Origin of the sequence: Thermococcus sp. CX2, assembly GCF_012027555.1 — an archaeon.
Lineage (GTDB): Archaea > Methanobacteriota_B > Thermococci > Thermococcales > Thermococcaceae > Thermococcus.
In genome coordinates this window covers 107,700-161,556 of sequence record NZ_SNUQ01000002.1, presented here as the reverse complement: position 1 = coordinate 161,556, position 53,857 = coordinate 107,700, and the positions used below count along the sequence as shown (strand labels likewise).

At 52.6% G+C, this 53,857-nt stretch carries 61 protein-coding genes and 3 tRNA genes (2 of these 64 only partly in view); 39 read left to right on the top strand and 25 right to left on the bottom strand.

Annotated elements, in window-relative coordinates:
- Nucleotides 1-780: the 3' portion of an MFS transporter gene (locus E3E23_RS05105; protein WP_167906944.1), read on the top strand. Its footprint begins 354 nt before the window's first position; only the last 780 of its 1,134 coding nucleotides appear in the window; its start codon lies off the left edge, out of view; it ends in the stop codon at nt 778-780.
- Here E3E23_RS05105 and E3E23_RS05100 read toward each other — a convergent pair.
- Entirely contained in the window at nt 767-1,963 is a 1,197-nt protein-coding gene (locus E3E23_RS05100) for a proteasome-activating nucleotidase (protein ID WP_167906942.1), read from the bottom strand. The two genes, E3E23_RS05105 and E3E23_RS05100, sit on opposite strands and share 14 nt — an antisense overlap.
- A 201-nt stretch (nt 1,964-2,164) precedes the next feature.
- Here E3E23_RS05100 and cas6 point away from each other — a divergent pair, with 201 nt between their 5' ends.
- Entirely contained in the window at nt 2,165-2,914 is a 750-nt protein-coding gene (gene cas6 / locus E3E23_RS05095; protein ID WP_167906940.1) for a CRISPR-associated endoribonuclease Cas6, read from the top strand.
- Here the strand turns inward: cas6 and E3E23_RS05090 are convergent.
- On the bottom strand, nt 2,871-3,779 hold the full coding sequence (locus tag E3E23_RS05090) for a glycosyltransferase 4 family protein (RefSeq protein ID WP_167906938.1): 909 nt from the start codon (nt 3,777-3,779) through the stop codon (nt 2,871-2,873). The two genes, cas6 and E3E23_RS05090, sit on opposite strands and share 44 nt — an antisense overlap.
- A 57-nt stretch (nt 3,780-3,836) precedes the next feature.
- On the opposite strand from E3E23_RS05090, the gene E3E23_RS05085 reads away from it, so the two are divergent.
- On the top strand, nt 3,837-5,159 hold the full coding sequence (locus E3E23_RS05085; RefSeq protein WP_167906936.1) for a glycosyltransferase: 1,323 nt from the start codon (nt 3,837-3,839) through the stop codon (nt 5,157-5,159).
- A gap of 5 nt (nt 5,160-5,164) precedes the next feature.
- The gene (locus E3E23_RS05080) at nt 5,165-5,530 is read left to right on the top strand and encodes a DUF2304 domain-containing protein (protein WP_167907462.1); all 366 of its coding nucleotides are present in this window, start codon (nt 5,165-5,167) and stop codon (nt 5,528-5,530) included.
- Here the strand turns inward: E3E23_RS05080 and E3E23_RS05075 are convergent.
- From E3E23_RS05075 to E3E23_RS05065, 3 genes are read right to left on the bottom strand one after another with little or no spacing between them, the layout of a single operon-like run.
- On the bottom strand, nt 5,527-6,066 hold the full coding sequence (locus tag E3E23_RS05075) for a cytidine/deoxycytidylate deaminase family protein (protein ID WP_167906934.1): 540 nt from the start codon (nt 6,064-6,066) through the stop codon (nt 5,527-5,529). The two genes, E3E23_RS05080 and E3E23_RS05075, sit on opposite strands and share 4 nt — an antisense overlap.
- A gap of 9 nt (nt 6,067-6,075) precedes the next feature.
- Complete coding sequence (locus tag E3E23_RS05070; protein WP_167906932.1) at nt 6,076-6,852, bottom strand: M48 family metallopeptidase; 777 nt, start codon at nt 6,850-6,852, stop codon at nt 6,076-6,078.
- A gap of 6 nt (nt 6,853-6,858) precedes the next feature.
- The gene (locus tag E3E23_RS05065) at nt 6,859-7,224 is read right to left on the bottom strand and encodes a BlaI/MecI/CopY family transcriptional regulator (protein ID WP_167731438.1); all 366 of its coding nucleotides are present in this window, start codon (nt 7,222-7,224) and stop codon (nt 6,859-6,861) included.
- A gap of 144 nt (nt 7,225-7,368) precedes the next feature.
- On the opposite strand from E3E23_RS05065, the gene E3E23_RS05060 reads away from it, so the two are divergent.
- The 4 genes from E3E23_RS05060 to E3E23_RS05045 all read left to right on the top strand — a co-directional run bounded on the left by E3E23_RS05060 (nt 7,369) and on the right by E3E23_RS05045 (nt 11,434).
- A tRNA-Arg gene (locus E3E23_RS05060) sits at nt 7,369-7,446 on the top strand.
- A 538-nt stretch (nt 7,447-7,984) separates the two neighbouring features.
- Nucleotides 7,985-9,112, top strand: coding sequence for a tungsten cofactor oxidoreductase radical SAM maturase (locus E3E23_RS05055; RefSeq protein WP_167906930.1), 1,128 nt, complete (start codon nt 7,985-7,987; stop codon nt 9,110-9,112).
- 233 nt (nt 9,113-9,345) lie between these two features.
- Nucleotides 9,346-11,163 carry an aldehyde ferredoxin oxidoreductase family protein gene (locus E3E23_RS05050; RefSeq protein ID WP_167906929.1) on the top strand — a complete coding sequence of 606 codons (1,818 nt, stop codon included), beginning with the start codon at nt 9,346-9,348 and terminating at the stop codon, nt 11,161-11,163.
- Nucleotides 11,164-11,212: 49 nt separating this feature from the next.
- Nucleotides 11,213-11,434 carry a hypothetical protein gene (locus E3E23_RS05045; RefSeq protein WP_167906927.1) on the top strand — a complete coding sequence of 74 codons (222 nt, stop codon included), beginning with the start codon at nt 11,213-11,215 and terminating at the stop codon, nt 11,432-11,434.
- 124 nt (nt 11,435-11,558) lie between these two features.
- Here E3E23_RS05045 and bpsA read toward each other — a convergent pair whose 3' ends face one another.
- Nucleotides 11,559-12,611 (bottom strand): N(4)-bis(aminopropyl)spermidine synthase, encoded by a 1,053-nt coding sequence (gene bpsA, locus E3E23_RS05040; RefSeq protein ID WP_167906925.1) that lies wholly within the window; start codon nt 12,609-12,611, stop codon nt 11,559-11,561.
- A gap of 122 nt (nt 12,612-12,733) precedes the next feature.
- The gene (locus E3E23_RS05035) at nt 12,734-14,050 is read right to left on the bottom strand and encodes an RNA-guided endonuclease TnpB family protein (RefSeq protein ID WP_167906923.1); all 1,317 of its coding nucleotides are present in this window, start codon (nt 14,048-14,050) and stop codon (nt 12,734-12,736) included.
- Nucleotides 14,051-14,196: 146 nt separating this feature from the next.
- On the opposite strand from E3E23_RS05035, the gene E3E23_RS05030 reads away from it, so the two are divergent.
- The 4 genes from E3E23_RS05030 to E3E23_RS05015 all read left to right on the top strand — a co-directional run bounded on the left by E3E23_RS05030 (nt 14,197) and on the right by E3E23_RS05015 (nt 16,226).
- Nucleotides 14,197-14,937: an ATPase gene (locus tag E3E23_RS05030; protein ID WP_167906921.1), complete on the top strand. Its 741-nt coding sequence runs from the start codon at nt 14,197-14,199 to the stop codon at nt 14,935-14,937.
- 63 nt (nt 14,938-15,000) lie between these two features.
- The gene (locus E3E23_RS05025) at nt 15,001-15,531 is read left to right on the top strand and encodes a metal-sulfur cluster assembly factor (protein WP_167906919.1); all 531 of its coding nucleotides are present in this window, start codon (nt 15,001-15,003) and stop codon (nt 15,529-15,531) included.
- A 176-nt stretch (nt 15,532-15,707) separates the two neighbouring features.
- Nucleotides 15,708-15,899 carry a ferredoxin gene (locus tag E3E23_RS05020; protein WP_167906917.1) on the top strand — a complete coding sequence of 64 codons (192 nt, stop codon included), beginning with the start codon at nt 15,708-15,710 and terminating at the stop codon, nt 15,897-15,899.
- 123 nt (nt 15,900-16,022) lie between these two features.
- Nucleotides 16,023-16,226, top strand: coding sequence for a ferredoxin (locus E3E23_RS05015; protein WP_167906915.1), 204 nt, complete (start codon nt 16,023-16,025; stop codon nt 16,224-16,226).
- A 19-nt stretch (nt 16,227-16,245) separates the two neighbouring features.
- On the opposite strand, the gene E3E23_RS05010 is transcribed toward E3E23_RS05015, so the two are convergent.
- On the bottom strand, nt 16,246-16,395 hold the full coding sequence (locus E3E23_RS05010) for a hypothetical protein (RefSeq protein WP_167906914.1): 150 nt from the start codon (nt 16,393-16,395) through the stop codon (nt 16,246-16,248).
- Nucleotides 16,396-16,406: 11 nt separating this feature from the next.
- Nucleotides 16,407-17,579, bottom strand: coding sequence for a nicotinate phosphoribosyltransferase (locus tag E3E23_RS05005; protein WP_167907460.1), 1,173 nt, complete (start codon nt 17,577-17,579; stop codon nt 16,407-16,409).
- Between the two features lie 99 nt (nt 17,580-17,678).
- On the opposite strand from E3E23_RS05005, the gene E3E23_RS05000 reads away from it, so the two are divergent.
- Nucleotides 17,679-18,152, top strand: a complete 474-nt coding sequence (locus E3E23_RS05000) for a flavodoxin domain-containing protein (RefSeq protein WP_167906913.1) — start codon at nt 17,679-17,681, stop codon at nt 18,150-18,152.
- 235 nt (nt 18,153-18,387) lie between these two features.
- On the opposite strand, the gene E3E23_RS04995 is transcribed toward E3E23_RS05000, so the two are convergent.
- Nucleotides 18,388-19,290: an MBL fold metallo-hydrolase gene (locus tag E3E23_RS04995; protein WP_167906911.1), complete on the bottom strand. Its 903-nt coding sequence runs from the start codon at nt 19,288-19,290 to the stop codon at nt 18,388-18,390.
- 229 nt (nt 19,291-19,519) lie between these two features.
- On the opposite strand from E3E23_RS04995, the gene E3E23_RS04990 reads away from it, so the two are divergent.
- From E3E23_RS04990 to E3E23_RS04970, 5 genes are all read left to right on the top strand, one after another.
- Nucleotides 19,520-22,030, top strand: coding sequence for a PEP/pyruvate-binding domain-containing protein (locus E3E23_RS04990; RefSeq protein WP_167906909.1), 2,511 nt, complete (start codon nt 19,520-19,522; stop codon nt 22,028-22,030).
- 14 nt (nt 22,031-22,044) lie between these two features.
- Nucleotides 22,045-23,421 carry an MFS transporter gene (locus tag E3E23_RS04985; protein ID WP_167906907.1) on the top strand — a complete coding sequence of 459 codons (1,377 nt, stop codon included), beginning with the start codon at nt 22,045-22,047 and terminating at the stop codon, nt 23,419-23,421.
- 101 nt (nt 23,422-23,522) lie between these two features.
- Nucleotides 23,523-24,323, top strand: coding sequence for a TrmB family transcriptional regulator (locus tag E3E23_RS04980; protein ID WP_167906905.1), 801 nt, complete (start codon nt 23,523-23,525; stop codon nt 24,321-24,323).
- A 248-nt stretch (nt 24,324-24,571) separates the two neighbouring features.
- Nucleotides 24,572-25,036, top strand: a complete 465-nt coding sequence (locus E3E23_RS04975; protein ID WP_167906904.1) for a hypothetical protein — start codon at nt 24,572-24,574, stop codon at nt 25,034-25,036.
- Nucleotides 25,037-25,326: 290 nt separating this feature from the next.
- Complete coding sequence (locus tag E3E23_RS04970; protein ID WP_167907458.1) at nt 25,327-26,112, top strand: 4-phosphopantoate--beta-alanine ligase; 786 nt, start codon at nt 25,327-25,329, stop codon at nt 26,110-26,112.
- Here the strand turns inward: E3E23_RS04970 and E3E23_RS04965 are convergent.
- Nucleotides 26,109-26,840 carry a helix-turn-helix domain-containing protein gene (locus E3E23_RS04965; protein WP_167906902.1) on the bottom strand — a complete coding sequence of 244 codons (732 nt, stop codon included), beginning with the start codon at nt 26,838-26,840 and terminating at the stop codon, nt 26,109-26,111. The genes E3E23_RS04970 and E3E23_RS04965 overlap by 4 nt on opposite strands.
- Before the next feature lie 358 nt (nt 26,841-27,198).
- Between E3E23_RS04965 and dph5 the strand changes: the two genes are divergently transcribed.
- On the top strand, nt 27,199-27,993 hold the full coding sequence (dph5, locus tag E3E23_RS04960) for a diphthine synthase (protein WP_167907456.1): 795 nt from the start codon (nt 27,199-27,201) through the stop codon (nt 27,991-27,993).
- A gap of 43 nt (nt 27,994-28,036) precedes the next feature.
- Nucleotides 28,037-28,114 (top strand) — tRNA-Val (locus E3E23_RS04955).
- A gap of 815 nt (nt 28,115-28,929) precedes the next feature.
- On the opposite strand, the gene E3E23_RS04950 is transcribed toward E3E23_RS04955, so the two are convergent.
- Nucleotides 28,930-29,017 (bottom strand) — tRNA-Leu (locus tag E3E23_RS04950).
- Between the two features lie 144 nt (nt 29,018-29,161).
- On the opposite strand from E3E23_RS04950, the gene E3E23_RS04945 reads away from it, so the two are divergent.
- From E3E23_RS04945 to E3E23_RS04930, 4 genes are read left to right on the top strand one after another with little or no spacing between them, the layout of a single operon-like run.
- Complete coding sequence (locus tag E3E23_RS04945) at nt 29,162-29,359, top strand: helix-turn-helix transcriptional regulator (protein ID WP_167906900.1); 198 nt, start codon at nt 29,162-29,164, stop codon at nt 29,357-29,359.
- Between the two features lie 10 nt (nt 29,360-29,369).
- Nucleotides 29,370-29,546 (top strand): hypothetical protein, encoded by a 177-nt coding sequence (locus E3E23_RS04940; RefSeq protein WP_167906898.1) that lies wholly within the window; start codon nt 29,370-29,372, stop codon nt 29,544-29,546.
- A complete protein-coding gene (locus E3E23_RS04935; protein WP_167906896.1) occupies nt 29,534-30,292 on the top strand; it encodes an ABC transporter ATP-binding protein in 759 nt (252 codons plus the stop codon). Before E3E23_RS04940 ends, E3E23_RS04935 begins: the two co-directional genes overlap by 13 nt.
- A complete protein-coding gene (locus tag E3E23_RS04930) occupies nt 30,289-31,566 on the top strand; it encodes an ABC transporter permease (protein WP_167906894.1) in 1,278 nt (425 codons plus the stop codon). The genes E3E23_RS04935 and E3E23_RS04930 overlap by 4 nt, the downstream gene beginning before the upstream one ends.
- Nucleotides 31,567-31,578: 12 nt before the next feature.
- On the opposite strand, the gene E3E23_RS04925 is transcribed toward E3E23_RS04930, so the two are convergent.
- Nucleotides 31,579-31,986 (bottom strand): RNA-binding domain-containing protein, encoded by a 408-nt coding sequence (locus E3E23_RS04925; protein ID WP_167906892.1) that lies wholly within the window; start codon nt 31,984-31,986, stop codon nt 31,579-31,581.
- 70 nt (nt 31,987-32,056) lie between these two features.
- Here E3E23_RS04925 and E3E23_RS04920 point away from each other — a divergent pair, with 70 nt between their 5' ends.
- A complete protein-coding gene (locus E3E23_RS04920; RefSeq protein ID WP_167906890.1) occupies nt 32,057-32,866 on the top strand; it encodes a ZIP family metal transporter in 810 nt (269 codons plus the stop codon).
- On the opposite strand, the gene E3E23_RS04915 is transcribed toward E3E23_RS04920, so the two are convergent.
- Complete coding sequence (locus tag E3E23_RS04915) at nt 32,852-33,409, bottom strand: dephospho-CoA kinase (protein ID WP_167907454.1); 558 nt, start codon at nt 33,407-33,409, stop codon at nt 32,852-32,854. The two genes, E3E23_RS04920 and E3E23_RS04915, sit on opposite strands and share 15 nt — an antisense overlap.
- 176 nt (nt 33,410-33,585) lie before the next feature.
- A complete protein-coding gene (locus tag E3E23_RS04910) occupies nt 33,586-35,769 on the bottom strand; it encodes an ATP-dependent DNA helicase (RefSeq protein ID WP_167907452.1) in 2,184 nt (727 codons plus the stop codon).
- A 71-nt stretch (nt 35,770-35,840) separates the two neighbouring features.
- On the opposite strand from E3E23_RS04910, the gene E3E23_RS04905 reads away from it, so the two are divergent.
- On the top strand, nt 35,841-36,410 hold the full coding sequence (locus tag E3E23_RS04905; protein ID WP_167906888.1) for a hypothetical protein: 570 nt from the start codon (nt 35,841-35,843) through the stop codon (nt 36,408-36,410).
- On the opposite strand, the gene E3E23_RS04900 is transcribed toward E3E23_RS04905, so the two are convergent.
- From E3E23_RS04900 to E3E23_RS04880, 5 genes are read right to left on the bottom strand one after another with little or no spacing between them, the layout of a single operon-like run.
- On the bottom strand, nt 36,407-37,384 hold the full coding sequence (locus tag E3E23_RS04900) for an ABC transporter ATP-binding protein (RefSeq protein WP_167906886.1): 978 nt from the start codon (nt 37,382-37,384) through the stop codon (nt 36,407-36,409). The genes E3E23_RS04905 and E3E23_RS04900 overlap by 4 nt on opposite strands.
- Before the next feature lie 9 nt (nt 37,385-37,393).
- Nucleotides 37,394-38,374 carry an ABC transporter ATP-binding protein gene (locus E3E23_RS04895; protein ID WP_167906884.1) on the bottom strand — a complete coding sequence of 327 codons (981 nt, stop codon included), beginning with the start codon at nt 38,372-38,374 and terminating at the stop codon, nt 37,394-37,396.
- Nucleotides 38,367-39,542, bottom strand: a complete 1,176-nt coding sequence (locus E3E23_RS04890; protein ID WP_167906882.1) for an ABC transporter permease — start codon at nt 39,540-39,542, stop codon at nt 38,367-38,369. The genes E3E23_RS04895 and E3E23_RS04890 overlap by 8 nt, the downstream gene beginning before the upstream one ends.
- Before the next feature lie 9 nt (nt 39,543-39,551).
- A complete protein-coding gene (locus E3E23_RS04885) occupies nt 39,552-40,553 on the bottom strand; it encodes an ABC transporter permease (RefSeq protein ID WP_167906880.1) in 1,002 nt (333 codons plus the stop codon).
- Nucleotides 40,554-40,612: 59 nt separating this feature from the next.
- Nucleotides 40,613-42,775, bottom strand: a complete 2,163-nt coding sequence (locus E3E23_RS04880; RefSeq protein WP_167906878.1) for an ABC transporter substrate-binding protein — start codon at nt 42,773-42,775, stop codon at nt 40,613-40,615.
- Nucleotides 42,776-43,000: 225 nt separating this feature from the next.
- On the opposite strand from E3E23_RS04880, the gene E3E23_RS04875 reads away from it, so the two are divergent.
- Nucleotides 43,001-43,246 (top strand): Lrp/AsnC family transcriptional regulator, encoded by a 246-nt coding sequence (locus E3E23_RS04875; protein ID WP_014789277.1) that lies wholly within the window; start codon nt 43,001-43,003, stop codon nt 43,244-43,246.
- On the opposite strand, the gene E3E23_RS04870 is transcribed toward E3E23_RS04875, so the two are convergent.
- Complete coding sequence (locus E3E23_RS04870; protein ID WP_167907450.1) at nt 43,247-43,585, bottom strand: signal recognition particle protein Srp19; 339 nt, start codon at nt 43,583-43,585, stop codon at nt 43,247-43,249.
- A 58-nt stretch (nt 43,586-43,643) separates the two neighbouring features.
- On the opposite strand from E3E23_RS04870, the gene E3E23_RS04865 reads away from it, so the two are divergent.
- The 4 genes from E3E23_RS04865 to gltA all read left to right on the top strand — a co-directional run bounded on the left by E3E23_RS04865 (nt 43,644) and on the right by gltA (nt 47,537).
- Complete coding sequence (locus tag E3E23_RS04865) at nt 43,644-44,282, top strand: DUF257 family protein (RefSeq protein WP_167906876.1); 639 nt, start codon at nt 43,644-43,646, stop codon at nt 44,280-44,282.
- Complete coding sequence (locus tag E3E23_RS04860) at nt 44,263-45,024, top strand: tRNA (adenine-N1)-methyltransferase (RefSeq protein WP_167906874.1); 762 nt, start codon at nt 44,263-44,265, stop codon at nt 45,022-45,024. The genes E3E23_RS04865 and E3E23_RS04860 overlap by 20 nt, the downstream gene beginning before the upstream one ends.
- A gap of 198 nt (nt 45,025-45,222) precedes the next feature.
- Nucleotides 45,223-46,089, top strand: coding sequence for a sulfide/dihydroorotate dehydrogenase-like FAD/NAD-binding protein (locus E3E23_RS04855; protein ID WP_167906872.1), 867 nt, complete (start codon nt 45,223-45,225; stop codon nt 46,087-46,089).
- Complete coding sequence (gene gltA, locus E3E23_RS04850) at nt 46,089-47,537, top strand: NADPH-dependent glutamate synthase (protein ID WP_167906870.1); 1,449 nt, start codon at nt 46,089-46,091, stop codon at nt 47,535-47,537. The genes E3E23_RS04855 and gltA overlap by 1 nt, the downstream gene beginning before the upstream one ends.
- Nucleotides 47,538-47,692: 155 nt before the next feature.
- Here the strand turns inward: gltA and E3E23_RS04845 are convergent, their stop codons facing one another.
- From E3E23_RS04845 to gcvH, 3 genes are all read right to left on the bottom strand, one after another.
- Complete coding sequence (locus tag E3E23_RS04845) at nt 47,693-48,700, bottom strand: type I restriction enzyme HsdR N-terminal domain-containing protein (RefSeq protein ID WP_206205640.1); 1,008 nt, start codon at nt 48,698-48,700, stop codon at nt 47,693-47,695.
- Nucleotides 48,701-48,899: 199 nt separating this feature from the next.
- A complete protein-coding gene (locus E3E23_RS04840; RefSeq protein WP_167907448.1) occupies nt 48,900-49,238 on the bottom strand; it encodes a hypothetical protein in 339 nt (112 codons plus the stop codon).
- A gap of 61 nt (nt 49,239-49,299) precedes the next feature.
- Entirely contained in the window at nt 49,300-49,704 is a 405-nt protein-coding gene (gene gcvH, locus E3E23_RS04835) for a glycine cleavage system protein GcvH (protein WP_167907446.1), read from the bottom strand.
- A 201-nt stretch (nt 49,705-49,905) separates the two neighbouring features.
- Here gcvH and E3E23_RS04830 point away from each other — a divergent pair, with 201 nt between their 5' ends.
- From E3E23_RS04830 to E3E23_RS04795, 8 genes are read left to right on the top strand one after another with little or no spacing between them, the layout of a single operon-like run.
- Nucleotides 49,906-50,511 carry a Na+/H+ antiporter subunit E gene (locus E3E23_RS04830; protein WP_167906866.1) on the top strand — a complete coding sequence of 202 codons (606 nt, stop codon included), beginning with the start codon at nt 49,906-49,908 and terminating at the stop codon, nt 50,509-50,511.
- The gene (locus E3E23_RS04825; protein ID WP_167906865.1) at nt 50,487-50,753 is read left to right on the top strand and encodes a monovalent cation/H+ antiporter complex subunit F; all 267 of its coding nucleotides are present in this window, start codon (nt 50,487-50,489) and stop codon (nt 50,751-50,753) included. Before E3E23_RS04830 ends, E3E23_RS04825 begins: the two co-directional genes overlap by 25 nt.
- Nucleotides 50,750-51,064 (top strand): monovalent cation/H(+) antiporter subunit G, encoded by a 315-nt coding sequence (mnhG, locus tag E3E23_RS04820; protein ID WP_167906864.1) that lies wholly within the window; start codon nt 50,750-50,752, stop codon nt 51,062-51,064. Before E3E23_RS04825 ends, mnhG begins: the two co-directional genes overlap by 4 nt.
- Complete coding sequence (locus E3E23_RS04815; RefSeq protein ID WP_167906860.1) at nt 51,045-51,275, top strand: hydrogenase subunit MbhD domain-containing protein; 231 nt, start codon at nt 51,045-51,047, stop codon at nt 51,273-51,275. The genes mnhG and E3E23_RS04815 overlap by 20 nt, the downstream gene beginning before the upstream one ends.
- Entirely contained in the window at nt 51,272-51,514 is a 243-nt protein-coding gene (locus tag E3E23_RS04810) for a hypothetical protein (RefSeq protein WP_167906859.1), read from the top strand. Before E3E23_RS04815 ends, E3E23_RS04810 begins: the two co-directional genes overlap by 4 nt.
- Nucleotides 51,511-51,912 (top strand): Na(+)/H(+) antiporter subunit B, encoded by a 402-nt coding sequence (locus E3E23_RS04805; RefSeq protein ID WP_167906858.1) that lies wholly within the window; start codon nt 51,511-51,513, stop codon nt 51,910-51,912. The genes E3E23_RS04810 and E3E23_RS04805 overlap by 4 nt, the downstream gene beginning before the upstream one ends.
- Complete coding sequence (locus E3E23_RS04800) at nt 51,905-52,204, top strand: cation:proton antiporter subunit C (RefSeq protein ID WP_167906847.1); 300 nt, start codon at nt 51,905-51,907, stop codon at nt 52,202-52,204. The genes E3E23_RS04805 and E3E23_RS04800 overlap by 8 nt, the downstream gene beginning before the upstream one ends.
- Nucleotides 52,204-53,694, top strand: coding sequence for a proton-conducting transporter membrane subunit (locus E3E23_RS04795; RefSeq protein ID WP_206205639.1), 1,491 nt, complete (start codon nt 52,204-52,206; stop codon nt 53,692-53,694). The genes E3E23_RS04800 and E3E23_RS04795 overlap by 1 nt, the downstream gene beginning before the upstream one ends.
- Here E3E23_RS04795 and E3E23_RS04790 read toward each other — a convergent pair.
- A protein-coding gene (locus E3E23_RS04790; protein WP_167906843.1) for an ACT domain-containing protein crosses the window boundary here: on the bottom strand, nt 53,677-53,857 show its 3' portion. Its footprint extends 227 nt past the window's final position; only the last 181 of its 408 coding nucleotides appear in the window; its start codon lies beyond the right edge, outside the window — the gene reads right to left on this strand; the stop codon is at nt 53,677-53,679. The genes E3E23_RS04795 and E3E23_RS04790 overlap by 18 nt on opposite strands.

Here is a 53,857-nt window from a genome sequence, read left to right as displayed (position 1 = left end):
GAGGTCTACCGCGAGAGGAAGGGGTCTGCCTTGGGAGTCTTTATGGTGGGCCCACCCATCGGGAGCGGCATGGCACCCCTGATAGTCGTTCCTATAGCCATTAACCTGGAGTGGCGCTATGCGTTCCTTGTCCTCTCGGCTATGAGCCTCGCCGTCGGTCTCGCCCTGGCTTTCGCTATTAGGGGTGAAGTCTCAAGGCCGAGCAAGGTCAGTTTCTCTATCCCCAAGAACGTCTTCCTTCTCAGTGTGGCGAACTTTATAGTCCTCGCGGCTTTCTTTGGCCTGCTCACATTTCTCGTCTCATTCCTCATAAACTCTGGTGTTTCGCTTGAGACAGCCTCACTATTCTTTTCCTTGCTGTCTGTTGTTGGGATAGCCGGCTCACTTTTTGGTGGTGGGCTCTACGACAGAGTTGGAAAGAGGAGTATTGCAATAGTGTTCGGTCTCAACGCCCTCTTAACCTTCATCCTAGCCATTACGGCATCTCCATGGGTTGTACTTCCTCTCGGGCTGAGTTTCTACTCTGTGGGGGCGATAGTCACCGCTTACACATCCGAAAAGGCCAGTGGGGCGAACCTGGGCTCAGTGATGGGTTTTGTTAACATGGTCGGCTTCTTTGGAGCGACGGTGGGTCCTTATCTCCTTGGCCTGTTAATCGATAGTTTCGGCTATGAGAATGCTTTTCTTTCGATCCCGATCATGTATCTTCTCGCTTGGGCGATAATCAAAGTGGAAGGAAAACTGGAGAAAATGGAAGAAAGCGGCGTCAGCCGTACATGACCTCGTGCATGGCTATCTGCTGGGCGAGCCTCTGCTCCGAGCCAAAGACCTTCTCGATAGCTTTGAGGAAGTCCTCCTGAGTAACGTACTCGCGCCTGTCCCTTATGGCGAACATTCCCGCTTCAGTGACTATGGCTTTCAGGTCTGCACCGCTCGCCCCTTCGGTCATCTCCGCGATTGTCCTAAGGCTAACGTCCTTGAGGTTCATTTTCCTCGTGTGCACCTTGAGTATCTCGAGCCTGCCCTTGAAGTCTGGCAACGGAACCTCTATGAGCCTGTCGAATCTTCCTGGTCTGAGCAGTGCTGGGTCAAGGATGTCTGGCCTGTTGGTCGCTGCAATGATCTTGACGTTGCCCCTCGGATCGAAGCCGTCCATTTCTGCAAGGAGCTGCATGAGAGTCCTGTTGACCTCCCTCTCGCCACCGGTGGTCTCGTCCATCCTTTTTGCTCCAATGGCATCTATTTCGTCGATGAATATTATAGTTGGAGCCTTCTCCTTGGCCAGCTCGAAGAGCTCGTGGACAAGCCTTGCACCCTCTCCAATGAACTTTCTCACTAACTCGCTTCCGACAACGCGGATGAAGGTCGCGTTGACCTCGTGGGCAAGGGCCTTTGCTAGGAGGGTCTTTCCACATCCCGGCGGGCCGTAGAGGAGAACGCCCTTAGGTGGCTCTATTCCGACCTTTTCGAAGAGCTCCGGATGCTTGAGCGGGAGTTCTACAGCCTCCCTCAGCTCCTGGAGCTGCTTCTCGAGGCCGCCTACGTCCTTGTAGCTGACCGTTGGCCTTTCGATGACCTCGAAGCCGAGAACGCTTGGATCCTTCTGGCTTGGAAGGAGCTCTACGATGGCCATTGTCCTCTGGTCAAGGGCAACTCTCGCTCCAGGCTTCAGGTTTTCCCGCTCCACCCACGGAGCGATTCTAACGACGAAGCGGGGTCCGTTGTAGTTCTGGACTATTGCCCTGTCCTCGTCGAGGAGCTCTATCAGCGTCCCCGCGAAGGCAGGAGGCTGCCTTAACCTCGACATCTCCATACGTAAGCGTGAAAGCTCCCTCTCCAGTCTCTCCTTGTCGGCCTCAAGCGTTCTCACCTGGAGCTCAAGCTGCCTAATCCTGCGCTTGAGATACATGACGTAGTCATCGTACTCCTCTGAGGGTTTAATCTCAACGTCTTCAACACTCATAAGTTTCACCTCTCTCCGGGTTCAATTGTGTAGAAGAGCCTTTTTAACTCTATCCATTATGGGGCTATATTGGATGTACCATTTCATATACTTTTTGATTGGATGGTGATTCAAAACGATATGCAGGAACTTCTCTACGAAATTCTTATTAACTTTAAGCGTTAATTTTGTTAGTGGTAGGTTATACCGCGGGGTGATGTAATGAGGGTTGAGATAAAGTTCAGGCCCGCTGAAGAAGGCACTGTTCTTCCGTTCAACTACAACTATGATGTTTATGCTCAGCTCATCGAAAAAATGGCAGTTGTTTCTCCCGAGCTTGCTCGTGAGGTCGAGGTCAGTCATGTTGACTATTTCACCTTCTCCCGCATAATGGTGAGAAAGCGCGAGCTGATACCTGACAAGGGAATAAGAGTCCTCTCAGATGATGTCTCACTCTACATATCCTCTTCATCGAATGAAATCATAAAAGCAGTGGTCGAGGGTTTCATTGACAGTCCCATTCTTCAACTAGGAGATGCTGCCTTCATAGCTGATGATATAAAGGTGCTTAAAGAGCCCAAAATAAAGAATGAAGCCTTTTTTTCGACCCTCAGCCCAATCATGGTCAGGACGGTCAAGTTGAGCAGTAACAAGATGAAGATATGGGATCTTTATCCAAATGAGGAGGCCTTCTTCGAGAAGCTCAGGAAGGTTATGCTGATGCGCTATTCGGCCATAATGGGGGCGATGCCTGAGAACAAAGATTTCACAATAGATGTCGTCAAGTTCAAGCCCGTTAGGATACTCGTCAAGGATACCTACTACCGCGGCTCTCTGATGATATTCCGCTACCGCGGTTCCCTTGAAATAGCTCGCTTTGGCTACGAAAATGGCTTTGGAGAGAAAACGAGGTATGGCTTTGGCATGGTTAAAGTGATAGACGAAAAACCAAGACGAGAAGACCAAGAATAGCCTCAATGAACCATACTATAGCGACCAGCTTTGGCTCTGTTACTTTGACTTTTCTCATTATCATCCCCAAAAAGCTTGGATACGGGGGAGCCTGAAGGGTCCCATCGGGGAGGACGGTCGTTCTTCCGCGCCTGCGGACTCCAAAACGCACCCCCATAGCTTTTATGATGAAGTCTAGGAAATGGGGTATGAGGAGTACCGCTGCGTAGGCCTCGACTTTCCCTATAATTCCTATTAATCCTATGAGAGCCCCGACGCTTAGTGTTCCAGTATCCCCGGGAAAGACTCTTGAGGGGTATCTGTTCCACCACAGGAAGCCAAGGGCAGCACCCATTCCAGCCAGTGCGAGCAGTCTAGCGTTTCCCTCGGTTATTAGGGCTAGGAAGAAGAGCGCTACCGCCGAGGCGCCAATCTCGAGCCCGTTGAAGCCGGCGAGCATGTTCACAAGGTTCGCGGAACCGGTTACGAAGAGCACCGTGAAGATTGGATAAAGAACCCCGAGATTGAGCGAAAAGCCGAAGACGTCCACCTCCGATGAAACCCCAAGGAACATGACGGGGATAGAGACGAAGAGCGAGAAGATTACCTTGTGGAGCTGTCTGAGGTTCGTCAGGTCATCTATAACTCCAACGATCCCGAAGAGAAGGAAAACCACTAAGGCCATTGCGAGCTCTTCGTTCATGAAGGGCGAGAGCGCCACAGGAAGCGCCAGAAGGATGGCGATTCCCCCCATCTCGGCCACGTCTGGCTGGTCGGGTTTGTGGATATCCCGTCCGGTTATCCCCGCCTTCTTCATTCTCCTGGCAACGTACGGCGTGAGGATGAGAGTTAGGGTTAAACCTATAAGAGGAGCGGCCCACATCATACTAAGCACACCCACAGGTGTTACGGCTGCCTAAAAATAAATCCTTCGGTGGAAGCTATGGACATAAGGCTGGTGGTCTTTGATCTGGACGGAACGCTAATAGGGGCCCCAAAGCCCTTCTCTGAGGTGAAGGAGGAACTGAAATCAAGATTGCTCCAGATGGGTATCCCAAAGGAGATAATAGGGGATCTAACCCCAATGTACGAGAATCTCCACAGGATAGCGAGGGAAACCGGGAGGAGCTTTGAGGAGCTCTACTCAATAATGGTTGAGCTTGAAGTGGAGCGGATGGAGAAGAGCTTTCTCTTCGAGGGAGTCATGGATGTTCTGGAGCTTCTTAAGGGCAAAAACATTCCTTTGGCCATAATGACTAGAAGCTCCCGTGAGGCCACTCTAAAGGCTCTTGAGATGCACGGTATTAGGGATTACTTTTCCCTCATCTCCACCCGAGACGACGTTCCTCCCGAGGATCTGAAGCCCAACTCCGGTCAGCTCAGGGGAATAATTGAAGCCTTCGGCGTCGAGCCAACGAAGGTTCTCGTCGTTGGGGATCACGGTTACGATGTAATCCCCGCTAATGAGCTCGGTGCCCTGAGCGTTATGATAACTGACCACGACGCCGGAAGGATGAGCTTCAGCGTCGAGGCAGAGCCGAGCTTCGAGGTTGAGACGATTAAAGAGCTCCCTCGACTGCTGGAGAACATATTGAGCACCTACGTCGTGGTTCCGGCCTACAACGAAGAAAAAACCATCAGTGCGGTTCTCGACGACCTTTTGCGCTACTTCCGGGCAGAGGAGATAGTCGTCGTCAACGACGGTAGCAGGGACAGGACTGCCGAGATAGCCCGCTCAAAGAATGTCCACGTGCTCACTCATCTCGTCAACCGCGGACTCGGGGGGGCATTAGGTACGGGCATTAAATACGCTCTCAGAAGGGGCGCGAGGTTAATCCTGACTTTCGACGCCGACGGCCAGCATCTTGTTAGTGACGCCCTTCGCGTCATGAAGCCAGTCGCTGAAGGCAAAGCGGACTTTGCGGTGGGTTCAAGGCTCAAGGGCGATACAAGTCAGATGCCCTTTGTCAAGCGCTTCGGCAACTTCGTTCTCGACGCCATAACCGCGGTCTTCGCGAGGAAGTACGTCAGCGACAGCCAGAGCGGGCTTAGGTGCTTCAACCGTGAGTGTGCGTCAAAAATAACGATAACCTGCGACCGCTATGCGGTTTCGAGCGAGATAATCATAGAGGTCTCGAAGAACGGCTGCAGGATTGTGGAGGTTCCCATAAAGGCCGTCTATACCGAGTACTCCATGAAGAAGGGTACGAACATTTTGGAGGGAGTTAAGATAGCTCTTAACCTGCTGTTTGACAAACTGAGGTGATGGGTATGTACGCGATTCAGTACATAACGATAGTTGTTGTCCTGGCTTCGATGGTCTATGTGCTCGGCAGGTACGGGCGCAGGGAGTTTGAGTGGGAAGACTTTCTCTTCTGGGAGGCACTCTTGCTTGGCCTCCTGATAGTCGCGATATTTCCCGTGGAGATAGCCAACGAGATAAAGCGCATCCTTGGCCTTGGAAGGGGTTTTGACGCCCTCTTCGTTATAGGCATCGGCCTAGGATACATCCTCATATTCAGGGTCTACCTAGCCGTTGACAAGACCGAGCGTGAGATAACGGAACTCACCAGGAAACTCGCCATAGAGCTTGAGGAAATGAACAAGAGGTTGGAGAAAATAGAGGAGAAGCTTTAATCCTCCACGAACTCCCCAAAGAGCTCCTCTAGGAAGAGCCTGACGCGCTCCTTCGGGAGCTTGAACTGTCTTATTTTGACAATTCCCTTTTCCTGCGCTTCCCTCAGGAGAATTTCCGTGGCCTCGTTGGGATACATCTCCTCGTAGACTATCTCCTTGATTCCGGCGTTGATGACTAACTTAAAGCAGGTGTCGCAGGGGAAGTGGGTGACGTAGAGCGTTGCCCCCTCGAGGCTTATGCCCTTTCTGGCAGCCATCGCTATGACGTTCTGCTCGGCATGAACCGCTCTGTGGCAGTGGCCGCCAACTATGAGGCAGCCGACATCTATGCAGTGCTCCATGCCCCTGGGGGCGCCGTTGTAGCCTGTCGCAAGGATGTACCCGTCTTTAACTGCAACAGCGCCAACGCGGAGCCTCGGACAGGTCGCTCTAAGGCTCACGAGCTTCGCTATTAGCATGAAGTACTCGTCCTTGGTCGGCCTGATTTGCTTTATGCGCTCCGCCTTTTCCCTGTCGAGGAATATTTCAACCCCCATAGCCCATCACTATATACGCTTGTTGAACATGTTGCCGTTTATCTCGGCGAGAATTCTGAATATCCTCTCATCGTAGCTCGGGTGGGTGTCTATAAGCGTTACCCTTTGCTTTCTCTCTATAGCAGGCTCGATGCTCGGCAGAGAGGTATGTCTGACCCCTATTCTAAGATCTTCGTAGTACTTTAGCTCCTCGAGGGCGCGCTTCAGACTCATTGGGATATCCAGCAACCTGAGTGCCGTCTCGTCTGCCTGGAACTCCCTCTTTTTGAGGAAATCGGCACGGGTGACCTCGTAGAGGACGTAAAGACCCAGCGCGGCTATCGTCACCCCCGTGCTGTGGGCAAGCAGGATCAAGATTGCTGTGAAGACTATCATCAGGTACCTTCCATAAGCTATGAGCGGGAAGGTCTTGGTGTCGCCATTCTTTATGTGGCCGAGCTCATGAGCGGCAACCGCGAGAATTTCGTCTTGGTCGAGAACCTCAAACAGCCCAAGGGATAGGACTATGGTGTCCTTGAAGGAGTATGCGTTGGGTATGTAGTCATCGAGGATGTACACCCTTGGCATTGAGAGCTTTGCCTTCTTTGCCATCTCGGCTATGCCATCGTAGAGCCATGGGATCTCGTTCCTCTCAAGGGTGATATAGTTGCCCCTGATGTCGTGGGTCGAGACCCAGAGGTAGAAGGCGAATATGATGCCGAACGCTGCCAGCGCTATCTTGAGGCCCAGTTCCTTTAAGGCTATGACTGCCAGCAGGACCTCAAGGGATATGATGATGAAGAGCATCTTTCATCACTTCTTAATTTTGGAGAGGTAAGCGTACGTTGCCTCCCTGAAGTTCGTCATGAGGGCGTCGAGAATGCTTTTCACCACTTTTTCCTCGAACTCTTCCCTCGTAGTGGTTATTGAGTAGACGTATCTCATACCCCCCCTTCCCTTCTCAACACTCCTCTTAAGGAGACCGCGCTCGCAGAGGCGGTTCATGAGGATGCTTATGGTGGAGCGTCTTATGTCAGGGTGCTTCTCCTTCATGTACTCATAGACTTGGCCAGCCGTGGCGACTTTAACCTTCCACATGTGTTCCATTATCTCCGCCTCGAGAGGGGGCAGAACAGCCTTTATTCCTTCCTCGGTGAGCTTGAACTCGTGGGGCTCCATAGGTACCACCTTTCTAATCTCTTACTCTATGTAGGGTGCTCGGTCTAAAAAGTTTTTGTGCGTTGTAGTACCTCCATGTACTCTTTAGTTCTGCGTATTTTGGAATTAGGTTTTTAAGTCCACTCCTCGAGTAATTATGGGCGCGGGCCGGTGGCTTAGCCAGGACAGAGCGTCGGCCTCCGGAGCCGAAGGTCGCGGGTTCAAATCCCGCCCGGCCCGCCAGCAGCCTTTATGCAAGTAAAGACTGGCGAAAAGTGATGGGCTGTTCTAGGAGGTGTTCGTTTTTGTGTGGGTATCCCCTTTCAAGTATAATTTCTCATGTTGAATTCCATGGGAGATGGCTTTCTTTGAGGGGTTTACCTTGTAAGTACCCTTGGGGCACGATTGTGAGTCAAACCCTCCAAAAGAGCTCTTTGCTTAAGGGAGGATACCTGCCAATAATCCATCTGGCTTTACAGTAACTAACCTTTGATCAAACTTCGCACAGGCCAAACTTTGCCTTGCAAAGTTTGATCGGGGCTCGTATGTCCTGTTAAATCGCTAATTTTGGGTGAACCTGTTTTTGACGTGCTGTCCTTGTGGTGTTTGCCGCTGGTGGCGTTCTCCGAGTGCTGAAATGAAAATGCTCGTTTCTAAGCAGGTCCGTTGACGAGAGTCCACTCAAACGTGTGTCCCTGAATGACTCACTTTCCTATTACCCAATAATGCCCACTAAAGGTTATAAAGTTCTCGGCTGTACTTCGCAGTCGGGTGATTTAAGTTGGAAAACAACGCTCATAAGTTCGATCTTGATGGTGCATTCGTTTTAATCCCCAAGAAGCCGGATCTGAGATATCTATACATCGAGATAACCAACCGCTGCAACCTCCGCTGCGAGATGTGCTTCAAGCAGTACTGGGAGGACGGAGAAGGAGACATGGACTGGGATCTCTTCATCAAGATACTCGATGACGCCGAGGAACTCCCAGAGCTCGAGATGATATACTTTGGAGGCATAGGCGAGCCCACCGTTCACCCCCGCTTCATGGACATGGTCAGGGAAGTCAAGAGGCGCGGCTTCGCCCTTGGTATAAGCACCAACGGCTTTCTACTCACGGACAAGCGCATAGAGGAACTTGTAAAGCTTGGGGTGGATTTGATATATTTCTCGGTGGACTCCGTGCCAACCCAGCCGGTTGACATCGGCCACATAAAGCCAGACTACACGGGCGCCAGGATAAAGAAGATACAGGAGGTCAAGAAAAAGCTTGGGAGCGACGTTCCCCACATAGGCGTTGAGGTTGTGGCGACAAAGGAGAACTACAAAGAGCTCCCCGAGATAGCGCACTACGTTGGCTCTTTGGGCATCGATACACTGCTCATCTCGAACATCATTCCCATAACCAAGGAGCACGCTGATATGATAGTCTATGACGGCAGCGTAGATATGAAGCCGATAGTGAACAAGCTCCAGGCCATATACCATGGCTACCTGCACAAGACGGCCGAATTCTCGCTGAAAACCGAGCGTCACTGCGAGTTCGTGGAAAAGAAAGTCGCCGTCGTACGCTGGGACGGAGAGGTTGCTCCCTGCTATCGTTTCCTGCACACATACCCGGAGATAGTCTTCGGCAGGGAGAAAATGGTCCTCGCCTACTCTTTCGGCAACGTCCGGGAGAGGAGCATAGCTGACATATGGACGAGCAGGGATTACGCCTGGTTCCGTTTTGTGGTCAAGAACTCCCTCTATCCAAGCTGTACCGACTGCTCGCTCAACGAGTCCTGCTCCTTTGTACAGGATACGCAGTCTGACTGCTGGGGCAACATCCCAAGCTGTGCCGACTGCCTCTGGTCAAGACGCATAGCCCTCTGCCCGATACCAGAGAAAGGCATGAAGGGCTTCTGGTGACTTTCCAAATATATATTTTTCAATACATGTATTTACATATATTTTGGAAATTGGCAGTGTGTTTTTCTAACTTAAATGTTCGGAAAAGGGTCTAGCTATTTTGCTAATCACTATGGCCATGTTAAACAAATGTACTTATCTTGCCTATTTCATGCTTCTCTTTTTGCTTTCGTCAAATTTATTAGTACTAATGTACAAAAATGCCTTCGACAACTGTCCGGGGGAGTCGAAACATGTTTGCGTACTGGGGAAAGATTTTGAGGGTGAATTTGAGTACGGGCAAAATAAGTGAGGAGAAGTTCGACGAGAAGTTTGCCCAGAAGTGGCTTGGAACCAGAGGATTTGGTATCTACTATCTTCTGAAGGAGATGGATCCCACGGTGGATCCCTTCAGCCCAGAAAACAAAATAATTTACGCCACCGGTCCCCTGACCGGAACCACTGCCCCAACTGGCGGCAGATATATGGTTATAACCAAGAGCCCGCTGACCGGCTATATAGCCATGGCCAACTCCGGTGGCTTCTTCGGAGCCGAGCTGAAGTTCGCTGGCTGGGACGCTATAATAGTCGAGGGCAAGGCTGATCACCCGGTCTACATATACATCAACGATGACCAGGTTGAAATCAGGGATGCGAGCCATCTCTGGGGCAAGCTCGTGAGTGAGACCGAAGAGAAACTCAGGGAAGAAATCGGCGACAAGAGAGTTCGCATAGCCTCAATCGGTCCGGCAGGTGAGAATCTCGTCCGCTTTGCCGCGGTCATGAACGACGAGCACCGCGCCGCTGGAAGGGGTGGTGTCGGTGCTGTAATGGGAAGCAAGAACCTCAAGGCCATAGTCGTTCGCGGCCACAATAGGGTTGAGGTCGCCGACAGGGCCAAGTTCACCACCGTCGTCAAGGAGAAGACCGACAAACTCAGGAAAGACCCGACTGCCGGCGGTGGACTGCCGAACTACGGTACCGCGGTTCTTGTCAACATAATCAACCAGAACGGTCTCTACCCGACCAGGAACTTCCAGGAAAGCCAGTTTGAGTACGCCGAAGAGCAGAGCGGTGAGGCCATGACCGCCAAATACCTCATCAGGAACAAGCCCTGTTACGCCTGTCCGATCGGCTGTGGAAGGGTCAACAAGCTTCCAACCGTCGGCGTCACTGAAGGTCCCGAGTATGAGAGCATCTGGGCGCTCGGAGCGCACCTCGGAATAAACGACCTGGCAAGCATCATAGAGGCCAACCACCTGATAGACGAGCTCGGCATGGACACCATCTCAACCGGTGGAACCCTTGCCACCGCCATGGAGCTCTACGAGAAAGGCTTGCTCAAGCAGGAGGACATTGGTGAGGATGCTCCGCCCTTCAGGTGGGGCAACACTGAGGTTCTGCACTACTACATCGAGAAGATAGCGAGGAGAGAGGGCTTCGGTGACAAGCTCGCCGAGGGTGGCTACAGGCTTGCCGAGATGTACAACGGAACCGAGTACTTCATGGGCGTCAAGAAGCAGGAGCTTCCGGCTTACGACCCGAGGGGTGCGGAGGGACACGGCCTCGGTTACGCCACCAACAACCGCGGTGGCTGCCACATCAAGCAGTACATGATAAGCCCGGAGATTCTCGGCTATCCGTACAAGATGGATCCGCACGACATCAGCGACGAGAAGGTCAAGATGGTCATAACCTTCCAGGACCTCACCGCATTGATAGACGCTGCGGGCCTGTGTGTATTCACAACCTTCGGACTTGGTGCGGACGACTACCGCGACATGCTTAATGCAGCCCTCGGATGGGACCTCACTACCGAAGAATACCTCAAGATCGGAGAGCGCATCTGGAACGCAGAGAGACTCTTCAACCTCAAGGCCGGCCTCGACCCGCTCAAGGAGGACACCCTGCCCAAGAGGCTCCTCGAGGAGCCCGTCAAGCAGGGTCCGAACAAGGGAAGGGTCGTCAGGCTCAAGGAGATGCTTCCGAGGTACTATGCACTCCGTGGCTGGACCGAGGATGGAAGGATACCCGAGGAGAAGCTCAAGGAGCTCGGTCTTGACGAGTTCTGAACTTTCTCTTCTTATCCTTTTAACATTCTGTTGAATCCTCTGGCGGTTCATGTCTTATGAGTGCGCAGTGTGTTGGACTTTTCACATCTATGTTAAGTTTGTTAGATCTCGTGGCAACACTACTAAGATTGCAAGCACCAGCTACATCGGCAACACGGCGGAGATACTGAACACCGACGACTTGGACGGCTACGTCGTCATCTACACCGCCGAGAATCCCCTTGTAATATGGGCCTCTGCAGTCACTGGCTTCAACGTCTCGAGCCCTTGAAAGGAGAGCAGAACGGCTTATGCTGCCCTAGTCCTCGGCGTTGTCCTGTTGGTTATAACTGGATACGTCGTCCAAAAGCACGGCAAGGAGAAGAAAGAACTGGAGAGAATCAGGAAAAAGAAGCTCAGGTAGTCGAGGCTTCCTCGTCGTTGTAGATGTCCCAGTTCTCTATTTTTTCCTCGTAGCCCTTTGAGCCCTCCAGGGTCTGAATCCTGAACATGTAGCTCTTGTACCAGTTGTAGGACGGCTTGACCTTAACCGGAAGGAGCTTCCAGGCGCGCGTCTCCTCTTCGTAGCCCCAGTTGACGTACTCGTTGAAGTTCCTGATGATGTCCGTTATGACGACGTTGAACTCGTTGAGGAGAACCCTCTGTATATCGCGCCACTTGTCGAGAGAGCTCTCGCGCCTCGTTATGCCGAAGTAGCCGGCGCAGCCTGGGCCCTTGAGGGTGGCAATTCCCCTTCCGACGAAGGCCCTTATGGCGTCAACAGTCTCGGGCGGGTCGGTGATGAAGGTGTCGAACTTGTGGAGGGCGTAGTCTGGAAGCGGCTCCCTGAGGTCGAAGGTGAATATCTCAATGTTGCTGAAGCCTATCTCGTCGGCGACCTTTTCGATGAACTTAACCAGGCGCTCGTCTATGTCGAGAACGGCTATCCTCTTGGGCAGGCCCGAGAGCATGAGTGCAACGCTCGTCAGGTCGTCGTCACCGAGGACGAAGACCTCCTTGTTCTCAAGGTCGCCCCTCGTGTGCATCAGGGCAATCCTCGCCACGGTGGTCTCTGGCGTAACGTAGGCCTGGTCGAAGTCGTGGAGCGGCTGGGGCCTGTCCTTGACGATCTCCTTGAACTGCTCAAGTAAATCGCTGAAGGCGTCGAGCTCGACGGTCTTGCCCTCGCAGTGGGAGCAGGTGTAGTCCTTTCTTGACCCGATTCCATACTTCTCCACCAGCTCCTTGCCCTTGGCGGTGAGCCTCACGCCGTTCTCCTCGAAAGCGATGTAGCCGAGCTCGTGGAGGGCCGTTATCACCGCGACGACCAGCGGGAGCGGCTCCTCACTGAGGTCAACTATGCGCCAGACGTCGCTGCTCGCGAGAACCGCGCTCAGAACGTTCTCGACGGTCCTCTCGTAAACGGGAATGCTCGTCTTCTCCTTAACCCTCTCCACTATTTCCCTCATTTCAAGCACCTCCAGAAGGATTTTTGTTCGTGGACGGGGTTAAGGTAAGGCGCTTTTAAAGGTTTTCCACCGGACTGACTTCCTCTCTGCCCTGAAGGGTGGGGGTTCCAACGAGGAACCCCCTAACCAAGGGCTGGAGAGGTTTGAGGGGTCTTCCCTACTCCCGTCACCAGTTTCGGGTCATTCAACCCCTCAGGCCCGGTCTTAGGCCCATTACCCCTCCTCTGGAAGGCCATAAGACCCTCCAGAGTCGGGGTTATCGTTCTAACAACCTTCTTCAAAATGTTAAACGCTCCAACAAGGTCGGCATTCAAAACCAGCCCCTTCCGTGGACATAAATACAATCCTCTAACAAAGCGAGCCCCATAATGGGGCTGTCCACAGAAGGGGCAAGTGATGGAAGAGTAGGCCTCATCAACAACCTCAACAACAATACCATACTCTTCGGCAACTTCTTTGAGACGCTGAATGGTGTAGTTGAACAGCCAGACTCTTGAGAGAAGAAAGTTCTGGCGTTTACCCTTGTCGGAGTTCCTACTGATGCCCTTCGGGTAACCAACGACGATTCTCGAAACTCCGAGTTCGTAGAGTTTCCTAACCGTTTGTCTAACCGCCGAATTCACGTAGTCCTTAGCCTGAAGTTTCCACTTTTGATGCATTCTTTTCAGTTTCTTACTCGTCTTCTTGCCGTTTTTATTGAGCTTTGACTGGTAATTGGTAATCCTCTTCTGCCAATAAAAGGCAATGCTCTTTAGTGGTCTTCCATTCACGAGAAAACTTTGGCCGTTTCCAACATAAACGGCCAAAAGATTGTTCACTCCCAAGTCAATTCCAGCCGTTAGGTTCCCTTTTGGTGTTTTCGGAATGCTAACCCACTCCTTGCCTTCCAGTCTCTCCCTGACTTCTGAAATGCTGATATGAGCATACCACTTGCCTTTGGCCTCGTCGTAAACTATCTCCAAACGCCCCTGCTTGCCCTCCAGGTGTATCCTCCCCTTGAACTGGATTTCCAGCCTCCCGTATTTACCAATGCCTTTGAGAATCAGTTTGTTTCCCTCAATTTTGTATTGGTCGTTTCTGAAGATGATTATGGGTTTTCTCTTGCCGTCCTCCTTCTGGTAACCGGGCGGTGATGGTTTTCCAAGCCAGTAGGGGAGTTCTCTCTTCCTGTGTTTCCTCAAGAGGGCGAAGAAACTCCGCCAGCTCTCGGCGTTCTTTCGGCAGATTTGTTGGACTGTTGCCGAACCTATTTCAGCCTTGTATTTCTCGTAAATGGTCCTTTCTGTTGCTCCATAATCCACTCCTTTGCCTTCAAAGAATTGTCTTCTCCTAAGGTAGTTTACTTCATTCCAGACTTTTGCTCCAGTATCAGCTAACTCTGTGAGGAGTTTTTCTTGTTCTTTGCTCGGTTGGAGTTTTACTGTTACAGTTCTCTTCATCTTAAAGTATGGTATGATTTTTAGGTTTTAAAAGAGTATTGCCTACCTTCTCGATGGGTCGGTTCTTTGTTTATTGCATCCCCACCATGAACAGCGAGGCTTTCAAGGGAGTAAGGTTAATAAGTTCTGCAACTTTCGGGTCTTTGATGCTGAGAGTTGTTGGAGACGACTCCGTCAAGCGATACCGCCTTGAGTACAACCGCGAGGCCCTTGAGCAGGTTAGGCCTTACATTGGCGAGAGATCCTACTCCCGTCTTAAGGCCCTCCTTGAATATCGTCTGACTGGAAAAGACTTCGACCGCTCACCCGTTGGTGAAAAAATAGCCCTGGCTTTTTCTGCCGGCTCTGACAGCACCTCGACTCTCAAAATCCTCCGCTGGGCTGGCTTCGAGGTTGTCCCCGTTACGGCAAAGCTTCCCCAGATGAACGAGAAGGTTGTAGATAAGGCTAAAAGCTACGGCGCGGTTTTTGTTGAAATTCCTGGTTATCTTGAGGCGATGGCTGAGCAGATGAACAAGGGTGCCCCAATCTGCGGCCGGTGCCATTCGATGGTCATAAAGGCCGTTGAGGACTACGCGAGAGAGATAGGTGCCAAAATCGTAGCCAGCGGCGACTTGCTGAGCTCTGGCCTTATTTCCATCTACAAGAACGGAGACATGGTAACGCTGAACCTCCCGGCTTTTCTTGCCCTCGACAAGGCCGAGATAATCGAGCTCATAGGTGGAAAGTACGACCTCAAGTTCGGCTGTCCCCTTCTGTGGGAGACCTTTAGGAAAGCGCCCAGCGTAAAGCGATTCGCCATCCAGAGGGTTCTCCGTGAGCTCAGGGCGAGGGCTATAACCCCTGGAATAGCGGAGACATTGATATCTGACATCCTATCCCGCTGACTACTCATTTCTGACCCAAAAGGTTTAAATTTGTCATCCTGAACTTCGCTTAGGTGGTGAATTATGGTAACCAAGGAAGAGGTAATGGAGAAGGTTAAAGCGGTGGTTGATGAGAAGTACGTTAAGGGACTTGAAATAGGGGAAGATAATTCCATAACGATTACACTCGCCAAGGACACTCCTAACATAGATGACGTTCTCATAAGGCTCAACGCCGAGCTTCAGAAAATAGAGGGTATAGGTACGATAACGATAAACCGAGAGCGCGAGAAGACCGTTGATGAGGACGCCGAAGTCACCAAAGAGATCGTACTCGAAAAGCTCAAGGAAGTCATCGACCCGGAAATCGGCGTTGATGTCGTTAATCTGGGTCTTATATATGAGCTGGACATCAGGCCCGACAAGACCGTCTACGTCAAGATGACGATGACCACCCCCGGCTGCCCGCTGACGATGTGGATTCTCAGGGCCGTTGAGGACAAGATACTCGAGATTCCAGGGGTTAAGGACGCCGAGATCGAGCTCACCTTTGACCCGCCGTGGACGCCGGACAGGATAAGTGATGAGTACAAGAAGAGGCTGGGCATATTCTGATGTCCTCTTTTCAAACTTTGTCCCTTCTATGAAACTTGGAATACCCACGGGCTAGCGTCTTCTGTACATCAAAGCTTCTCCCAGTACCCTTTTACACGCCCATTTATATATGCCAAAAAGTTCATCTGTCGAAAAGTTTATATTAGAAGAAATTCACCCAAACCTGGTGATGTACAATGGCGTGGAAGGTTACAGTTGATCAGGACCTTTGCACTGGATGCGGAGTTTGTGCCAGCCTCTGCCCGGATGTCTTCGAGATGAACGACGAGGGCAAGGCCCAGGCCATCGCCGAGGTCACCGAAGTCGAATGTGCCCCCGAGGCTGCCGAGGCCTGCCCTGTTGGTGCCATAACCATAGAGGAGGCCTGAATGCCTCCTTCTTCTTTTCCCATCCAGCCCGGGCGCCGGCGGCCCGTTCCATAATCCACACGCCGGGGAATTCCAACAAAAAGTTTATATTCCCAGAGGTGCATCTAACCCCGGTGATGTTCCATGGCGTGGAAGGTTAAGGTTGACCAGGACGTTTGTATCGGAGATGCTATCTGTGCCAGCCTCTGCCCGGACGTCTTCGAGATGAACGACGAGGGCAAGGCCGTGGCTATTGTCGAGGTTATCGAGGACGAGGGGCTCTACAACTGCGCCCAGGAGGCCGCTGAGGCCTGTCCGGTCAGTGCCATCATAATTGAGGAGGCCTGAAGTCTCTTCTTTTTTCCTCTCATTCTTCATTCGATTTGCCCTTTTCAAGCTCCTTAAGCGCTTTCTCCGCCTTCATTTCGAGGGTTTTAATGGTCAGAAATATGGCGAGAAAGAATATGGCAAGGAAGATAAAATCGGAATCGATTATCTCCTTATTTGGAATGCCCATCGAACCACCCTTCATTCGAGGTCCAGCTTAAACCTCTCTGCTTGCTCCAAGACATACTCCCTTATCTCCCTCGCCTTCGGGAGCTCGGCGACAATTTCTCCGTTTTTGATGAGCGGCTTTAGGAGAGGCTCGACTTTGGCACCACAAACAGGACAGCGTTCGAGCTTTTTGTCTGCTGGGACGCGGTGATAGTGGCCGTTCTCACAGCGGTAAATCTGCTTCCTCCCGCTCAGCTTGCCGCGCTTGGTGAAGGGCTTTCCTTCAATCTCGACTATGTCAAGAGAGAAGTCTATGGGCTTCGCACTGGCTATGGACGAGCCAACGCCGAAAGCATCTGCTATGTCCACTATTTCCTTTATGCTCTCCTCGTTCAGCCCACCACTGACGAAGATTTTAACGTGGTCATAGCCCCTCAAATCGAGCTCCCAGCGAACCTCCTCGATTATCCTCCTGAAGTTGCCCCTTCTCGAGCCGGGTGTGTCGAGCCTCACCGCGGTCAGGCGTTCTCCCAAAGCTTCAGCCGCCATCAGAGCCTCGAACTTCTCGTCGCAGAAGGTGTCCACTAAAGCCGTCCTCGGCACCTCTGGTTCGATAACTTCGTCGAAGTACTTCCACGCCTTCACCTGGTCGCCTACGGTGAGAATCAGTGCGTGGGGCATCGTTCCAACGGGCTTTTCACCTATCATCTCCGCCCCTAGAACACCAGAAACCCCGTCGCAGCCGCCTATGAATGCCGAGCGGTCAATCATCGGTGCTATGGCTGGATGCAGGTGCCTTATGCCGAAGGAATAGACTGGCTTGAAGTTGGCGGCGATCTTAACCCTCAATGCTGCGGTGGCTATACCGCTCGCCTGGCTGAGCATGCCGATTAGAGCAGTCTCGTAGATGCCGAACTCCTCATAGTATCCCTCAATCTGAAGAACCGGCTCATAGGGGTGGAATATCGTCCCCTCTGGCATGGCGTAGACGTTCACCGGCAGACCTTCGAGGAGCTTGGCAACTTCTTCGATTCCGGCCAGAACTCCCCACTTCCAGCCCTTCGGAAGTCCAGTCGTGGTTACGTCGGCGAAAACCTTCTTGTGGATGCCCTTTTCCTCAAGGATCTTCTTTGTCCTGATGAAGTAAACGTCAGTGGTCTTTCCGGCTTTTATATCCTCCTCGTGGGCGATATAGAAATCCCTCATCTCCCTCACCTGAAACAACTTTCTCCTCCCTCGATTTAAGGCTTTCCTCGTTTGAAAGGTTTAAGTAGTACCAAAACCGACCAGTCGGTAGGTGAAATCGTGAGGGTCTGCATAATATACGACACCAAGCGAGGCTCAACGGAGAAGGTCGCTCACTGGATGGCGGAGGCGATAAGAGACGTAGCGGAGGTAAAAGTAGCCAGGGTCACCGAAAGCCCCAACGTTGACGACTGCGATCTGGTGGTCATAGGCGCTCCCATCTACTACGAGAGACCCCTGCCGAGTGTTATAGAATTCATCCGCTCCAGAAACGGCTTTGATGGTAAGGGAGTGGCCGTCTTCATTCTGTGCATAGCCGACAAGTTCGGGAAACTCGGCAAGAAATACACTGAGGCCAGATACATGCGCCTGATGACCGAGCCTATTAAAGGGGAAATAATAGCGAAGAGGGTCTTTGACGGCTGGATCCTCAGGGAGAACATCGACCTGAGGCCCCTTGTACAGGACTGGATAAAGCGCGTTCTCAGGGCGTTTCAAAAAGGGGAGATTATTGATGGAATCGAGCACCCGTGAGTTTTGATTGGGGTAGTGGATGTGAATGGCGAAAAAATGAAAGGAGAATAATTGAAGTGGCTTTGAACTCTTCAGCGACAGGCCTACAACGAGGTTACGATGGATGGGATAGCAATAAAGGCGGGTCTTTGAAAGGAGGCCTCTTCCACCACTTTTCCCCGAAGCATGATCTCACCAAGGCACTGCTCTTCCACGCACTCGACCAGTGGCTATCCCCGTGGACGGCGGCTTCCCCTCACCTTAGTTTGAACGGTACCTCTACCTCCTCACCTTTCTCGATTTTGTGAAGTTCCCGCCTGTAAGCCTCCAGCGGTCGGTCTTCAACCTTCAGGTAGCCCGCGAATGTCTTTGGTCTATCCTCGAGCTCGTCGAAGAACCTCGGATAGTTCTTATCCCTGATGATGTGGTGGTCGAGTATTATCTCTGCTCCTGTTTCGCGGATTATCTCGTTGAGGTTTTTAATGCCCGCCTCCCAGCTTCCCTCAGCGCGCTTACCGAGGTATGTCGGTGGTCCCCCAGTTATGAGCAAATCTGGAACCTTCTCGATTATCCACTCCACAGATTTCCTGTTGAGGAGCTGAATATCGCTCGCGTGGATTACTCTCTCAGAGCCGTCGTCGATGAGCGTCATCACAACGAAGCCGAGCCTGGAACCTTCGCTTCCGTGGGGAACGGCTGGAGAGAACTCCAACTCAACGCCGCCGAGGTCGAAGGATTTGCCATCGGCGAACTCAATCTTCTTCGCTATCGGTTCGGCGTTTTTGAGGAAGACCCAGGCCCTCTTTTTCTGGCTGAAGTTTATGTTTTCCCGTGGGTGCTTTATGAAAAGGAGCTTTCTCTCGTATATCTCCCTCGCGTAGCTCTCGCTTGAGCTCTCGTAGAGTCCCTCGAAGAACGGTGTGTAGTGGTCATAGTGGTAGTGGGAGATAACGACGACGTCACTCCTCCGCGCGTAGCCCTGAAGCTTCCGTCTCATCTTCTGGAGCGCCTCCATTTCAGCCTTCGCCGGTGGAAGGCCGTAGCGCTTCGGCCCGAGGGCGACACCTGGGTCGATGAGAATTTTAATTCCTCCGGCTTCCACGAACGTCGCCAGACTTCTAACGCCGAGGCTCTCCGACGCGAGTGGGAGGACGCGCATGGTATTAGTTCGAGGTTTTCCTTTAAAGGTTGTTTCTCGTGCTCACACTTTGAGACATTTTGATTTTTAGGACGACGAGGGGACTTACGGTAACACAAAAGCTATTCGTTCGTCTGTGAGAAAACTAAACTCCTTCTACGGTTTTAGTTAAGAATCAAAAACTGTAACTACTATAGTTACACAAATTTTATATCTCGGACTTTTTTCACGTTCTCGCGGGGGTTGCTGTATGAACAAGCGTTATGTCTTGAATCTACAAGAAATTAGCAGAAAAGATATACCTCTTGTAGGCGGCAAGGCTGCCGTCCTTGGCGAGCTGTTGGCTTCAGGTTTTCCAGTTCCACCTGGTTTCGTTGTAACGACTCTTGCCTATGATCTCTTTGTCTCAAGGAACCATCTGGACGAAGTCATTGAGCGCGCCCTGAAAGAGAGACCCGTTGATGGTGAGGCCATTAGAAAGGCATTCCTAAGCGCCCCAATACCAGAAGAGGTGGCGCAAGCTATTCGTACTGCTTACCAAACTATGGGGTCTGGCCCTGTTGCCGTGCGCTCGACTGCAACGGCTGAAGACATGCCTAATGCTGCGTTTGCTGGACAGCATGAGACTTTTCTTAACGTAGTCGGTGCCGATGCCGTTGTAGAGGCCGTACGCCGGTGCTGGGTTTCTCTATGGGACGACCGTGCAATAGCCTACCGTGAGAAGATGGGAATAGACCACAGACTGGCAAAAATGGCCGTTATAGTTCAACGAATGGTGCCGGCTGAGGCTTCGGGCGTTATGTTCACGGCCAACCCCATCACCGGGGCACGGGACGAAGTGGTCATAGACGTGAACGTTGGACTCGGCGAGGCCGTTGTATCTGGTTTGGTGACACCTGATCACTACGTCCTTCGCAAAACCCGTTTTGGCTGGCGCATTGTAGAGAGACGTCTTGGTCGGAGAGAAGTTGTTGTTAAGCCCAAGGCCGAGGGGGGAGTTGAAGAGATCAAAACATCGAATGTCACTCAACCCGTTGTGTCGGACGATATTTTAAAAAAGCTCGCAGACCTCGGCGTTAAAATCCAGAGCTATTTTGGCAGGCCGCAGGACATCGAGTGGGCATTGGCCAACGGGAAAATATTCATACTTCAGGCGCGTCCCATTACCACACTCCCCGAGCCCCTGCCAAGAGTGGGTAAACTTAATGGGATGCTCATAAGGACTCTAGCAGAGATAATCCCGGAGAGGCCCTATCCGCTGGACATGGTGTGGATTGAGACTATTTTCTCCAATGCAGTAGGGAAGATTGCACGTTATTTCGGCATCAAGGTGCCAGCTTTGGACCAGATCTTCGTGGAGGAAGACGGTATAGCTGTAAAAGTTCGTCCTGACTTCTCCATACGTCCCTCATTGGGGGTGTTGCTGGCACCCTTCCGGCTGATATGGCTGGCCTTACGGTACGACTCAGCAAAATGGGAATCCGACCCGCTCCTCTCCGAGATTCAAGCCCGCATTGATTCGCTGAAAAAGCGCGATCCGGAAGGAAGCACGTGGGAGGAGCTTCTTGATACGGTGCACGAGGCGCTCTCAATACCGTCATTAGCGGGTGAAATACGTAAGCGTTACCTTCCCAGAGCATTGATATCTGCTGGGATAATAGCCCTCTCACTGCGGACGCTTAGGCGCAGGCACCTGCTCTCAACCCTCCTATTCACGTGCATCAACACAAAAGTTACCGAGGCAAATGCTGAACTGGAGAAGCTCGCAGAGATGGTAAGGAAAAATCCTGAACTCATGGAGCTCTTCCGTAAATATGAGCCGAAACAGCTGATTTCTGTTCTTGAAAAAACGCCAGCAGGTCAAGAATTCCTATCCGAATTCGAGGCATTCCTCGAAAAATACGGCCATCGTGAAGCCAGGGGCTCGGCGTTGATTTCCCATGGAACGTGGAAAGAGGAGCCGGAGGTTGTGCTTGGAATAGTCGCAAGTCTCGCCACCTCGGAGGTGAAACATGGAGACTCCTGTGCGAGATTTAGAGAGGCCCTCGATCAGGTCCTGGCCCATCCACTGCTGCGTTTAAGGCCTTTCCGCTCCATGTTCCTGAGCGTTCTTGAAGAAGCGCGTCAGCTCCACAGGCTCCGCGAGGACGGGCGCTTTTACGCTATGATGCCAATACCGATACTAAGACGCGCTCTATTGACAATGGGCAAACGCCTAGTAGATGCCGGAGTACTGGAGGTTCCTCAGGACATCTTCTACCTAAAGCTAAGTGAAATAGAGCAGATAAAGAAGTGGCCACTCTCAGAAGATACTGCAGAGAAACTCCGTGCTCTCGTGTCTCGGAGGAAGGAAAAATGGGCGAGCCTAAAGGACAAGCCCTTCATAGACCCGCGGCTGTTGTACGTCCAAGATACCTCTGAGGATGCACAGAGGGCTCTGCTGGTCGGCATACCTGGCAGTCCAGGAGTGGCAGAGGGTCCTGCTCGTATAATCAGAGACAGTTCAGAATTCCACAAGCTCCGGCCTGGAGATGTGCTAGTTGCACCTTACACAACTCCAGCCTGGACACCCCTCTTCCGGCTGGCGGTAGCGGTGGTGGTTGATACTGGCGGACCATTGTCCCACGCCGCAATTGTTGCACGCGAGTACGGCATTCCTGCAGTTATGGGAACCGGCGTAGCAACGAAAGTGCTCAAGGACGGGCAGTACATCCGGGTCGACGGCAACAGGGGGTTGGTCTTTTCCGTTGAGACCGAGTGAGAGGTGGTAAGCAAATGACGGACTATGATACCAAGTACGCCTGGAGAGTCACTCCCCTCCTTAGTCTTGCATCCCTCCTTGTTCTTTATACCGAGGCAATGTTAATACCCAGCCTACCCTATATTCAGCAAGAATTCAACATAACGCAGGCCGATGTGTCATGGATCCTCACGGCCTATTTGATCACAGGGACAATTTGTGCGCTGATCTTTGGTACCTTGGGTGATATGTACGGAAAAAAGAAGCTCCTCTTAACGGCCCTTTCTCTTTACACCCTCGCCCTGATACTTAATGGATACGCCCCCACCTTTAGAGCGTTGCTTCTCTCAAGGGCCGTACAAGGCGTGGGCATGGCTATGCTGCCACTCGCTTACTCTTTAGTCCGGGAGCAGTTCCCCCGGCGGCTTGCACCTATGGCTCAGGGACTCATCTCCGCCATGAATGGAGTGGGCATCATCATTGCGTTTCCGGTAGGGGCGTGGATTGCGCAAAACTACGGATGGAGGGCCACTTTCCACACAGTTGCTCCTTTTGCGATTCTGCTGGTTGTATTAATCGCTCTATACGTAAGGGAAAGCAGGTTCATCCAGCACGACAAGCAGATAGACTTGGCTGGTGTACCTCTTTTCGCGGCCTTCCTGGTGTCCATTTTGATAGCCTTATCAAAAGGTCCTCAGTGGGGATGGACATCTGAAAAGGTTATCTTTCTGATAACCTTCTCCGCCGTTTCCCTTTTTGCATTCCTTTTCCATGAGGCCAAAACTGAGCATCCTTTCATTCCTCGTGAGATCTTTAACAGGAATGTTAAGGCCGCTGTCTTTGCGACTTTTGTCGTGGCATTTGCATTTCAGATAAACTCGCTAACCTTGACGTATTTGCTGCAGATGCCCGAACCCCATGGATACGGGCTCCCCGTGTTTAAGGCCGGCCTTTATATGACACCTCTTGTTTTGACATATCTGATAACCGCTCCTATAGCAGGTCGCGTTATACTCCGGGTTGGGGCGAAGACCCTCTCCGTTTTTGGAATCTTAACGGCAGTGTTGGGATACTCGCTGGCCGTTCTCCACCTCTATGATGGAGTTACGTATGTGCTGGGATTTATGAGTGTGGGCTCTATGGGAATGGCTCTCCTGAACGTGTCCCTAATTAACCTGTTAACGTTCTCTGCTCCCAGGGAGAGACTGGGATTAACAACGGGCCTTTTTACCACTTTTAGAAACATAGGCTCCTCCATAGCTCCTCCCGTGGGCGGAGCGATTCTCACGATATACCGTACTGGTACTGCACCCTCGCCCACAGCATACTATGTGAATTTCTCAATAGTGATTGCGATGTTTCTGATAGTGCTCATCCCGATATTTTTTGCAGAAGAAGTTATGAAGGATTAAAATGAACTTTCTTTTTATTTTTGCTTATGCAAACGCCAGTGGCCCAAGCAAAGATATATATCTAGCTGTGGAGGTACAGGAATTGGGGGTGTGTGATTACGGTGATTGAGCAGGAGATTATTGAGAAGCTTAAGCTTCTTGGTCTTAAGGAGTACGAGGCGAGAGTCTATGCCGCTTTAGTAATCCTTGGGCCTTCGAAAGCGAGCGAGATAGCTAAGGAAAGTGAAGTTCCGAGGCCAAAGGTTTACGATGTCTTAAAAGAGCTTCATAAGAAGGGTTTTGTGGATATAAGCGAGGGGAGCCCCACTTACTTTAAAGCTGTTGATCCTGAAAAGGTGGTTGCCTCTCTTAGGGATATGTACATTAAATCGGCAGAGGATGTCATAATCAAGCTGAAGAGTTATCAAAAGGAACAGAGACAAGAATGGTTTCCAATCTGGTATTTACAGGGCGAGTGGAACATAAAACGTAACGTTGAGGATTTAGCAGAGAGGGCGGAGGAGGAGTTCATCTCAGCACTTGTTGACTGGAAACTGGGGTTTAAGTTCAAGAAAGCGTTCGAAATTGCAAAGCGTAAAGGACTGGATACAAAAATAGTCCTCCCCAAACCTAAGAGAAACAAACGCTACATCAACGCTTTAAGTCAGTTTGGGGAGGTGTTTCTTATATCCATAGAAAAGGCTCTAGATGAGGAACAGGGGGATTTTGAATTACTCACGAAAGCACTATTCACAAGCGAGATGTCTTACAGCGTGGAGGGGATCTTTATTAGAGATGGAAGGGAATCTATTATGGTCTACCGAGAGGGAGAAATACTAAAAGGTCTGATCGTAAGGCTTCCGTTCATCCCGATGTTCCAGAGGGTGATGGTTTTTCACTTGATTAATAGATCAAGACAATAACTAAAAAGCGATGAACGACCAAAAAGGCTTTGAATACCAAGGTTAGTTATCCTCTTAGGGGCCTCAAAAAGAGAGGTCAAAGCAAGTGGACGATGAATGGTGCTGTAGGGCGATGAAAAGAAGTCCGTGGAATTGACTCTGTTCCCGGAATAAAGGCCCTTAAACGCCGTTTCCGTCCGCAAACCGATGATGAGTGTCATCCCTCCCGAGGAGACGATGAGGACATTATCCCCACCTGAGGTGGTCTCATGCTTGGATTTTTCAGGAGGAAAAAGAGAGAAAAGTACGGGCCGCTCGTCTATCTCAGCGAGCCCACGATACTCTACCACACTCACACAGAGAAGGTCATCCTTGAGCTACTCGAGGAAAAGTTCGGCTCGAACAACTTCATAGTTCCTTCAGACTATGGACTCAGGAGCACAGATCACATGATAAAGGACGCGGAGATATTTGTGGCTATAGCCATAGTGGGCAAGTTCACCTCCCTCGTTACTAGGGAGATAAAAATCGCCCAGGAGCAGGGAAAGAAGATATACACCCTCGATGTGGCCAGAAAGGGCGACGAGATTCTATACCTCCTTGAGGAAGGCATTCCAGAAAGGATTGAATGGCTCTCACCGGAGGAAACCCAGAGCCTCTACGCGGCCTTTAGGGGCGAGGACTTCTCGGGTTTCATGAAGTTCTTCTTCGGCGACAGAAAGAGGCAGTGGTAAAAATCAGGCGCTCACCTTTTGGCCTGGATGTACTCGTGGTGGCCTTGAGACGCCCTTCCATCGCCCTCGCTTATCTCTTATCGCATTTCCTCAGATGACGCTTCCCGTCCTGAAGGGTGAGGCTTTCAAAGAGAAAATGTAAAACTCCTGAAGTGCTTGCCATTGAGTTCTCGTCATCACGAGCACCTCATCCGGTTCATCTTGAGGTCGGTTTCTTCGCTTATTATCTTCATAGGCTCAAGGAGAAAGGCTTTTTACGACCGATAGCGATTGAAGAATGGTGGAAGGTTATGGTCAAGATACCGAAGAGCCACCCACGTTACTGGAGCCTATACTACCGGGAGAAGATAATAGAGGGCATGGAGAAGGGCATGACGGCCAAAGCCGGTCTGATAGCCCACGGCAGGGGAGAGGCCTTTGACTACCTCATCGGTGAGAGGACAATCGAACCAGCTGAGAGGGCCATGAGGGCTGCGGTTGCAAAGCTCATCTTGGCTGAGCACCCTGTTATCTCCGTGAACGGTAACGTTGCCGCTCTGGTGCCGAAGGAAACCATAGAGCTCGCTAAGGCTTTAAACGCGAAGCTCGAGATAAACCTCTTCTACCGCACGGAGGAGCGCGTTAAAGCGATAGCAGAAGAACTTCGCAAATACGACCCTGAGATAGAGCTCCTTGGTATAAACCCGACGAAGAGGATTCCCGGCCTGGAGCACGAACGTGGCAAAGTCGATGAGAATGGTATCTGGAAGGCCGACGTGGTAGTTGTTCCCTTGGAGGACGGTGACAGAACAGAAGCTCTTGTGAAGATGGGCAAGTTTGTGATAACTATCGACCTGAATCCACTCTCCCGCTCGGCAAGGATGGCAGACATAACGATAGTTGACAACATCGTCAGGGCTTATCCGAGGATGACGGAGCTCGCCCGTGAAATGAAGGACTACAGCAGGGAGGAGCTTCTCAGGATCATAGAGGAGTACGACAACGGAAAAGTTCTGAACGATGTTCTTCTCCACATAAGGGACAGACTAACTAAGCTCGCGGAAGGTGGGATTTGGAGAAAGAAAAAACTCGATTAAAGCTCCCTTTCTGTCTTTTCCACAAGTTTTCTAAGGCTTGTTATGAGCTCTGCCTCGGTTTCCGCGTGGGATACTATGAGGGGAACGCGCTCGCGCTCGGCAAGCTTTACCGCCAGCTCATCGAGCTTCTTGACGCCGTGAAGCACCACAACCGCCGGCTTTAATCCCTGAACCCTCACCGCTATCATTGGGCTCCTCCCTGTGGTGACGCGGGTGAATATGAGCGCCCTCTCCGTCGTCCATCCGTAGAGCTTTAGGAACTCCTCGGCGCTCATCTCGAGGATCGCTTTGATGCTGTCAACGACTGTGTAGCCGTATATCCTCCTGTCGAGGAGGTGCATGTTCGCCACTACCTCGCCTTTGACGGCACTCACAAGGTCCTTTATCGTGACGGGCAGTGCGAATTCCCTTATGTCCAGAATAGCGTTGGTTGGAAGCTCGTTCCCGAGAGTCTTGCTGAAGGCTTTTATGACGTTGCCGCCTCTGCGCTCGTCTATTTCCAGGAGGGCCTCTACGAACTTCCTTATGGTTGAGGCACCAGGACTCTTCCTCCTCCCGCCTTCATAGTCGCTTATGACGGAAGAAGAGACGCCGAGATATTCGGCGAGCTCCGTCTGACTTATACCGAATATCTCCCTCCATTTGCGCATGGTCTTTCCGGGGTCGGAGGAGAGGGTTATTTCCCCTGCTATCCTCTTGGCGAGAGCTTCTTTCTCCTTTTCAAGCATAGTGAAAGATATTCGTCAATCATTATAAACCTTTCGGCAATTGCCTAACAAGTAAACTTTTCTCAAGGAAAGTTTGATTAAAAGTAATCAACTTCCCAAGATTGCAGCTTTACAGTGCATTCTCCTTACTTGGCTTGCTTGTTGAGGGGTTCATTCACCGAATGGCAGTATTTATGCGAGTTCTCTCTACCCTGACGCCCTACTGGCATCTAAAACAAGGTGAACCCGCGTTAAACCAGTCATTTTAAGTTGAATCCCGGTTTAACAGTAATTGGGAGATTAAATGCAGTTTCAGAGTTGCCCACGTTTGAAGGTCAACCTTAAAAACCTCCTATCCTACGCTGGGCCGGTGGGGAAAATGGCGATATACTTCATTGGGTTGGGACTCTACGACGAAAAAGACATCACGCTCAAGGGCCTTGAGATGGCCAGAAAATGCGACCTCGTCTTTGCCGAGTTCTACACCTCGCTTTTGGCAGGGACGACGCTTGATAAAATTGAAGAGCTCATAGGGAAGCCCATCAGGAGACTCAGCAGGGAGGAAGTCGAGCTCCACTTCGAGAGGATCGTTTTGAGTGAGGCAAAAGATAAGGACGTCGCCTTTCTAACCGCTGGCGATCCTATGGTGGCAACCACCCACTCCGACCTCCGCATAAGGGCGAAGGAGCTGGGCATTGAGAGCTACGTAATCCACGCGCCGAGCATATATTCCGCCATAGCCATGACCGGCCTCCAGATATACAAGTTCGGCAAGAGCGCAACCGTGGCTTACCCAGAGAAGAACTGGTTTCCAACGAGCCACTACGACGTGATAAAGGAGAACAAAGAGCGAGGGCTTCACACGATGCTCTTCCTCGACATAAAGGCCGATCAGAATCGCTACATGACGGCTAACGAGGCGATGGAGATTCTCCTTCAGGTTGAGGAGATGAAGGGGGAGGGTGTTTTCACGCCTGATACGCTGGTAGTCGTTTTGGCCAGGGCCGGCTCGCTAACGCCGACGCTTAAAGCCGGTTACGTTAAGGACATGCTAAAGGAAGACTTCGGAAGGCAGCCGCACGTTATGGTCGTTCCGGGAAGGCTGCACATTGTTGAGGCGGAATACTTAGTGGCCTTCGCCGGTGCGCCGAGGGATATACTCGACGAAGTCTAGGCGAAAGCTTTATATTTCCGTTCCCTTCCACTATTCCCGGGACGGGCCCGTGGTCTAGCCTGGTTATGACGCCGCCCTCACACGGCGGAGGTCCGGGGTTCAAAGCCCCGCGGGCCCACCAGTTCTACAAACTTCGCGAAGGCGAAGTTTGATCAAGGCTCGTACGTCTCTTCTGAACTGCCAACCTTACAAGTGGACTCGCTCTTTAACGGGCAAGTTTAGAGTGTTCAACTCAATTTAGCGCCCTACGGGCGCAGAAGAAAGGAACAAACGTCAAAGTCTTTGAATTTAAACGGAGTCCCATCATAAATGGCAATAAATAATGGACGTACAAACTCATCTTGACCCAATTCTACCAGCCAAACATTCAAACTTCTTGCTATCAAGTTTTGTCTAGCAAAGGTTGACCAAAGTGTTCCTTTCTTGCTCAAGGACGGAAAATCAAGCGTGCACTACCAAATACCCCGGATTTAAGGGGTTTGTACAAAAGTAAGCTTTTTGAGAGGTTTATGCCCTTATTCTGGCGTCCTTCGGACGCCTTGAGGAGAGTGAAACCCTGAAGAGTTGGCAACTGGTGAGTAAACCTATTTCACAAGAGACCAATTTAGAATTGCACGCGATTTTTCAGTCAACGCTCAGCCTTTGGGAAAGGCTGGCGAAAGGCTCGTGATTCTTTTTCAGTGCACATCCAATTTTGGAGATTTCACGTTTGAACGGCAAGTTGCTGATGGAATGCAATTCTGAAGTTTAACTTGTCGAGGGTTTGCTTTCTTTAGCGCTCCGGAGGAGTGCGGGTGGAGTAAAAACCCACTCAAAAGTATATCAATACGACTGCATTCCTTCGAAAAGCGCCCATTGAAACGAAATCCCTTCACGAGAAACCTGCAAACAGGAATCACGAACTTTGATGAAACTTTTCCTCAGAAAAGTTTCTTATGGTGCGGGGGCGGGGATTTGAACCCCGGAACCCCTGCGGGACGGGACCCTAAATCCCGCGCCTTTGGCCAGGCTCGGCAACCCCCGCGCGGAGATACCTTCTCGTTCTCTCTTTAAAAACTTTGAGGGAACAAGGATTATAAGGATGTAAAGGAAGCTTTACACCGGTTATGAACGTGTTACTTCAATCCTTCGCCTGGGATTCGGGTACTACTACGAGCGGGTGATGTGAGTGAAAAACCGCCTCCGCGAGCTTAGGGAAGCCGGAGGCTTAACCCAGGAGGAACTCGCTAAAGCCTTAGGCGTCACGAGGCAGACGATAATAGCTATTGAAAGGGGGAAATACGACCCCTCCCTTAAGCTAGCCTTCAGGATAGCGCGCTTTTTTGGCGTTAAGATTGAGGATATATTTGTGTATGAAGGTGATTAGGGGTGGTGGGATGTTCCGGGGCAAATATAGGGAAAGAGCGTGGTGGTCGGTCTTCATTGGACTTCTTTTTGCATTTTCAGGGAGTTACATGCATTTCAACCCCATGATCATCGTTGGAGCACTGTTTGCAACGTTTGGAGTGATACTCCTTGAATACGACAGGAGGGTTGCTAAATGGCGGTCATAAAAGTTGAAAACCTCGAAAAAGACTATGGGAAGGTTAAAGCCCTAAAGGGGATAAGCTTTGAGGTTAAAGAGGGTGAGATATTTGGTCTGATAGGGCCAAACGGCGCAGGTAAGAGCACTACGCTGAAAATACTCGCCACCTTATTGAAGCCAACCGCTGGGAAGGCGATCATAGCTGGTTACGATGTTGTCAAAGATGCCCCGAAGGTGAGGGAGCTGATAAGCTACCTGCCGGAGGAGGCAGGGGCTTACAAAAACCTCACTGGCATCGAGTACCTCGAATTCATGGCGAGGCTATACGCGAAGGGTGGAAGAAAGGTGGAGGAAATGCTTGAGCTCGGTGTCAAGATTTCAGACCTCGGCGAGAGGCTCCACGATAAGGTCTCCACTTACTCCAAGGGCATGACGAGGAAGCTCCTCCTCGCGAGGGCCCTGATGGTGAAGCCGAAGCTGGCCATCCTAGACGAGCCCGCGAGCGGGCTGGACATAGTCAATGCTTACACCATACGGAAGACCATAAGGGATTTCGCGAGGAACGAGGGCGTTACCTTCCTCATATCGAGCCACAACATGCTGGAGGTCGAGTACCTCTGCGACCGAGTGGCGCTCATCAACCAGGGCAGGATAGTTGAAATGGGCACTCCAGCAGAGCTGAAGGATAAGTACGGCGCTAAAAACCTTGAGGAGGTCTTCATGAGGGCTGTCGGTGCTGAAATCAACGAGCCCGTCGGGGGTGAGGGCTCATGAGTGACTTCTGGGTGATGGCAAAGAAGGAGCTTAAGAACCTCTTCAGGGACAGGAAGCTTCTCTTTGGCCTCGTGGTGATTCCCCTCATCCTGTTTCCCATCATGGGTAAGGTGATAAACGTCGGCATAGAGCAGGCCCAGGGCGAGACTAAGGTCGCCATAGTGAACTTCGATGAGGGGAAGTACGGGGAGGTCCTCATAAAGGCCCTTGAGGTTACCCCAAACGTGACCGTTACCGTTATTAACGCCACCTCGCTCGACGAGGCTCTCAGGAAGGCTGTTGTGGAGAAGCAGAACGTTTTGGTTGTAATTCCTCCGGACTTCTCGGCTAAACTGGAAGGCAACGAGAAGGCTACTGTGCAGGTTTACGGGATATTTACGTCCATAGGTGCAGGAATAAAGGAAAGCGTCAGCGAGGGCAGGATAAACGCGGTTATAGGGCTTCTCGGAGACGAGATAGCCAAGATAAAGGTAGAACAGCTCGGTGCCCAGAATCCCGATGCCATCCTCCAGCCGATAGAGACGGAGAGCAGGTCGGTAATCAACGGCAAGGTCGTTGACGTCTCTCCAAGTCTGGTTTCCAACGTCATAGCCTCTCAGGCGTTCTCGATACCGATGATAGTCTTCCTCATGGTCATGATAACCTCCCAGATGGCCGCAGGGGCGATGGCGGCTGAAAAGGAGAACAAGACCCTTGAGACCCTCCTGACGCTTCCGGTGGCGAGGACGAAGATAGTCGGCGCGAAGATATTCGGTACCGCCGTGATGGGCCTAGTCGCGGCTTTAGCCTATATGATTGGAATGCGCAGCTACCTCGGCTCCTTTGGACTGGGCGCTGTTGGCATAACCCTTGAAGACATCGGACTCCAGGTTACTCCGACGGGCATGCTCCTATTCTCCCTTGTGGTCTTCCTGACCATAATATTTGCCCTCAGCCTGGCGATGATACTGGCTATCTTTGCCGAAGACGTCCAGAGCGCCACCACCGTTGTAAGCGCCGTCATAATGCCACTGGCCTTCCCGGCCTTCCTCCTGATGTACACGGGCATCAACGATCTGCCCGTGGCCGTCAAATACCTCCTGCTGGCGATTCCCTTCACGCACCCCATAGTGGACTACCGCCACATACTCCTTGGGGATTACGCCCCCGTGCTACCCAGCGTGGCCTACCTCGCCCTTATGGCCGGGCTGACGCTCTACGTTACTGCCTGGATATTCTCAACCGAGAAGGTTCTGACGGCGAAGATAAGCTGGGGGAGGAAGAAAAGAGAGTGAACTATTTCTTTTTTATTCTATCGGTACTCCGTCCTTCGTCCTCGGGGCGAGCCACTTCATCAGCCTGTGGGGATCCTTCGTGCGGATGATTATCGTTATCGGGCCGAGGGGAGATTCCTCGTTGAAGTTCACCTTCCCGGCGTATGCCGCCTGCTTGTTGACCTTTATTATGATCTCCTCACCAAAGTAGCCCTCCTCAAGGAAAGAGCGCGCCGTGTCGAGTATGGCCTGCCCGCGGAAGAGCTCGTAAAGCCTCTGGAGGGCTTTCTTGCTCTTGGTTCTGCCCGTCAGAATGATGTAGTCGCCCCTATCGAAGGCCTCGAACTCCAGTTCTGGAACGAGGTTCAGCATGGCCTTTTTGACCTTCTCGATATCCTCAGTTGGATAAACGTAAGCCTCAACTTCGACTTCCTCAAACATGTTCCCACCGCTATTGGCTCTACCCAAAGCTTATAAAACCAACCCACGAATTAATTAGGGTGACCTAACTGTGTTAGAGAACTCCATCACGAACCTGGCCGAGTGGCTGCTTGGAATCTCTGGGGGTAGCATTCTCTGGGTATCTTTCTACGCGGGCCTGTTCGTGGCCGTGATGACTTCTCTCGGCGCAATGGTTGCCATCTTCGCCAAGAACATACCCGAGAGGGGCGTGGACTTCAGCCTCAGCTTCGCCGCCGGCGTCATGATAGTGGCTAGCTTTACGAGCTTAATCCTCCCGGCGATAGATAGCACGGGTAGCTTTGCCCCTGCCGGGATTGGTATAGCCCTCGGTGTGCTGCTGGTCTTCCTGATAGACCGCATCATTCCCCACGAGCACATGGTTAAGGGCTATGAGGGGCCCAGCGATTTGGAGAACAAGCTCAGAAAGGCCTGGCTCCTCGTCTTCGCACTCGTAATCCACAACCTTCCCGAGGGCTTGGCTATCGGCACTTCTCTCATCTACAACCTTGAGGTTGGCCTCGTGACGGCCATAGCGATAGGCATCCAGGACTTCCCGGAGGGGACTGTGGTTTCCCTTCCCCTCGCGGTCATCCAGAAGAAGCGCCTCCAGCCAATCCTCATAGGCATCCTCAGCGGACTGGCCGAGATGGCGATGGTCATCATTGGGGCGGTCTTCTTCACGGCCTTCGAGTGGTCTCTACCCTACGGTCTCGGACTCGCGGGAGGGGCGATGCTCTACGTTACTGTCAAGGAGATGATTCCCGAGATATACAAAAGAGAAGAGAACGACATACTCGTAACCCTTGGTTTCTTTGTGGGCTTCTACGTGATGCTGTTCCTTGACTCAATGCTCGGCTAAAATCCTCTCCACGAGCTCCTTGACCTTTTTCTCATATTCTTCCTTCGGTCCGTCGTTGACTATCATGTAGTCGGCCATCGCTATGACGTTGCCTATGCCGAACTTGAGCTCCTTCCAATCGCGCTCCTCGAAGTCCTCCCAGCTCTGCGGGTCGTCGCTCCTTCCCCTCTCTCTGAGCCTCTCGAAGCGCTGCTTCGGCGGGGTGTGGACGGCAACGATAACGATCTCCTCATCGGGAAAGGCGCTCCTAAAGGTTCCTATCTCGTCGAGCGAGCGGACGCCGTCGATGATTACCACCCGGTGCTTCTCAAGGAGCTCCCTTACCTTCGGAACAGTGAGTTTTGCTACTGCATTCTGTCCGAGCTCCTGCCTCAGGCGGATGCTAACCTTCGCCATGCCCTCCTTGGTCTTGGGGATTCCCCTGCGCTCCGCCTCTTCCCTTACGACGTCTCCCATAGAAACGTGAGGGATTCCTCTCCTGGCGAACTCCCAGACGATTTTGCTCTTTCCAGAACCCGGCATTCCAGTTACGATGATTATCATAGTGCCCACGCCAACGTAAAAGATGGGAGTTTAAAAATTTAATCCACGTTCAGTGACTTTTCTCTTTTTCAAGCCTCGCTCTTCAGGGCGGGAAGGAGGTCAGTTCTGGAATAGATTATGGTATCGTCTTTGATGTCACTGCTTTTTCCTCCCAGTGAAGGTTGGGGACGATGTAATTATCTAAGGAAGTCGTCGAGCGTTCCCCTGCGCTTTTTGGGGTTTCTCTCGTCTGTTCCTTTCTTTGATGCCCCTGGAAGCTCAACGCCGAAGTGCCTGAACAGCCCTTCGATGACCTTCATACCTATCCCCTCGACCGCGAGGAGCTCGCTCACCTTGGCCCTGATTATGTCCTCCTGCGTCCTGAAGCCCGCGTTATAGAGCGCCCTCGCCCTCTTCCTGCCGATGTTGGGTAGCCTGACGAGCTCGAGGAGCTCTTCCCTAACACCGTGCCTCAGGCGGAGGTGGAGATTCCTGAGGTAAGCTAAAACCTCCTCCTTCGGCTCGAAGAGCTTGTAGAGCTCGATGAGTGAATACATCAGCCAGTCAGCAAGCTCGAGGATTCTGTAGAGGTCGCCGGGGTCTATGTTGTAGGTGTCGTATATCCTCGTCTCGGGCACTTCGTTTATCCAGTCGAGGAGGATTTTTGCCGTTTTTACCTCGTTGATGAAGCTCTGGAAGGCGTAGTCCTCCCAGTAGGGGATGTTGACGTAGAGCTTCTCTTCCATCTCGTATGCCAGGTCGAGATAGTCCTCCATCTCCTTCCTGCGCGCGTTCAGCGTGCCCATGTCTGGTGTGGAGGCTATCAACTGGAAGATTCCAAAGGGATTTGGATTCTTCTCCAGCTTTGGGAACGCATCGCGGAACTTCTTGGCCGTGAGCGGGTCTATGTAGAGCTGCGACGTTCTTCTGCCGAATGGCAGGGGCATGAAATGGTCGTTAAGGTCAAGGTCTATGAACTCGTTCTCGATGAGGAAGTAGACTATCTCCTTCGCCTTCCACTCCAGCTGAGAGGTGTCGCTCCTCTGGTGGAAGTAGAATGTCCTCTCAAGGAACTCTATCAGCTCGCGGAAGTTTCCGATGCCGAAGTTGGTGATTAGGGCCAGAATCTGTCCCCTGAAGGCCGATTCGTTAGATAGCATTGAGAAGAGCTTTTCCGGCTTTCCAAAGACGTAGCGCTCCATCAGCTTCTTTGGATCCTCGGTCTTGGCCACTATTATGGCCTCTCCGCGCTTGTCGTACTTGGGCCTTCCAGCGCGCCCCATCATCTGCTGAACCTCTAAGACAGGTATGTCCACCCAGCCGAAGTTGGAGTAGCGCTTGGTGTCCCGTATTATGACGCGAAACGCGGGGAGGTTTATTCCAGCAGAAAGCGTCGGAGTCGCTGTTATTACCTTAATCAGGCCTTCCCTGAAGGCATCTTCTATCACCGTCCTCTCGCTCCTCCCCAGCCCAGCATGGTGGAAAGCCACACCCTTCTTCAGTGCTTCCCTCAGCCTGTCGTTGGTGGGGTTACTCTCCAGCGACTCCGCCAGCTCCTCCAGCTTTCTCTGCTCGGGCTTCGTGAGGAGTCTGTAAACCTTGGAGGCAAGGCTAACTGCCTCCTTTTCAGCCGAGCGTCTCGTGTTCACAAAGACGAGTGCTTGCTTGCCCTTTTTTATTGCATCAACCACAAGGGAATCCCAGCTCGAAGGATACCGGTCTATTTTACCGTCCTCCCAGAAGAGCTGGCCGTGGGAGAAGACTCCCTTTCTCAGCTCCACCGGACGCCAGTCGCTCACAACGAGCTCAGCGTTGAGCCACTCTGCCAACTCTTCTGCGTTTCCAACGGTGGCGCTCAGGGCTAGGATTTGAGCCTTATCGAGCATATGGCTGAGAATCATCTCCAGCGTTGCTCCTCTATCGTAGGAGCCTATGAGGTGGACTTCGTCCGCGACTACGAGCTTGACGTCCCTAATCCAGCTTGAACCATGCCTCAGGAGGGAGTCGAACTTCTCGGCGGTGGCGACTATTATGTCGTACTTTCCGAGCCACTCATCAGTGGAGTCATAATCCCCCGTCGTCACCGCGACGCGCAGTCCCAGCACTTCCCAGGCTTTGAACTCGCGGTACTTCTCCTCGGCGAGGGCCTTAAGAGGGACGAGATAGATCGCTTTTCCGCCCTCACGCAGGAGTTTGTTGACCATCACTATCTCAGAAACGAGGGTTTTCCCGCTGGCCGTAGGGATGGCAAGGACTAGGTTCTTCCCCTCAAGCACCCCGCTCTTCAAAGCTTTGGCCTGAGGGGGATAGAGCTCCTCTATGCCTCTCTCCCGGATGATCCTTTTAACTCGCTCATCAACGGGAAGCTCCTCAATTCTCATAACCCTCACGTCCGGTTTCATTCCGCCGGCGGTTTTATATGCTTATCCCCCCTAAGGTTGTGGGGGAGAGCATGAGGGTGAGGATTCCCTACGTCCTGTTCGAGACGAAGACGGGGAAATACGGCGTCGATGCATACTTCTCGCTCAGGGTTGCGAAGCTCGAGAGGCGGGCGACTCTGATAAGGAAGGCCGATGACCTTGAGTGGACAATGGACAGGCCACCGGTTCTTCTGCTTGACGATGACGGCTTGGAGAACTACTTGAGGGAGCTTTTCCTGGCCCTCTACGAGCTGAGTGGAGAGGGGTTCAGGAAGCGAACTGACCACATGAGGCGCTGGAACGTGTGGCGCATCATCGGCATCCCTACGGGGCACCAGAGGCACATTGACAGGGACGAAGAGCTAGCAAAGGAGAACCGCGAGGCTCTTTTGGCGCTGGCGATACTGCAGAAGGTGCTCGGGGCGAAGAAGCCGAAGGACCTCGAACGGACCTTTGTGAGGCCCTACGGCTACGCTTTCCTGGAGGTTGAGATAAACGGGAGCGAAGTGGGCGACCCCGTTTACAGAGAGCTGTTCAAAATAGACCCCGGGGCTGGAATGGCGCTCGCGTGGCTGAAATGGGAGAAGGAAGAAAAGGCCTAAAACTTGGCGTAGAGCCAGCAGGCGACGTAGTGGTCCTTCTCGACCTCGATGAGCGGAGGTTTCTCCTTCCTGCACCTCTCCTCCGCGAAGGGACAGCGCGGGTGGAAGCGACAGCCGGCGGGCGGGTTTATCGGGCTCGGCGGCTCGCCTTCGACCTTCATGCGCTTCTCCTTGAGTTCCCTGGCGAGGTCTGGGTCCGGAACAGGTATGGCTGAGAGGAGGAACTTCGTGTACGGGTGCAGCGGGTTCTCGAATATCCTCTCAGCGGGGCCGACCTCAACGAGCTTGCCAAGGTACATCACGCCCATCCTGTGGCTCATGTACTTCACAACGCCGAGGTCGTGGCTGATGAAGAGGTATGTAAAGCCGTGCTCCCTCTGGAGGTCCTTCAGCGTGTTGAGGATGTTTGCTTGGACGGAGACGTCCAGAGCTGAAGTTGGCTCGTCGAGGACTATGAACTCTGGTTTAAGCGCCAGGAGCCTCGCGAGGGCTATGCGCTGCCTCTGGCCGCCCGAAAACTCATGGGGGTAGCGGTAGAGGTGCATCTCGTTGAGGCCGACGCTCTCGAGGAGCCCCACCACGAACTCCTCCGGGTCGTTCACCTGGATGCCGTGGAAGCGGACGGGTTCCATGATGATTTCAAAGACCGTCTGCCTGGGGTTGAGCGACGAGTACGGGTCCTGGAACATTATCTGGGCTTTTCTCCTGAACCACTTCATCTCCTCGCCCTTCAGGTGGGTGACGTCCTTGCCCTGGAAGATTATCTTTCCGTCCGTGGGCTCTATCAGGCGGAGTATCGTCCTTCCGGTCGTGGTCTTGCCGCAGCCGCTTTCGCCAACGAGGCCGAAGGTCTCGCCGCGGTTTATCTCGAAGCTTACCCCATCGACCGCCTTGACGTAGCCGATCGTCCTGAAGAGACCCCTGATCGGGAAGTACTTCTTTAGGTTCTCAACCTTGAGTATCGGCTCGCTCATGCTATCACCTCAGTAAAGGTGGCAGGCAACGAAGTGACCGGGCTCTATCTCCTTCAGCTCGGGAACCTTCTGCCTGCACACGCCCATGACCCTTGGGCAACGGGGATGGAAGCGGCAGCCGCTCGGGGGCTCTATGAGGTTTGGAACAGTCCCTGGAATCGTCTCAAGCCTGTCTATCTTTCCGAGAGGGTTGGGAACGGCCCTGAGGAGTCCCTGGGTGTAGGGGTGCAGCGGGTTCTTGAATATCTGCTCTACCGAGCCAATCTCAACGATTTTGCCCGCGTACATAACGGCCACGCGATCGGCCATCTCGGCGACGACGCCCATGTTGTGGGTGATCAGTATGACCGTCGTGTTGTATTCCTGCTTTAGTTTGTTCATGAGGTCGAGTATCTGCGCCTGGACGGTAACGTCGAGGGCGGTGGTGGGCTCGTCCGCGATGAGAATCTTGGGGTTGTTGGAGACGCCGATTCCAATCACGACACGCTGCTTCATTCCTCCGCTCATCTCGTGTGGATAGTTCTTCACCCTTCTCTCTGGGTCGGGAATTAGAACGTGCCTGAGTATGTCGACGGCCCGCTTGAAGCCCTCCTTCCAGTCTTTGACTGTTTTGTGGACGACCATCGCCTCGGCTATTTGATAGCCGACGGTGTAGAGCGGGTCAAGCGAGGCGTGTGGGTCCTGGAAGATGTAGGCTATTTCGTTGCCCCTGATTTCCCTTATCTCCTCCTCGCTCAGCTTGAGCAGGTCGACTGTGGAACCGTCCTCCCTGTGGTAGAGAACGCTTCCCTCAACTATTCTTCCGGGGCTCTCGATGAGCTGAGTTAATGCCCTCGAGGTCACGCTTTTTCCGCAGCCGGTTTCGCCGACGAGCGCGAAGGTCTCGCCGCGGTAGACGTCGAAAGAAACCTTCTCGATGGCCTTGACTATGCCGGCGTAGGTGTAGAAGTGAACAGTTAAATCGCGAACTTCAAGAATCGGCTCAGGCATTGCTCTCACCCTCCTTGCTCTTCTTGACCTTGAACTCTATGCTCCTCCTCGTCTTCGGGTCGAGGATGTCCCTCATCGTGTCTCCGAGCAGGTTCCAGCCAAGGGCGACGAGCATTATCATGAATCCCGAGAACGTAACCAGCCACCACTTCTCCGGGAAGTACTGGGAGCCGTCGTAGACTATCCTTCCCCAGTCTGCTATCGGCGGCGTTGCTCCGAGGCCAAGGAAGCTCAGGCCGGCCTCCATCAGTATGACACCGCCGAAGTCAAGGGTGATGTAGACGAGTATTGGGCCGATGATGTTGGGGAGGATGTGCTTGAACATTATCGTCCTTGAGCTGAGCCCTATCGCTCTGGCGGCTTCAACGTAGAGGTTTTCCCTCTCGGTAAGCGTTGAGCCACGGGTTATCCTTGCGTATGCCGGCCACCAGACGATTATCATTGCCAGTATAACCGCGAGCAGCTTTCCGAGGTTGCCTGCATCCTGGGGCTCAAGGGCGAAGAGCCAGAGCACGAAGCTCTGAACCGACTCATGGGCCGAGATGAAGTCCTGGAGCCTCTGGGGGAGCACAGCTGAGAACGCTATCGCCAGTATGAGCGCCGGGAAGGCAAGGAAGACGTCGGTGATGCGCATCACGAGCTCGTCAACCTTGCCGCCGTAGTAACCCGCTATTAGTCCCAGGATTATGCCGAGCGGAACTCCGAGGGCAACGACGAGTATTGATATCACGAAGGAAACCCTGGCGCCGTAGAGGATGAGGCTGAGCAGGTCCCTTCCGTAGTGGTCGGCGCCGAGCGGGTAGTGTATGGTGGTAATGTAGCTGATAACTTGGTCTCCCCGGATCTCAGTGACGTTAAGAACGAAGCTCGAGCCCGGCGGCGCGAGGTATGTCTCGAAGTTGTAGTTGGTCGGGAAGAAGCGGTAGCTCCACGGTGCGAGGCTCGGGCCGAATATTCCGAGGAACACGAACATCAGCACGAGGGCGAGGCCTATCAAGCCCGGGGGCGAGCGGTTGAGGGCGTAGAGCATGAGCTTCCACTCTTCCATCTTGGAGCGGTTCTTCCTCTTCCAGTCCTTTTTGAAAAGGCTGATGAAAGAGCCTATGGCCTCGATGAGCCAGTCAGAAAACCTGTCGAGGACGTTTTTCTTGTACTCCTCCCTGCTCATTTTATCACCTCAGTACCTCACCCTTGGGTCTATCAGGGCGTAGAGTATGTCAACCACGAGGTTCGTTATGAGGAATATCAACGCGAAAACGAGGGTTATTGCCACCACCGCTGGGAAGTCGAGGTTCCTGATTGAGTCCAAGACGTAGGAGCCCATTCCCGGCAGGCCGAAGACCGTCTCGGTAATCGGCGTTCCTCCGAGTAAACCTCCAAACTGGAGGCCGAGGACGGTAACTATCGGCACCATCGCGTTCTTGAGGGTGTGGCGGTAGATACTCCTCTTTGGAACGCCCTTCGCCTTGAGGAAAGCAACGTAGTCGCTGTTTATCGCCTCAAGGAAGCTGTTCCTGACGAACCTCGCCAGAACTCCGGCGCCCATGAAGCCGAGCGTGAAGCCCGGAAGCCAGAGCCTGTGCAGGTGCTGGGCAAAGGTCTGGAAGTCTCCCGTCAGGAGGGCGTCTATCATCGGTATGTGGGTTATCTGGTGCTCCGGAGGGGCGGGGAAGCCCGCGAGGGTTATCCAGTGGACCTTCACAAAGAACACGTATATGAGCAAGTAACCGAGCCAGAAAACGGGCATTGAGACGCCGGTAAGGGCGAAGAACCTTATGAGGGTGTCTATCCAGGTGTTTCTCTTGAGGGCGGAGATTATGCCCAGGGGAATTCCGATTATTATTATGAAGAAGAACGCTACCAGGGCCAGCTCAAACGTTACTGGGAACCTCTCCTTTATGTCGTCGAAGACGTAGTTGGAAGTCCTTGGGTCGACGATGCTGTTCTTCGCGAGGCCGCTTATCAGGAACCAGTACTGGTCGTACCAGGGCTCGTCGAGGTGGTATTCTTTCCTTATCTGCTCTATGTACTGCTGGCTCGCCTTCTCGCCGCCGGCCCAGGCGCGCGCGACATCGGCCGGAATGACGTAGGCGATGAGAAAAACTATGAGCGTGACGCCGATGAGCGTGGGTATAAACGTCAGGAGCCTCCTTATTAGGAACTTCTTGAGGTTCGCCAACTTGATCCCCCCTGTGCTCTTAGCTTCTCGGATTAGAAATTCAAAAGAAAAGAAAGGGCTCAGCTAACGCTGACCTCAACGCTCTCGAACTCCGTGGCTCCGTAGAGGAACGGGCCGACCCAGTTGTCGGAGTCGAGGTAGTCTGGAACCCATCCGACGATGTAGACGTCGTACTCGCCGTGCTCGGTCTTGTCGAGGTAGGTCGGCCAGTTGTAGCTGTTGACGGTAACCTGGAAGCCGAGCTGGCTCCAGACGTTCTGGAGGAGGGTCATTATCTTCTCACGGGCCGCGTTGCCCTCGTTGTATATTAGCTCAATCTTGTACTTGGTCGGGTCGACGCCGGCCTCGTTGAGGAGCTGCTTGGCCTTGGCGAGGTTGTAGTCATACTTAGTGATGCCCTCCTCGGTGTAGCCCGGCCACGGCTTCGGTATCGGTCCCCAGTTCCTGGCGAGGAGTTCCTGGTAGACGACCTTGGCTATCTGCTCGTAGGGAACAGCGTAGGCGAGGGCCTCCCTGACCTTCGGGTCGTTGAAGGGCTCCCTCTGGGTGTTGAAGACGAGGAAGGTCAGCACGGGCTCGACTATGTCGGTCTGGACAATCGACTTGAAGCCCTTGAGCTCGAGGCCCTTGACGGTGTCCATCTTCTCGGGCGGTATCGCGACTGCATCGGCCGTTCCGGTCTTGTACAGGTTTATCCTCGCCATCGGGTCGCTGTTGATGATGTATATGACCCTCTCGTGGCCTGGGTTGGCGGTGGCGTTCCAGTAGTGCTGGTTGTACTCGAGCACGATGTAGGCGTCCTTCTGGTAGTCCTTGACGTAGAACGGACCTGTTCCGACCGGGTAGTTGTGCATGAGCTGGTGGGTCGGGTCGCTCTTGCCCTCGCTCAGGTAGTTCCACCAGGCCCCTGGGTTGTGGCCGTTGTCGCTCGCCTTGAGGGCCTCCTCGTACTTGTCACCGAGGAGGTACTCCATCGGGACGACGCTGAGGAACGGGTCGGAGAGTATTCCGAGGACAGGGGTGTAGGGCTGCGGGAGGACGAGCTTGAAGACGCCGGCGGTCGGACCGTCGTAGCCGAAGAACTTCTTGAGGTCGTCGAGACTCTTTATCTCGGCGGTCTTGCCGCGGTACTCGGCTATGAGCGGGTGCTCCTTGAGGTACTGGTCGAACTCCTCCTCTGTTAGTGCCTGTGAGGCGTTGACGTCCATGAAGCTGCTCACCATCCAGCTGACGCTGTGGCCGAGCCTCTCAACGCGGAGGAAGGTGAAGGCAACGTCGGTGGCGTCAATCGGATAGGTCTTGTCGTTCCACGGGTCGTAAGCATTGACGCCGCCCCTTATGAGGAAATACCACTCGGTGCCGTCCTCGTTGTGGGCCCAGGCGACGGCGAGGTCCGGGCTGACCTCCTCGGTCTCCTCCTTCCAGTAGGTGACGAGGGTGTCGCCTATCTCGTGCCATATCTGCCAGCCGAAGGTCTCGTAGGTCATGGCCGGGTCAAAGCTCTCCGGCCAGCCCGCGGTGGCTATGACATAGGTCTCGGGATCGTTGGTGTAGTCCTTGATGCCTATCTTGACGACCGGAGCGTTCGGGTCCTCGGTGAGGAGGTCGTAGCGCTCGGCGAGGGTCGGGTGGTAATAGCGTCCCTTGACCCAGTCCCAGTAGACGCGGAGCTGTATATTCTGGCCGAGAATGACCTCAGGAACGAACTTGTTTCCGAGGATGTAGAGCGCCTTAAAGAGCTCGGTTCTTATCGTCGGGTCGGTTTCCCTCCTCGCGGCGACGACGAGGGCATCGACGTGCTCATCGCGGAAGAACGCTGGGTTAATCGCACCGAATCCCTGGCCCTTCTCCATGAGGGTCTTGACGTCCGGCGTGTTGGCTTCGTCGACGACGTAGCTGACGGTTATAACCTTCTTTCCTTCGGGAAGCTCGACGGTCGGCTTCTCACCCTTCGGGCCAACAACGATGACGCTCTTGTCAGTGACTATCACGTACACCTTGTCCATCTCTATGATGCCGGGCCCACCCAGGGCTGAGGTTTGAGAACCGCTCTGCGTGGAGGTGCCGGTTTCGGCCTGTGTGCTCGTCGTCGGTGAGCTCTGGGTCGGGGTTTCAGCGGTGGATGTCGTTGTGTTCTCAGAGCCGCTGATACAGCCGCTGGCCACTACTGAAAAAACCACCAAAAAAACAACCAGTAGGGTTATTGCACCCTTCGCCTTCATTAAATACCACCCCTGTTCATTGAGGGCATAGTTTCCTACAATCGAGTGAGTAATAAATCTTTCGATGGGTACATTAGTGCTCTGGTGGCCCTTTCAATGTACCATTGGTTATTAAATCTCATTGGGTTTAAATTCGCAGCAGGGGGCGCCCCGAAAAAACTACGAAAAGCTTAAATGATGTGTGAGAGTAAATAAAAACGAAAACCTTTCCGCGGTGGTGAAAAAATGGTTAGGTCGTACGTTTTATTGACCGTTGAGATTGGAAAAGTAGAAAGCGTCATAGAGGCCCTTAAGCAGATTCCTGGGGTCACCAAGGCCGATGCAGTTACCGGGCCCTACGATGCGATAGTCCACATCGAGGCCAAGGACCTCGGGGAGCTGACCAGAAAAATACTCCATGACATCCATAACATCGATGGGGTTATCGATACAACGACCGCTATCGTCGTAGAAATGGAAGAAGAGGAGTGATTACCTCTTTCTCCTCTTGGATTTGGACTTCTTGCCCTTAGAGCGAGTTCTCCTGATTTCTCCGATTTTCTGACCTATCATCTTGAGACTCTTACCCTTGGGGTGTTTGCTCTCTATCCTGACCATTCCACGCCTTCTGTACTCCTCATCGAGTCCTGCCAGCCTTGGATTGAGCTTGTTCTCGTCGACCTCAATGATTTTCATCCCAAGACTTTCTGCGGCATCGATGATTTCCCGAATCGTGGGCCCATCGACAGCAAAGCTCTTGCCAACGGCGCGCCCGTATTTCCTGCTGAGCCGTGCATCGAGCTCGTTGGGCCACACCACGAACTTTCTCATTTCTTCCACCTAAAAGGTTTAAAAGAGGAGTAGTTAAAAACCCTTTTGGTGAGCTGATATGGACACCACCGTCTTTGAGACTTATCTCTTCGGGAAGGCCCAAAAGGGCGACATCGTTATGGTAGAATATCCTTCGGTGTATCCAGTTGAGGAGTTTTCATGGGGATTGCTCATCCCTATGCTCGTGGATAGGGGGGTAGTTGTTATAGGTGATTTCTTCGGCGTGGGAGACCTCATGTTCAGGAACTACATTCGCAGAATATCTGGCAGGGAGTATTCCAGGATCATTGAAATCATCAAAAAAATCAAGGTTGTCAAAGTTGGCCCTGGCTCGGCCAGTTACGGCGAGGTAATAGAGGAAGTGGTACCAGTTTATGATTCCCACAGTTTCCTCAAGAACTACCACATGGTTGTTAACAGGATGGCGAACTGCCCAGCCAAACCAGATTACGTCCTGACCTTCGGCCTGGCCCAGTACATACGCTTTGGGGGCGATGAAGCAATGAAAGCGATACTCACAAGCATCAGTACGATCCCGATGGAAGACTGGATCGGGATTCACTTTGTCAATGTGGACATTTTAAGTCCCGAGCATCTTGCGATGCTTGAGGAAGTCTCGTCGATAGTCTTCTACATTTCCAAGGAAGGTTTAATCATAAAAAAGGAAGGTGAGGCGTTTGCTACAGGAGGGGGATAAGGTACTGCTAATAGATAGGAGGGGGAAGAGGTACCTTCTGACGGTTGAGAAGAAGGAGTTCCATACGGATCTTGGTATAATTAACCTCGAGGAGCTCCTTGAGAAGGATTACGGTGAGACGATAACCAGCCACAAGGGCGAGGAGTTCCGCATCCTCAGGCCGAGCATAATAGACTACATCGAGAAGATGAAGCGCGGGCCGCAGATAGTCCACCCGAAGGACGCCGGGATAATAGTCGCCTACGCAGGAATCTCGCCGGGGGATACGGTCGTCGAGGCCGGCGTCGGCAGTGGAGCTTTAACCATCTTCCTCGCCAACATCGTTGGCCCCACCGGACGTGTCATCAGCTACGAGATCAGAGAAGACTTCGCGAAGATAGCCGAGCGCAACATCAGGTGGGTGGGCTTCGACGACAGGGTCACGATAAAGCTCAAAGATATCTACGAAGGGATAGACGAGGAAAACGTTGACCACATCGTCCTCGACCTCCCACAGCCAGAGAACGTTCTTCCACACGCAGTCAAAGCCCTCAAGCCCGGCGGATACTTCGTGGCTTACACGCCGTGCATGAACCAGGTTCACCGTTTCTATATTGCACTTCAGGAGTACCGGGAGCACTTCTACAGGCCGAGGACCGTTGAAGTCCTCGTCAGGGAGCAGGAGGTTAAGAAGGACTGCATGCGTCCGAAAACCAGGATGCTGGCGCATACTGGCTACATAACCTTCCTGAGAAAGCTCTGAGCCACTATTGTCTTCTATTCTTTGGACGGCTTGTATTCGAGACTGTCCATTCTAAAACGGCCAATTCTCGTGGATATCTCCCTGAGTTCGAAATTATTTCGAGGTTGATAACCAAAAGTTAACAACAGATTTATAAACACTCAAAGTTGTAAACCTCTTTGATGTCCAAATCTGACCACATGTACGGAGGTGTTCATTGTGTATAAAATCCTCGAGAAGAGGGAAATCGCCATGCGCAACACTTGGTATAAAATTCACGCCCCCCATGTGGCCAAGAAAGTCAAGCCGGGGCAGTTCGTCATAGTCAGAGCCTTTAAGAACGGGGAGAGGATCCCTCTCACTCCAGTCATGTGGGACCCTCAAGAGGGCTGGGTGGTTCTCATCGTCTTCACCAGGGGAAGGACAACAATGAGGATGGCCGTTGAGCTTAGGGAGGGTGACGAGATACTCAACATAGCCGGCCCGCTCGGAAACCCGGCCCCCATGGAAAAGTTCGGTAAAATACTTGCCATTGGTGCCTACACTGGAATAGTCGAGGTCTTCCCAATAGCCAAGGCCTGGCAGGAGCTTGGAAACGACGTTACGACCCTTAACGTTACCTTTGAACCGATGGTCGTCCTCAAGGACGAGCTCGAAAAGGTAGTTGGGAGGCACATAGTTGAGCCTGTTCCAATAGACCCGAACCTTGACTTCCCAGCCAACATGAAAAACGTCACCAAGAGGCTCACGGAGAAGGTCCGCGAGATGCTCGAAAAGGAGGACTTCGACCTGGTATTCATGGTCGGTCCTACCGGAGACCAGAAGGCAGTCTTCGAGGTCGTTAAGGAGTTTGGCGTCCCAATGAGCGTTGACCTGCACCCGATAATGGTCGATGGAACTGGCATGTGTGGTGCTTGTAGGGTAACCGTCGGTGGTGAGATAAAGTTCGCCTGCGTTGACGGGCCCGAATTCGACGCCTACCAGGTCAACTGGGACGAGCTCATAGCGAGGAGCGGCTACTACACCGACCTCGAGATGAGGGCCATGCAGGAGTATATGAAGGCCTTCCAGGGAGGTGCTCAGTGATGGCCGTTAAGAGGAAGCTCATCAAAGAGCGCGTTCCCACTCCTGAGCTCCCGGTTGAGGAGAGGATAAACTCATTCAAAGAAGTCAATCTCGGCTACACCTTCGAGCTGGCCGTCAAGGAAGCCGAGCGCTGTCTGCAGTGTCCCTACAACTACGCGCCCTGTATAAAGGGCTGTCCCGTTCACATTGACATTCCGGGCTTCATAAGCAAGCTCGTCCAGTACCGTGATGATCCTGATAGGGCCGTCAAAGAGGCTCTCAACGTCATCTGGGCCTGCAACTCACTCCCGGCGACCACCGGTAGGGTCTGCCCGCAGGAGGATCAGTGTGAGATGAACTGTGTGATGGGCAAGGTTGGCGACAAGATAAACATCGGCAAGCTGGAGCGCTTCGTGGCAGACTACGCCCGCGAGCACGGCATCGACGAGGAGCTGCTCTTCGAGATAGCACCCAAGATAGAGAAGAAGGGCCAGAGGGTTGCCATAATCGGAGCTGGTCCAGCCGGTCTCACCGCCGCCGGCGAGCTGGCAAAGCTCGGCTATGACGTCACTATCTACGAGGCCCTCCACCAGGCGGGTGGAGTCCTCATGTACGGAATTCCCGAGTTCAGGCTGCCCAAGGAGATAGTCCAGAGCGAGATTGAAAAGCTCGAAAAGCTCGGCGTCCAGATACTCACCGACCACGTCGTCGGAAAGACGGTGACGATTGAGGAGCTCCTCCGGGAGTATGACGCGGTCTTCATCGGCTCCGGTGCTGGAACGCCGAAGCTCGTCAACGCTCCCGGAATAAACCTCAACGGCATCTACACCGCCAACGAGTTCCTGACCAGGGTCAACCTCATGAAGGCATATCTCTTCCCAGAATACGACACCCCAGTCAAGATAGGGAAAAAGGTGGTCGTCATAGGTGCTGGAAACACAGCTATGGACGCGGCGAGAACCGCGAGGAGGCTCGGCGCCGAGGTCACCATAGCCTACCGCCGCGGCCCAGAAGATGTCAGCGCCCGTATCGAGGAAGTCGAGCACGCCAAGGAGGAGGGCATAGAGTTCGTGTACTTCGTCAACCCGGTGGAGTTCGTCGGTGAGAACGGCAGGGTGAAAGCTGTCAAGTTCGAGAAGATGCAGCCCTTGAGCGAGCGCGATGCCAGAGGCAAGAGGAAGATAGTCCCAACGGGCGAGTATGTAACGCTCGAGGCCGATACGGTTATCATAGCCATTGGAAAGCACCCGAACAGGCTCATTGTCAACACGCCCGATTTAGAGGTTGAGCGCGGAAAGATAGTGGTCGACGAGAACCTCATGACGAGCATTCCGGGAGTCTTCGCCGGTGGAGACGCGATAAGGGGCGAAGCAACGGTTATCCTCGCCATGGGCGACGGAAGAAGGGCTGCTAAGGCGATACACGAGTATCTGACGAGGAAGAGGGAAGAGCAGAGAGAGAACGCCTGAGCTCTTTTCTCTGTTCTTCTCAACTTTCCTCCTACAACTACTACCCCAGAAGTTGCGGCACCTTTATCAATTCCTTGGCGAATGAAACTCTGGCGATGACGAGCTCCGGAGTGGCTGAATCGGGCATGCCGTGATGAAGGGCATACTGGCCGAGCCTACTTTCTACTGCCCCTCCTTGGTGCGTCTGTTAACACTACTGCAAGGGGAACTCCAGATGATTCCCATAACTTCTTCAGAATTTGGAGAGATTCTTTTGCTTCGAGCCACACATAAACATACCACTTACCGACTTTAATAGAAGTCTTACCGGGAACATCATATTTTCTCAGCAGTTGCTTGTTTGTGCTGATATATGGTGGAAATTCCGGAAGGGCAAGTCCACTGCTGACAAGAAACTTTGCATACTCTGCAACGGTATTCTTCCAGGAAGGTGGGTTTTGCGATAAGGGTATCCACTTATCATTCCAATAGACATAGCTCTCAACTACCTTTTTATATGTTGGATCAGACACGTTCTCAATCAGAATCGCAGATTCCGGGAGTTTTACAGGGATAGTCTTGCTAGATTCGGACTCTGAAAGATCCAACGAAGCAAATTTGATAGCGGTCTCTCTTGGAATCCCTTTTGATTCAAGGCTCTCAAGTATGGATTTCAAGCTTTTAAGAAGCATCAGTATCTCCTCAGCATATGGAAGCCTGTTTTTGTCTAGGAGAGTCATTTTATGGAGAACAAGTTCTAGCTCCTCCTCTTCTAGATTGATCTGGAACAGGATCCGTTCATTTATATCTTTGCCTTCCTCATAAGCCTTCATCAGAAGCCACTGAACACCGTTAGTTAGAATCCCATACCGGACTCCTCTAGCATAACAGTAAGATCCAAGCTGTTGTAGGGGCTTTTTATTCGTAAAAATGTTGATTTCAAGTTTCTTCACTTCGACATATGCAATAGTCTTCCCTCTGATTTTTAAGGCATAGTCCGCCCTACCCATCTCAGTCTTATCTTCGGGCACGACCTCAGAAGGATTCTTTGTGTCCCATCCCAAGGCTTCTAGGAGTGGTAAGAACAATTGCTGCTTTACGGCTTCCTCATTTTTCATATACAGCCTTTTGTATTTAGATGCCCGTGAAATGGTATCCTTTATTGCATCCACTAACGAGTGCACAAAGTTCCCTCCCAATGTTTTTACGCAGATTTACGTTTATCTTAGTGCTTACCCCTCATTAATAAGGGTTACTGTGCCTTAGTTAAGAACTCGATATAAAATAGATACGTTTTTAATTGTGTATAAAATTAAAAACAAAAAGAGCGATGAAGACCTCTAGGGTATCTGAGAAAAAGATGATGATGGTCAAAGTCTGAGCTCACTCCTCCATCTCCTCGATTTCCTCGAAAATCTCCTCGAACTTCTTGAAGTCCTCGCTCTTGGCGACGAGGGTTATGAAGTCGTCAATTTCCTTCTTCTCAAGGAACGCCCCAGCGAGGAGCTTGCCTGTGTAGCGGTTGTTCTTTATCTCCCAGAACATATAAAACTCGGGGAAGTTCTCCTTAATCTTCCTGTAGGCGACGCCGTATTTAGAATCCTTTAGCGGGTTCTGCTCGAGGTAGAAGTGCCCAGGTTCGAGCTCTATCATGTGCAGAATAGCCCCGCGCTTGGTCTTTACAAGCTTAACCTTAACGTCCCACTCCTTTAGAACCTTCATAGGAATCACCGATAGAAGAAGGGCTCAAAAATACTTAAGCTTTCTGAAAGGAAAGAAAGGCTCAGAGGCTCTCAAGGTATTTGGCGTAAGCTTCCGCATCCATGAGCTCATTGAGCTCTTCCTCAAGGTTGCTCGGCTTGAGCTTGGCTATCCAGTTCTCGTAGGGGTCCTCGTTGAGAACCTCGGGGCTGTCTTCAAGCTCCTCGTTGACCTCAACCACTTCGCCGCTGACGGGAGCGTAAACTTCCGAGACAGCCTTAACGCTCTCCAGCTCGCAGAGGACGTCGCCCTTACTTACCTCCGTCCCAATCTCCGGAAGCTCGACGTAGGCCAAGTCACCGAGCTCCTTCTGGGCATAATCGCTTATTCCAACGAGAACCGTTCCATCATCAAGAACCTGGACCCACTCGTGGTCCTTCGTGTAGTAAAGGCCCTCCTTGACCTTGTATTCCCCAACCTCAATCATGAGCACCACCAAATCCCTCTGAAACGGCGGGAGATTTAAACCTTTCCATGGTGAAACCACCTGATGGCCGATAGCTCCCCGGAAAATCACGTCTAAAAATTCTCCCAATTTTGGCCGGGTTATTCGAACTAATTTCACAGTTCCGGGCATTTTCTTGGCGTCTGCAAAACCGTTATAACCCTCCGCGCCGTAGTCTACACCATGAGCCGCGTCCCCTTCTACCTCAAGGAGAGGCTGGAGGGCCTGCGCCAGAGGGTTCTCCACGAGAGGTTTGAGGCGTCGAAGCTTCCCGTCTGGGAGAGGGTAGTCCTAACCTGGGCGGTCCTGTTCGCTTTCTGGATTGTAATCTCATCGAGCCTCAGGCTGGAGAACCTCGCGGTGGGCGCGGCGGTGACTCTTATAATAGCCTCCTTTATGCGGGACATGCTAACTGAGGATATACGAAAGACAGGGCACATCCTTGAAAAGCTCCTCTACTTCGCTTTCCTTTACCTGCCGCAGTACATCGTGATAATGGCCTTCAGGCTCGTGGAGAGCAACCTCAAAGTCGCCAAGAATGTAATCTTTATGGACATCAATCCGGGCATAGTCAAGATAAAGACCGACCTGCACTCTGACACCGGCGTTACAATACTTGCCAACTCCATAACCTTAACTCCGGGGACGCTGACGCTGGATGTACGCAAGAAGCTCGGCGAGACCTATCTCTACGTCCACTGGATAGACCTCAAAACGCTCAACCGCGAGAAGGCTGGGGAGAAAATAAAGGGGGACATCGAGGAATGGCTCAAGAAGGTCTTCTGGTGAGCGCTTTCTACCTGCTCGTCTTCACGGCGATGCTGATAAGCTATCGCGTGGTTAGGGGACCAACCCTTCCGGACAGGATAGTGGGCCTCAACGCCATAACGACCAAGGTGGTGGTGATAATAGCCGTCTTATCCGTGCTCCAGCAGGAGTACTACCTCATAGATCTCGCCATAGTCCTGCTCATGGTGAACGCGGTTGGGGGTTTGATACTGGCAAAATACATGGAGAGGAAGGGGCAATGATTGAGGTGGCTCTTCTCATCTTCGGCGGGGCCGTCATGCTCTTCGGGGCGCTCGGGATACTCCGCTTTCCGGACGTTTACACACGCCTCCACGCGGCTACCAAGTGCGATACGGGCGGAGCGATGGGCATAATTTTAGCCCTCGTCCTCATGATGGACGCTCCAGCCCTAGTCAAGCTCAAGTTCCTCGTGCTGGCCTTCCTTATAGCGATGATAAACCCGATGGTCTCGCACGCCATAGCGCGCGGGGCATACAAGTACGGGGTTAAGCCGAAAGTAGTGGTGGACATGTATGCTTGGGACAATCCTTGATGTTGTGTTCATAGCCATGATAATCCTCGCCGTTGCGGTGGTAGAGGAGAGGGAGCTGGTTAGTGCTGTCGTTAAGTACTCCCTCCTAAGTTTGCTCTTCATACTGGCCCTCTTCGAGCTCAAAGCCCCAGACGTCGCACTCTCTGCCATAGTGGTCGGCGCGGTGGTTATCGGCATATTCCTGTTCACCATCGAGGAGGTGACGAGGTGAGGAAGGCTGGGGTGGTTATAACCCTCGCCCTTGGCATCGTTCTGCTCGGCCTTGACTACTCCCACGAGGTTGGCGGAAGCTACGCCTACTACGTCCAGAACTGGGGCGAGATAGGGATTCCGAACTTAGTCTCGGCCATACTCGCTGGCTGGAGGGCCTACGACAGCCTCGGCGAGGCGAGCCTGCTGTTCACGGCGGTCGTAGGATTCTACCTGCTCCTCGGAGGGAAGAAGAAGTGAAGATGAGTATCGTGGTTAGAACAACCACAAAGCTCGTGAGTCCCTTTCTCGTCACATATGCGGCATATCTCATGCTCTATGGTTACTTGAGCCCTGGGGGAGGATTCCAAGGAGGCGTCATCCTGGCGGTTGCTGTGATATTGCTCATTACCTCTCATGGCTACAAACAGGTTCGCAAAAAGTTCAAGTTCAACTGGGCGGGCCTGATAGAGAGCTCCGCCGGGGCCTTTCTCGTGCTCCTTGGTTTGGTGGGTCTTGCCTTCGGAGCCTTCTACGCGAACTTCCTGCCCTCCGAGGGCGGCATAATAGTCCCCTTCAACATCGCTGTTGGCCTGGAAGTTGGGGCGGCCTTCACATTCGTCTTTTACATACTGCTGAGGTGGGTGGAAAGTGATTAGCCCAGAGCAGGCTGGGGTAATCATAATGCTAGTTGGAATCTACGGCCTGATGACAAAGAGAAACCCGGTGAAGTTAGTCCTCTCCGTGAACGTCGCGTCGCTCGGCTTAGTTCTCTTCTTCGTCGGCCTGGCTTATTCTCCGGGGAAAGACGTCCCCATAATGCCCACCGAGCCTGTTGACCCCCTCCCAGCGACGCTGATGCTGACTACTCTCGTCGTTGATGTGGCGATAACCTCTCTCGCCCTCGCGATGATAATGCGCATGAGGAGGGAAAACCAGTGGTTTCCCTGATGGTCGCCCTTCCGTTGCTCTTTGCCTTCCTAATCATCCTGATGGACACGTTGGGCGTAAGAAAACCCCTGATAAAGGTTGTCTTCCTCCTAGGCGCCCTGCTCCCCGCTGGTGTGCTCCTCCGGGGCATCCCGGCGAGTGAAGTCGTCGGCGGGTGGAACAGGGTGAGCGGGATAGAGGTAGGAATAAACGAGGTGAACCTGCCATTCATCGTCGGAGAGCTCATCCTTTTCGGCTTTACTGCTCCATACGCACTTTCCTACTTCGACTTCAGGGAGAAGAAGACCCCAAAGGCCCTGGCGCTTCTCCTTTTACTCCACGCCGGACTGCTCGGCGCTTTCATAGCGAAGGACCTCTTCAACTTCTACATCTACATGGAGATAGCTTCGGTATCTGCCTTCGCGCTCATAACATTCTCCGACGACCCCAACTCCAGAAGAGCGGCCTTTAAGTATCTCATCCTTTCCCTGCTGGCATCTTACCTTTTTATCTTCGCCATAGGTGTGATCTACATGGAGACAGGCTACCTGAACCTCGCCCTCATCTCAGCTAATGCTCTCCCGTCGAGGGAGCTGAACGCGGCGGTGGGAATAGCCATTGCTTCCCTCCTGCTGAAGGCGGGCATATTCCCCCTCCACTCCTGGCTGCCGGACGCCCACTCGAGCGCGCCAACGCCGGTGAGTGCTATTCTGTCTGGAGCGGTCGTTAAGGCTCCTGCCTACGGTCTTATACTGGTCTTCTCTGCCCTTCCCATTGGCCGGACGTTGAGGATTGCCGCGATGGGCGTTGCCGTCGCTTCTCTCTTCTTCGGCATAGGCATGGCACTCCTCCAGAGGGACGCGAAGAGGCTGCTCGCTTACCACACAGTTTCCCAGATGGGCTACGTTCTGCTCGGGATAGCGAGCCTCAACTTCGTTGGTGCCGCTTACTACGCCCTCGCCCACTCACTCTTCAAGGGCGGCCTTTTCCTGAGCGTCGGGGGGCTGGCGAGGAGGACGAGGGAGCTTGGAAAGTTCGGCTATCGGAACGCTCCAATCATGGCGCTCTCAACGATAATGCTCAGCCTTGCCATCGGCGGAATTTCACCGTTCGTGGGTTCCTACGCCAAGGGTCTTATTTCCTCCGAGCTTAGCGGGACTTGGAAGTACGCGGTTTATCTCGGGGGCATTGGCACTCTCCTTTCGTTCACGAAGCTCAACTACTCTCTCTCCAGGGCCAGTTCGGAAGACGTCAAAACCGTCTGGAAAGCCGTTTCCATGTCGCTTGCCCTCGTTACCCTTGGCATGGGTCTCTACCTCGGCTCTTGGATTGACCTTACGGATGCCCTCTATCTGGCATCTGCTCTAGCGCTGTTCGTCCTTCTCAAGTCCCTCGGCGTTTTTAAAAATGGGATTAACGTTCGCCCCAAGGAAGTTGGGGAGGAGATAAACGTCCTCGTTGCCCTCTTCGTCTTGGCCGTCCTGGCGGTAGTCCTACTCCAGGGGGCGTAGGGTCACTTCCTTTACTTCCCTAAGAGCTTCTAACTCTCTTCTCATCTCCTCGATGGTGCCGCTCATTCCGCTCACGTCTATTACTGCCACTATTCCTCCCAGTTCTATGCCCTCCAGCTCCTCTGTCTCACTGAAGAGTATGTTCGCCCTGTGCTTTCCAAAG

Excerpts from the sequence above, each read along its gene's own strand:
- E3E23_RS04900 (WP_167906886.1), bottom strand. The coding sequence starts at position 37,384 with ATGAGCGAGCCGATACTCAAGGTTGAGAACCTAAAGAAGTACTTCCCG.
- E3E23_RS04880 (WP_167906878.1), bottom strand. The coding sequence starts at position 42,775 with ATGAAGGCGAAGGGTGCAATAACCCTACTGGTTGTTTTTTTGGTGGTT.
- dph5 (WP_167907456.1), top strand. The coding sequence starts at position 27,199 with ATGGCGATATACTTCATTGGGTTGGGACTCTACGACGAAAAAGACATC.
- E3E23_RS05035 (WP_167906923.1), bottom strand. The coding sequence starts at position 14,050 with ATGAAGAGAACTGTAACAGTAAAACTCCAACCGAGCAAAGAACAAGAA.
- E3E23_RS04875 (WP_014789277.1), top strand. The coding sequence starts at position 43,001 with ATGGTTAGGTCGTACGTTTTATTGACCGTTGAGATTGGAAAAGTAGAA.
- E3E23_RS04930 (WP_167906894.1), top strand. The coding sequence starts at position 30,289 with ATGAGTGACTTCTGGGTGATGGCAAAGAAGGAGCTTAAGAACCTCTTC.
- E3E23_RS04870 (WP_167907450.1), bottom strand. The coding sequence starts at position 43,585 with ATGAGAAAGTTCGTGGTGTGGCCCAACGAGCTCGATGCACGGCTCAGC.
- E3E23_RS04795 (WP_206205639.1), top strand. The coding sequence starts at position 52,204 with ATGGTCGCCCTTCCGTTGCTCTTTGCCTTCCTAATCATCCTGATGGAC.
- E3E23_RS05100 (WP_167906942.1), bottom strand. The coding sequence starts at position 1,963 with ATGAGTGTTGAAGACGTTGAGATTAAACCCTCAGAGGAGTACGATGAC.
- E3E23_RS05020 (WP_167906917.1), top strand. The coding sequence starts at position 15,708 with ATGGCGTGGAAGGTTACAGTTGATCAGGACCTTTGCACTGGATGCGGA.
- E3E23_RS05010 (WP_167906914.1), bottom strand. The coding sequence starts at position 16,395 with ATGGGCATTCCAAATAAGGAGATAATCGATTCCGATTTTATCTTCCTT.
- E3E23_RS04905 (WP_167906888.1), top strand. The coding sequence starts at position 35,841 with ATGAGGGTGAGGATTCCCTACGTCCTGTTCGAGACGAAGACGGGGAAA.
- E3E23_RS04840 (WP_167907448.1), bottom strand. The coding sequence starts at position 49,238 with ATGAAGGTTCTAAAGGAGTGGGACGTTAAGGTTAAGCTTGTAAAGACC.
- E3E23_RS05030 (WP_167906921.1), top strand. The coding sequence starts at position 14,197 with ATGCTGAGAGTTGTTGGAGACGACTCCGTCAAGCGATACCGCCTTGAG.
- E3E23_RS04975 (WP_167906904.1), top strand. The coding sequence starts at position 24,572 with ATGCTTGGATTTTTCAGGAGGAAAAAGAGAGAAAAGTACGGGCCGCTC.
- E3E23_RS04910 (WP_167907452.1), bottom strand. The coding sequence starts at position 35,769 with ATGAGAATTGAGGAGCTTCCCGTTGATGAGCGAGTTAAAAGGATCATC.
- E3E23_RS05015 (WP_167906915.1), top strand. The coding sequence starts at position 16,023 with ATGGCGTGGAAGGTTAAGGTTGACCAGGACGTTTGTATCGGAGATGCT.
- gltA (WP_167906870.1), top strand. The coding sequence starts at position 46,089 with ATGGCCGTTAAGAGGAAGCTCATCAAAGAGCGCGTTCCCACTCCTGAG.
- E3E23_RS04825 (WP_167906865.1), top strand. The coding sequence starts at position 50,487 with ATGGCTCAAGAAGGTCTTCTGGTGAGCGCTTTCTACCTGCTCGTCTTC.
- mnhG (WP_167906864.1), top strand. The coding sequence starts at position 50,750 with ATGATTGAGGTGGCTCTTCTCATCTTCGGCGGGGCCGTCATGCTCTTC.
- E3E23_RS05045 (WP_167906927.1), top strand. The coding sequence starts at position 11,213 with ATGTCTTATGAGTGCGCAGTGTGTTGGACTTTTCACATCTATGTTAAG.
- E3E23_RS05090 (WP_167906938.1), bottom strand. The coding sequence starts at position 3,779 with ATGATGTGGGCCGCTCCTCTTATAGGTTTAACCCTAACTCTCATCCTC.
- E3E23_RS04895 (WP_167906884.1), bottom strand. The coding sequence starts at position 38,374 with ATGCCTGAGCCGATTCTTGAAGTTCGCGATTTAACTGTTCACTTCTAC.
- E3E23_RS04865 (WP_167906876.1), top strand. The coding sequence starts at position 43,644 with ATGGACACCACCGTCTTTGAGACTTATCTCTTCGGGAAGGCCCAAAAG.
- E3E23_RS04965 (WP_167906902.1), bottom strand. The coding sequence starts at position 26,840 with ATGCTTGAAAAGGAGAAAGAAGCTCTCGCCAAGAGGATAGCAGGGGAA.
- E3E23_RS05025 (WP_167906919.1), top strand. The coding sequence starts at position 15,001 with ATGGTAACCAAGGAAGAGGTAATGGAGAAGGTTAAAGCGGTGGTTGAT.
- E3E23_RS05080 (WP_167907462.1), top strand. The coding sequence starts at position 5,165 with ATGTACGCGATTCAGTACATAACGATAGTTGTTGTCCTGGCTTCGATG.
- E3E23_RS05005 (WP_167907460.1), bottom strand. The coding sequence starts at position 17,579 with ATGAGGGATTTCTATATCGCCCACGAGGAGGATATAAAAGCCGGAAAG.
- cas6 (WP_167906940.1), top strand. The coding sequence starts at position 2,165 with ATGAGGGTTGAGATAAAGTTCAGGCCCGCTGAAGAAGGCACTGTTCTT.
- E3E23_RS04925 (WP_167906892.1), bottom strand. The coding sequence starts at position 31,986 with ATGTTTGAGGAAGTCGAAGTTGAGGCTTACGTTTATCCAACTGAGGAT.
- E3E23_RS04935 (WP_167906896.1), top strand. The coding sequence starts at position 29,534 with ATGGCGGTCATAAAAGTTGAAAACCTCGAAAAAGACTATGGGAAGGTT.
- E3E23_RS04890 (WP_167906882.1), bottom strand. The coding sequence starts at position 39,542 with ATGAGCAGGGAGGAGTACAAGAAAAACGTCCTCGACAGGTTTTCTGAC.
- E3E23_RS04915 (WP_167907454.1), bottom strand. The coding sequence starts at position 33,409 with ATGATAATCATCGTAACTGGAATGCCGGGTTCTGGAAAGAGCAAAATC.
- E3E23_RS04985 (WP_167906907.1), top strand. The coding sequence starts at position 22,045 with ATGACGGACTATGATACCAAGTACGCCTGGAGAGTCACTCCCCTCCTT.
- E3E23_RS04990 (WP_167906909.1), top strand. The coding sequence starts at position 19,520 with ATGAACAAGCGTTATGTCTTGAATCTACAAGAAATTAGCAGAAAAGAT.
- E3E23_RS05085 (WP_167906936.1), top strand. The coding sequence starts at position 3,837 with ATGGACATAAGGCTGGTGGTCTTTGATCTGGACGGAACGCTAATAGGG.
- bpsA (WP_167906925.1), bottom strand. The coding sequence starts at position 12,611 with ATGAGGGAAATAGTGGAGAGGGTTAAGGAGAAGACGAGCATTCCCGTT.
- E3E23_RS04815 (WP_167906860.1), top strand. The coding sequence starts at position 51,045 with ATGCTTGGGACAATCCTTGATGTTGTGTTCATAGCCATGATAATCCTC.
- E3E23_RS05075 (WP_167906934.1), bottom strand. The coding sequence starts at position 6,066 with ATGGGGGTTGAAATATTCCTCGACAGGGAAAAGGCGGAGCGCATAAAG.
- E3E23_RS04940 (WP_167906898.1), top strand. The coding sequence starts at position 29,370 with ATGTTCCGGGGCAAATATAGGGAAAGAGCGTGGTGGTCGGTCTTCATT.
- gcvH (WP_167907446.1), bottom strand. The coding sequence starts at position 49,704 with ATGATTGAGGTTGGGGAATACAAGGTCAAGGAGGGCCTTTACTACACG.
- E3E23_RS05065 (WP_167731438.1), bottom strand. The coding sequence starts at position 7,224 with ATGGAGCCCCACGAGTTCAAGCTCACCGAGGAAGGAATAAAGGCTGTT.
- E3E23_RS04970 (WP_167907458.1), top strand. The coding sequence starts at position 25,327 with ATGGTCAAGATACCGAAGAGCCACCCACGTTACTGGAGCCTATACTAC.
- E3E23_RS05050 (WP_167906929.1), top strand. The coding sequence starts at position 9,346 with ATGTTTGCGTACTGGGGAAAGATTTTGAGGGTGAATTTGAGTACGGGC.
- E3E23_RS05070 (WP_167906932.1), bottom strand. The coding sequence starts at position 6,852 with ATGCTCTTCATCATCATATCCCTTGAGGTCCTGCTGGCAGTCATAGCC.
- E3E23_RS04830 (WP_167906866.1), top strand. The coding sequence starts at position 49,906 with ATGAGCCGCGTCCCCTTCTACCTCAAGGAGAGGCTGGAGGGCCTGCGC.
- E3E23_RS04995 (WP_167906911.1), bottom strand. The coding sequence starts at position 19,290 with ATGCGCGTCCTCCCACTCGCGTCGGAGAGCCTCGGCGTTAGAAGTCTG.